47 protein-coding genes and 1 other RNA gene (1 of these 48 running past the window's edge) are annotated in these 57671 nt (G+C 41.9%); 16 read left to right on the forward strand and 32 right to left on the reverse strand.

From position 1 onward, the window contains the following. Window positions 1-1357: 1357 nt before the first annotated feature. The 16 genes from DW173_RS19975 to DW173_RS20050 all read right to left on the reverse strand — a co-directional run bounded on the left by DW173_RS19975 (window position 1358) and on the right by DW173_RS20050 (window position 28125). Window positions 1358-3418, reverse strand: a complete 2061-nt coding sequence (locus DW173_RS19975; protein WP_224262682.1) for a SusF/SusE family outer membrane protein — start codon at window positions 3416-3418, stop codon at window positions 1358-1360. A 57-nt stretch (window positions 3419-3475) separates the two neighbouring features. Beyond that, on the reverse strand, window positions 3476-4657 hold the full coding sequence (locus DW173_RS19980) for a metallophosphoesterase (protein WP_004296678.1): 1182 nt from the start codon (window positions 4655-4657) through the stop codon (window positions 3476-3478). A gap of 16 nt (window positions 4658-4673) precedes the next feature. Then, window positions 4674-7823 (reverse strand): glycoside hydrolase family 3 N-terminal domain-containing protein, encoded by a 3150-nt coding sequence (locus tag DW173_RS19985; protein WP_032849773.1) that lies wholly within the window; start codon window positions 7821-7823, stop codon window positions 4674-4676. A 19-nt stretch (window positions 7824-7842) separates the two neighbouring features. Then, entirely contained in the window at window positions 7843-10506 is a 2664-nt protein-coding gene (locus tag DW173_RS19990; protein ID WP_008025349.1) for a RagB/SusD family nutrient uptake outer membrane protein, read from the reverse strand. Between the two features lie 26 nt (window positions 10507-10532). Then, entirely contained in the window at window positions 10533-13361 is a 2829-nt protein-coding gene (locus DW173_RS19995) for a SusC/RagA family TonB-linked outer membrane protein (RefSeq protein ID WP_008025350.1), read from the reverse strand. A gap of 29 nt (window positions 13362-13390) precedes the next feature. Further along, window positions 13391-15148: a RagB/SusD family nutrient uptake outer membrane protein gene (locus DW173_RS20000; RefSeq protein ID WP_032849776.1), complete on the reverse strand. Its 1758-nt coding sequence runs from the start codon at window positions 15146-15148 to the stop codon at window positions 13391-13393. A gap of 5 nt (window positions 15149-15153) precedes the next feature. Then, window positions 15154-18579 carry a TonB-dependent receptor gene (locus DW173_RS20005; RefSeq protein WP_008025355.1) on the reverse strand — a complete coding sequence of 1142 codons (3426 nt, stop codon included), beginning with the start codon at window positions 18577-18579 and terminating at the stop codon, window positions 15154-15156. Window positions 18580-18727: 148 nt separating this feature from the next. After that, the gene (locus DW173_RS20010) at window positions 18728-19900 is read right to left on the reverse strand and encodes a FecR family protein (protein ID WP_004310276.1); all 1173 of its coding nucleotides are present in this window, start codon (window positions 19898-19900) and stop codon (window positions 18728-18730) included. A 62-nt stretch (window positions 19901-19962) separates the two neighbouring features. Beyond that, complete coding sequence (locus DW173_RS20015) at window positions 19963-20508, reverse strand: RNA polymerase sigma factor (RefSeq protein WP_004296671.1); 546 nt, start codon at window positions 20506-20508, stop codon at window positions 19963-19965. 57 nt (window positions 20509-20565) lie between these two features. Beyond that, a complete protein-coding gene (locus DW173_RS20020; protein WP_008025359.1) occupies window positions 20566-21756 on the reverse strand; it encodes a clostripain-related cysteine peptidase in 1191 nt (396 codons plus the stop codon). A gap of 90 nt (window positions 21757-21846) precedes the next feature. Then, window positions 21847-22248, reverse strand: coding sequence for a hypothetical protein (locus tag DW173_RS20025; protein ID WP_004303864.1), 402 nt, complete (start codon window positions 22246-22248; stop codon window positions 21847-21849). Between the two features lie 77 nt (window positions 22249-22325). Then, complete coding sequence (locus DW173_RS20030; protein WP_015532851.1) at window positions 22326-22949, reverse strand: murein L,D-transpeptidase catalytic domain-containing protein; 624 nt, start codon at window positions 22947-22949, stop codon at window positions 22326-22328. Window positions 22950-23080: 131 nt separating this feature from the next. Further along, window positions 23081-23941: an RNA polymerase sigma factor RpoD/SigA gene (locus tag DW173_RS20035; RefSeq protein ID WP_002561589.1), complete on the reverse strand. Its 861-nt coding sequence runs from the start codon at window positions 23939-23941 to the stop codon at window positions 23081-23083. Between the two features lie 183 nt (window positions 23942-24124). Then, on the reverse strand, window positions 24125-25660 hold the full coding sequence (locus tag DW173_RS20040) for a trypsin-like peptidase domain-containing protein (RefSeq protein ID WP_004317638.1): 1536 nt from the start codon (window positions 25658-25660) through the stop codon (window positions 24125-24127). Between the two features lie 219 nt (window positions 25661-25879). Beyond that, a complete protein-coding gene (locus DW173_RS20045) occupies window positions 25880-27031 on the reverse strand; it encodes a dipeptide epimerase (RefSeq protein ID WP_008025364.1) in 1152 nt (383 codons plus the stop codon). 113 nt (window positions 27032-27144) lie between these two features. Next, a complete protein-coding gene (locus DW173_RS20050; protein WP_004317636.1) occupies window positions 27145-28125 on the reverse strand; it encodes an NlpC/P60 family protein in 981 nt (326 codons plus the stop codon). A 98-nt stretch (window positions 28126-28223) separates the two neighbouring features. On the opposite strand from DW173_RS20050, the gene rnpB reads away from it, so the two are divergent. Both rnpB and DW173_RS20060 read left to right on the forward strand, forming a co-directional pair. After that, an RNA gene (rnpB, locus tag DW173_RS20055) (RNase P RNA component class A) lies at window positions 28224-28587 on the forward strand. Between the two features lie 22 nt (window positions 28588-28609). Then, window positions 28610-29929 carry a YihY/virulence factor BrkB family protein gene (locus tag DW173_RS20060; RefSeq protein WP_008025368.1) on the forward strand — a complete coding sequence of 440 codons (1320 nt, stop codon included), beginning with the start codon at window positions 28610-28612 and terminating at the stop codon, window positions 29927-29929. Window positions 29930-30297: 368 nt separating this feature from the next. Here the strand turns inward: DW173_RS20060 and DW173_RS20065 are convergent, their stop codons facing one another. From DW173_RS20065 to pstC, 6 genes are all read right to left on the reverse strand, one after another. Beyond that, a complete protein-coding gene (locus DW173_RS20065) occupies window positions 30298-30834 on the reverse strand; it encodes a nitroreductase family protein (protein WP_120145095.1) in 537 nt (178 codons plus the stop codon). A 51-nt stretch (window positions 30835-30885) separates the two neighbouring features. Beyond that, window positions 30886-31488 (reverse strand): riboflavin synthase, encoded by a 603-nt coding sequence (locus DW173_RS20070; RefSeq protein WP_004317631.1) that lies wholly within the window; start codon window positions 31486-31488, stop codon window positions 30886-30888. 389 nt (window positions 31489-31877) lie between these two features. Next, window positions 31878-32567: a phosphate signaling complex protein PhoU gene (gene phoU / locus DW173_RS20075; protein ID WP_004317629.1), complete on the reverse strand. Its 690-nt coding sequence runs from the start codon at window positions 32565-32567 to the stop codon at window positions 31878-31880. 75 nt (window positions 32568-32642) lie between these two features. After that, window positions 32643-33401: a phosphate ABC transporter ATP-binding protein PstB gene (pstB, locus tag DW173_RS20080; RefSeq protein WP_008771190.1), complete on the reverse strand. Its 759-nt coding sequence runs from the start codon at window positions 33399-33401 to the stop codon at window positions 32643-32645. Window positions 33402-33409: 8 nt separating this feature from the next. Next, window positions 33410-34285, reverse strand: coding sequence for a phosphate ABC transporter permease PstA (pstA, locus tag DW173_RS20085; protein WP_008025376.1), 876 nt, complete (start codon window positions 34283-34285; stop codon window positions 33410-33412). Window position 34286: 1 nt separating this feature from the next. Continuing rightward, on the reverse strand, window positions 34287-35483 hold the full coding sequence (pstC, locus tag DW173_RS20090; RefSeq protein WP_008025379.1) for a phosphate ABC transporter permease subunit PstC: 1197 nt from the start codon (window positions 35481-35483) through the stop codon (window positions 34287-34289). 179 nt (window positions 35484-35662) lie between these two features. On the opposite strand from pstC, the gene DW173_RS20095 reads away from it, so the two are divergent. From DW173_RS20095 to DW173_RS20110, 4 genes are all read left to right on the forward strand, one after another. Next, window positions 35663-36475: a phosphate ABC transporter substrate-binding protein gene (locus tag DW173_RS20095; RefSeq protein WP_008643354.1), complete on the forward strand. Its 813-nt coding sequence runs from the start codon at window positions 35663-35665 to the stop codon at window positions 36473-36475. Between the two features lie 48 nt (window positions 36476-36523). Continuing rightward, window positions 36524-38263: a glutamine--tRNA ligase/YqeY domain fusion protein gene (locus DW173_RS20100; protein WP_004317618.1), complete on the forward strand. Its 1740-nt coding sequence runs from the start codon at window positions 36524-36526 to the stop codon at window positions 38261-38263. 99 nt (window positions 38264-38362) lie between these two features. Then, window positions 38363-39814, forward strand: a complete 1452-nt coding sequence (locus DW173_RS20105) for a tetratricopeptide repeat protein (RefSeq protein WP_120145096.1) — start codon at window positions 38363-38365, stop codon at window positions 39812-39814. A gap of 31 nt (window positions 39815-39845) precedes the next feature. Then, window positions 39846-40493 (forward strand): DedA family protein, encoded by a 648-nt coding sequence (locus DW173_RS20110; RefSeq protein WP_008025384.1) that lies wholly within the window; start codon window positions 39846-39848, stop codon window positions 40491-40493. A 68-nt stretch (window positions 40494-40561) separates the two neighbouring features. Here the strand turns inward: DW173_RS20110 and DW173_RS20115 are convergent, their stop codons facing one another. Beyond that, window positions 40562-41446, reverse strand: a complete 885-nt coding sequence (locus tag DW173_RS20115; RefSeq protein WP_120145097.1) for a DUF3078 domain-containing protein — start codon at window positions 41444-41446, stop codon at window positions 40562-40564. Between the two features lie 178 nt (window positions 41447-41624). Continuing rightward, window positions 41625-42125, reverse strand: coding sequence for a thiol peroxidase (gene tpx / locus DW173_RS20120; RefSeq protein WP_004296650.1), 501 nt, complete (start codon window positions 42123-42125; stop codon window positions 41625-41627). Window positions 42126-42262: 137 nt separating this feature from the next. Between tpx and DW173_RS20125 the strand changes: the two genes are divergently transcribed. From DW173_RS20125 to DW173_RS20140, 4 genes are all read left to right on the forward strand, one after another. Continuing rightward, entirely contained in the window at window positions 42263-42826 is a 564-nt protein-coding gene (locus tag DW173_RS20125; RefSeq protein WP_004317609.1) for an HdeD family acid-resistance protein, read from the forward strand. Between the two features lie 83 nt (window positions 42827-42909). Then, window positions 42910-43389 carry a DUF4494 domain-containing protein gene (locus DW173_RS20130; RefSeq protein WP_004296648.1) on the forward strand — a complete coding sequence of 160 codons (480 nt, stop codon included), beginning with the start codon at window positions 42910-42912 and terminating at the stop codon, window positions 43387-43389. A gap of 6 nt (window positions 43390-43395) precedes the next feature. Continuing rightward, window positions 43396-44064: a YggS family pyridoxal phosphate-dependent enzyme gene (locus tag DW173_RS20135; protein ID WP_044134709.1), complete on the forward strand. Its 669-nt coding sequence runs from the start codon at window positions 43396-43398 to the stop codon at window positions 44062-44064. Window positions 44065-44088: 24 nt separating this feature from the next. Then, a complete protein-coding gene (locus DW173_RS20140; protein ID WP_008025388.1) occupies window positions 44089-45066 on the forward strand; it encodes a dihydroorotate dehydrogenase-like protein in 978 nt (325 codons plus the stop codon). A gap of 95 nt (window positions 45067-45161) precedes the next feature. Here DW173_RS20140 and DW173_RS20145 read toward each other — a convergent pair whose 3' ends face one another. Continuing rightward, complete coding sequence (locus tag DW173_RS20145; protein ID WP_120145098.1) at window positions 45162-46487, reverse strand: PhoH family protein; 1326 nt, start codon at window positions 46485-46487, stop codon at window positions 45162-45164. Window positions 46488-46619: 132 nt separating this feature from the next. Between DW173_RS20145 and DW173_RS20150 the strand changes: the two genes are divergently transcribed. Then, window positions 46620-48098 (forward strand): bifunctional folylpolyglutamate synthase/dihydrofolate synthase, encoded by a 1479-nt coding sequence (locus tag DW173_RS20150; protein ID WP_087323383.1) that lies wholly within the window; start codon window positions 46620-46622, stop codon window positions 48096-48098. On the opposite strand, the gene DW173_RS20155 is transcribed toward DW173_RS20150, so the two are convergent. Both DW173_RS20155 and DW173_RS20160 read right to left on the reverse strand, forming a co-directional pair. After that, on the reverse strand, window positions 48066-48440 hold the full coding sequence (locus DW173_RS20155; RefSeq protein ID WP_004327226.1) for a RidA family protein: 375 nt from the start codon (window positions 48438-48440) through the stop codon (window positions 48066-48068). The two genes, DW173_RS20150 and DW173_RS20155, sit on opposite strands and share 33 nt — an antisense overlap. 79 nt (window positions 48441-48519) lie before the next feature. Beyond that, a complete protein-coding gene (locus DW173_RS20160; protein ID WP_008025395.1) occupies window positions 48520-48813 on the reverse strand; it encodes a RyR domain-containing protein in 294 nt (97 codons plus the stop codon). Between the two features lie 86 nt (window positions 48814-48899). Here DW173_RS20160 and DW173_RS20165 point away from each other — a divergent pair, with 86 nt between their 5' ends. Then, on the forward strand, window positions 48900-50303 hold the full coding sequence (locus DW173_RS20165; protein ID WP_008643363.1) for an ATP-binding protein: 1404 nt from the start codon (window positions 48900-48902) through the stop codon (window positions 50301-50303). A 114-nt stretch (window positions 50304-50417) separates the two neighbouring features. Here DW173_RS20165 and DW173_RS20170 read toward each other — a convergent pair whose 3' ends face one another. Continuing rightward, the gene (locus DW173_RS20170) at window positions 50418-50924 is read right to left on the reverse strand and encodes a DUF805 domain-containing protein (RefSeq protein WP_008025398.1); all 507 of its coding nucleotides are present in this window, start codon (window positions 50922-50924) and stop codon (window positions 50418-50420) included. A gap of 137 nt (window positions 50925-51061) precedes the next feature. Further along, window positions 51062-51421 carry a hypothetical protein gene (locus DW173_RS20175; protein ID WP_087323381.1) on the reverse strand — a complete coding sequence of 120 codons (360 nt, stop codon included), beginning with the start codon at window positions 51419-51421 and terminating at the stop codon, window positions 51062-51064. 153 nt (window positions 51422-51574) lie between these two features. On the opposite strand from DW173_RS20175, the gene DW173_RS20180 reads away from it, so the two are divergent. The 4 genes from DW173_RS20180 to DW173_RS20195 all read left to right on the forward strand — a co-directional run bounded on the left by DW173_RS20180 (window position 51575) and on the right by DW173_RS20195 (window position 55268). After that, window positions 51575-53899, forward strand: coding sequence for a DUF3987 domain-containing protein (locus DW173_RS20180; RefSeq protein WP_120145099.1), 2325 nt, complete (start codon window positions 51575-51577; stop codon window positions 53897-53899). A 250-nt stretch (window positions 53900-54149) separates the two neighbouring features. Next, on the forward strand, window positions 54150-54635 hold the full coding sequence (locus DW173_RS20190) for an HU family DNA-binding protein (protein ID WP_008025406.1): 486 nt from the start codon (window positions 54150-54152) through the stop codon (window positions 54633-54635). Window positions 54636-54709: 74 nt separating this feature from the next. After that, window positions 54710-54808 carry a smalltalk protein gene (locus DW173_RS23860; RefSeq protein WP_004303901.1) on the forward strand — a complete coding sequence of 33 codons (99 nt, stop codon included), beginning with the start codon at window positions 54710-54712 and terminating at the stop codon, window positions 54806-54808. Between the two features lie 16 nt (window positions 54809-54824). Next, window positions 54825-55268, forward strand: coding sequence for an N-acetylmuramoyl-L-alanine amidase (locus DW173_RS20195; protein WP_008025408.1), 444 nt, complete (start codon window positions 54825-54827; stop codon window positions 55266-55268). Between the two features lie 85 nt (window positions 55269-55353). Here DW173_RS20195 and DW173_RS20200 read toward each other — a convergent pair whose 3' ends face one another. From DW173_RS20200 to DW173_RS20210, 3 genes are all read right to left on the reverse strand, one after another. Beyond that, complete coding sequence (locus tag DW173_RS20200; RefSeq protein WP_008025410.1) at window positions 55354-55587, reverse strand: DUF4248 domain-containing protein; 234 nt, start codon at window positions 55585-55587, stop codon at window positions 55354-55356. Window positions 55588-56002: 415 nt separating this feature from the next. After that, window positions 56003-56734 carry a WecB/TagA/CpsF family glycosyltransferase gene (locus DW173_RS20205; protein WP_009041090.1) on the reverse strand — a complete coding sequence of 244 codons (732 nt, stop codon included), beginning with the start codon at window positions 56732-56734 and terminating at the stop codon, window positions 56003-56005. Window positions 56735-57340: 606 nt separating this feature from the next. Next, on the reverse strand, window positions 57341-57671 hold the final stretch of the coding sequence (locus DW173_RS20210) for a glycosyltransferase family 4 protein (RefSeq protein ID WP_120145100.1). It continues 773 nt past the right edge of the window; 331 of the gene's 1104 nt are visible here — the last part of the coding sequence; its start codon lies off the right edge, out of view — the gene reads right to left on this strand; its stop codon occupies window positions 57341-57343.

The following is a 57671-nucleotide window of genomic DNA, read 5'->3' on the forward strand; positions in this document are numbered from 1 at the left end:
CTGTAGCTAGCGTTCATCCTGAGCCAGGATCAAACTCTTCATTGTAAAAGTATTTTTATCATCCCTTAGGATGACTTTTTTGCTCTGTTCAGGACGCCGTAAATTTATTGACCTTATTCAAATACCTATTAGTCTTAATTGTATCACTACTTCATAAGACAAGTATTGACGGTTCTATTTTTTTACTTGTACTACTTGTATTGTTTATCAATATTTCAAAGAACTTGCTGCTTTCGTTTTAAAAGCGGGTGCAAAGGTAAGGGCTTTATTTTTAACTACCAAACTTTTTCGGAAGTTTTTTTAGTTTTTCTTTTTACTCGATTTCTCTGGCTCTCTATGCGAAAGGGAAAGAAGGTATGAAAGAATAACTCTTGCCAATTTCCTTTGCGAATCGGACTGCAAAGATAAGAACTTTATTTATTATAATCCAAACTTTTTCGGAAGTTTTTTGTTCTTTTCTTTAAGTGGGATTCCACTTTTTCACTAAGTCAATTTGTCAAGGCTTTCTTCTCTTGGAAAGCGGGTGCAAAAGTACGCCCTTTTGGTATACACTCCAAATATATCAAACTATTTTTTCTAATTATTTTTGAGTACATTTGCTAAAGTGCTGACGCATAACGATGTTGTAGAACATATTTTTTATGTATAGGGAAATTGTGCGCGGAAACGACGAGAGGGATACACATTATTATATCACACGCGGGCGCGTAAAGGCGAAAAAGGAAAAAGCAAGAAGATGCCTGTAAGGGAAAAATCTGTAGTACAAAGACTCACCAACTCAACCCATTTATTTAAACTTAGGTCAATACCTCCTTTTTTCAGATTACAGAGTGCAGAACGGAAATGTTCGAGAATAGTATACATTCTCGCTTAGTGATTAGTAAGGGCTCACCAATGTGAACAAATAAGCTATCAAATGTAGACAAACAAGCTCACTACTGTAAACAAGTCTATCTACTATAGTGAGCCCATAAGAAGCATTAAGAGTTTACAGAAAGATCATTAGGTATTAACCTATAATTGATGAAAGAATATAGAATAAGAGACGGTACTTCAAAAGCAGATACTAATGACACACTTTCGGCATTTATATGATAGAAAAAGGATCAAAATAGTGAGATATGAGATTAGTTGTTTACATCCAAACAGAAGTATATTTCACTATAAATCAATAAATTAAAAGTAAAACTAAAATTAAATAGGGTGAGGGTAACTTTTTACCCTCACCCTACTGCCACACGTTCCCTCACACCTTGCAACCACGATGAATAAAGGGATTGAACGAAGGTGTGAGGGTGTGAGGGTAAAAGTGATATAAAAATATAATCAGCTACAATTTTTCTTGGAGCAGACCGGGCTAAGGAACTACTATCGTTCCTTTCGCTGCCCTGAAATCAAGAGTTATTATAGTGTTGGCAGCCCATACATAATCTTTGTTCGGTTCATCCATGCCCTCTTTACGCAAATAGATTTCAAGAGTCTCCGGATTAACAGCATATTCGCGTTTCCAAGCACCAAATGAAGGATTAAGATTATCAAAAGCAGGAATATAAGGATGTATTCTGAAACGTCCTCCATTAGGTAAAGTAACAGAGAATGTTTTCCCGTCGCTACTTTCCGTAAAAGGCAAGATCTTTTCGTTGTTTCCTCCGGCTGCCGTTCCATACCCATAGATTACAGGCTTTTGGATGGAGATGGTCTTCGAACCTAAATCAACGAAAATGATATAAGTACCACTTTGGGGGATAACCACCAGTCCTTCGTCAGAGATTTCGAAGCCCACATTATTAGTCAGTCCGGTAAACTCTCCATCACCAAATATCTTGGATGTAGAGAAACGAAGTTTAGTTCCGGCATTGAAATAATTAATATGTATCCATCGGTCGGCACTGTTCCAAACCTTATCTAATGAGATAACCCCATCCGAGCCCCAATTCATGTTTCCAAATTCATCGCCAACCATATAAATAGCCTTCGCTGTTGAGGGGACATCACTTGGAGAGGCAAAAGTCACAGCTATTTTACCTCTATCTTGAGAGAAATCAAGTTCTATTGGTATATTAGAAGCAACAGGAACCGGTTCCAGTGCAGCACCTACACCACGATAATAGATTTGTCCATTATAGATGTTGAATTCCATAGTGTTCCAGTCTCTATTGTTATAGTCGGAAGTTGCATACATCTGAAGATTGCCTTGTGTTGTAGTGACAGCAGAGAAATTCTGCCCGGAAAGATCGAACGATACTTCCTGTCCGTCAAAACACTCACCTATTCCATAAACGGCAGGTTTCTCAAAAGCTATAAGATTACGGTTCATATCTACATATACCAAATACAGGCCGCTTGTTTCTACCGTCGCTCTTCCGTTACTGCCTACAACATAATTGACATTTGTACCCAAAGAGGCAAAACTTTCCGCATCAGATTTTTCCGATGCCCATTTAATTCCCTGACCAGCATTGAAATACTTGATAGTCCAGAATGCACCATTGCCAAGCTGTCCCACAGGGGCCATCTCTACCACATTTGTCGAATTCCAATTCCAGTTTCCAAATTCATCTCCAATCATATATAGTTTCTCCGGATACCCCTCCGGTTCGGGTTCTATGATCTCATTGCCCGTCATCTTCGCAAAGAATTTTCCTGTCAAGACTTCATATTGAAGCGTTACTTTATACTCACCTTTGTTTTTAAGATTGAGCTGCACTTGCGACTGGTTGGTTAGTTCGGCATATTCTTCAGTTAAAACATTCATTTTTATACTTCCTCCCGTTCCGGTGTACATAGAAGAGAATGTATATTTCTCCGTATCTGTTTCCTTCACATCAAAAGACGTATTATCGGTATAATTAAACGAAAACTCTGCCGGTAATATCACTTCTAACTCGCCACTGGACACCCAGGTAGCCACATGGTTAATATGGTCGTAAGACGGTTTTTGAAGAAAGAGTTCGTTTTCACCGTCTTCTGTCAGTTCGAATTTACTCGTCAAACGGAAATTGAATGGAACAATATTAACCTGTTTCAATAAAGGATTCACAATTAGCTGATACAATCCATCTTCCATTACTCTGAAACCGCCGGTTCCAGGAGCCAAAGAATAAGTTGACACCTCACTGTTGTCGTTTTGCAAAAGCGCTCCCTGCCCATAATAAACGGGTTGCCCATCCGGTCCGACTAAAGAGATATAAAAATCTCCGCTGGATGTCAGCCATGTGTTCAATGCGACCAAAGTGCCCTCTTTTATCACATTCATTTTACCATTGATTGCCTCTACCGAGAATTGGGACGCACTCCCCGTCAGATAGATACCTTCGGGAACATTGATTTCCCGTTCATAGTGTATCCCGTCGTCGGCACAACGACAGAAAATAAATGGCAACGAAAATACAAATAATAATTTTATTATAGTTTTCATCTTCATGATTACATTAAATTATAAATAACTATACTATTGGAATCTAATGGTATTTGACTAAAATTTCACATCAAACTGATGTTGCTTCTTGTCTTTTCCATTCGCTCCTACCACATCAATCACCATTTTTCCATCTTTTATCTTACAAAGCAGATAGCTGTTATTATCATTGACAAGGATGGGAAAGTTGGCTTTATCGGGTTCTGATTCACGGAAATAATATTTATGAGTGTGTCCGGATAACATCAGATCAATTCCAGCCGTATTTAAAACGGGCAACAAGGTTTGCTGCAAATGATAGTTTCCATGCCAATTGCCTATCGTCGGCGGGATGTGCAGGAATGCGATCCGAAGGGATGATTGCTTAAAATCGTTTTCTTCCACCACACTCCGCAACCATAGGGTTTCTTCTTCTCGATAATTGTCATAGTCGGCAATACCGGCATACTCCAAATCCGAATCCGGCTTATCTTCACCGGAATCAAGAACAAGAAAACAAACCTTACCTATGTTGAAACGATAATAAAAAGTTCCGGTAGACGTAGGAAAATACTTTATCAACGCATCGGAATAAACTCCACGTGTTTCATGGTTTCCCCGATTGAAAACAATAGGCACTTCGGACGCAAACAATTCGACACAAGCATCAATATAATCTTTACATATCTGCTCCTGCCCCTCTACCCATGACGACATATCTCCATTAAGCAAAACGAAATCAAGAGATTTGAAATCTACTTCCCGACACAGAGACTTCATATAGTCACTCCGCCCGTGAATATCATTTAATACCAGAAAGGAAATTTCTTTCTTCCGGTCGTCGAAAGTTCTGAATCTGAAAGGTTCTTGCTTGTATACATTTGAAGCAGCAATCAATCCATAAGTTACCCAGTCACTCGAAGGCCAAGAGACAACTTCTCTCGAAAAAATCCGGTATCTGTATTCCCTGCCGGGTTCCAAATGTTTGATGCGTACACGGTGGATTGTATCATTGGCCCGCTTACGTCCGGACTCCGTATCGTAATATCGCGGACGTTCCTTCCCATAGAAATGATCTTCACCGGCAGGCGCCACTTCCACCCACGAAAGAGCAGGTTTGTTTGTAGTCCATACCACTGTCACGCCGTCGGTACTCATATCACACAGGTAAGGACCGTGTGTGATCTTTATACTGTCACCGTCATGTGCAGAAAGCCGAGCGGCAAAGATGACAAAAAATACAATTATCCAATTTCTCATAGAACGGTTCCTCCTTCTAATTTATTAGTTTGACCGATATGGTTTGTAAATCATTACTGTTGCAGCCGGTCATAATTTCAAATTCACCGGGTTCTACCACATAGTTCATGGCAGCATCATAAAAGCCTAAAGCTAAAGGAGAAATGTCAAACTGAACGGTCTTTGACTCCCCCGCTTTCAGGAATATTTTTTTGAATGCCTTCAACTCCTTTACCGGACGCACAACAGAAGCAACTTTATCATTCACATACAGTTGCACAGTCTCTTCGCCATCTCTGTCTCCGGTATTGGTTACTGTCACCGAAACGGAGATGGTCTCCTGTCGCGTATATTCTTTTTGGGTGCTCTGCGGAACTGAATAACTGAATGTGGTATAACTCAAACCGTAACCAAAAGGATAGAGCGGAGCATTCGGAACATCGATATGCCGGGTGGTTGAGGAATGGGGCATATCTCCCGGACGTCCGGATTTCTTATAGTTATAGTAAACCGGTACTTGTCCCTCTACCCGTGGAAAAGAAATGGTCAATCTTCCGGAAGGATTATAATCACCGAACAGTATATCAGCAATAGCGGTTCCTGCAGAAGTACCTAAAAACCAGGTTTCGAGAATGGCCGATACGTTCTTGTCCACCCATTCGATAGACAGCGGACGCCCATTCATCAATACGACGACAACGGGTTTCCCTGTGGCAACCAGTTCTTTTATCAATTCTTCCTGCACACCCGGCAAATCCAGTTGGGCACGGCTTCTCGATTCGCCACTCATCAAAGCTTTTTCACCGACAACGGCAATCACCATATCACTTTTGGAAGCCAATTTCACTGCTTCTTTGAATCCTGACTTATCTTCTCCGTCAAAATCGCAACCACGGGCATATCCAACTTTCGTTTTGTTACCGCCGATTTTGTTCTTTATGCCCTGCAATACAGTCGTCACATGGCGATCTTCCCCTCTTGCTCTCCACGAGCCCAGCAGTTCGGTCTGATTATCGGCCAGCGGACCTACCACGGCAATGGAACGGACATTTTTTGCCAGCGGTAATGTATGATTGTCATTCTTCAGCAGGACAGCCGATTTATGAGCCATGTCCAGTGCTGCATCCAGAAATTCTTTTTTCATGATTGTCTGCGATTCGTATTCTTCATTACAGAATTTATATGGATCAACAAACAGTCCCAAAGCATATTTGATATGCAGAATCCGACTGACGGAATTGTCGACATCTTCCATACTGATTTTACCGGCTTCTATCAGTTCTTTCATGTATTTATTATAGAGCCCATCTGTCATATCCATGTCGATGCCGGAATTGAAAGCCAGACGGGTAGCGTCTTTATCGTCTTCCGCCACTCCCTGCGCCACCAGCTGCTTCACTGCTTCCCAATCGCTTACCACAAAACCATTGAAATTCCATTGCCCTCTCAATAAGTCTTTGAGCAGGAACGGATGTGCGGACGCAGGAATACCATTTATATCATTGAAAGCACTCATAAAAGTAAGTACTCCCGCATCAATGCAAGCCTTAAAAGGAGGTAGATAAGTATCAAACAAAGTCCGTTCCGACATATCCACCGGAGCATAATCTCTTCCCGCCTGGGGAAGTCCGTAAGCTACCCAATGCTTTGCACATGCCAATACTGAATTATTCTCCCAAAGATTCCACTGAAAACCATTCACTCTTGCTTTGGCTATTTCACTTCCCAGGTAGGTGTCTTCTCCTGCTCCTTCCACTACCCTGCCCCAACGGGCGTCTCTTGCGATGTCGACCATAGGAGCGAACGTCCAATGTAGTCCGGCTGCCGAGGATTCAATCGCAGCAATCTTGGCAGCTCGTTCGATCGCTGCTAAATCCCAACTACACGATTCCGCCAAAGGAGTCGGAAAGATTGTCTTATATCCATGAATCACGTCCATCCCAAAAAGAATCGGTATCTTTATCCGGGAATAACGCATATTCTTTTCCTGCAAATCACGCAATGTCTTTGCACCGGATATATTCAAAACAGAACCTACAAGTCCGCGTGCTATCAATGAATCGCTCAAATATTCTGATTCAGGACCGGTTAGAAGGGTACGGCCTACGTATTGGGATAACTGGCCGATCTTCTCTTCCACAGTCATCCGTGAGAGCAAATCTTTAACAAATGAATCCGCTTCCGGAGTATGAGGTAGTTTACTATTTCCGACGATCCGGGTATGCGGATCGCGAACATAAACTCTTATCCAATCAATATCGAAATCAAATTGCTGCAATTCCTCCGCAGGATAGCCGACATCCAACTTGTCAAATGCTCCTACCTGCCCGGTGATAGCAATATCCCAAACTCTGTCCAGCCGATTCTCTTTACGAGCCTTAGTGATAAAATCAGTATATGCATCCCCCAACTGTGTACGGGTATGTATCTGGTAATTGACTTTATTATCTATCAGAAACGTAATGATGGCATGATTGTTATCAACAGGATCGGGATCTATCTGAACCGCATATACATGGAAATTATCTCCCGGCTTATCGTCTCCGATTTCAGTATATCGTATCTGACCTTTGGGTAGATTGATTCCCAACTTTTGCGTTTCCGAATTGAACAAATGCAAGGTTTGATTCGCTTTGGCCGGATAAGGATTTTCCCCGAAAGCTTTGGTAAAAAACTCCAGTATATCTATTTCGGCTACTCCAGCTCCTTTATAATGCCTCAACCAAAGTGCATTCCAAAGCCCATATAGATATGGGACTTTGGCTTTGATCTCTATGCGGCAGAAAAGAGGATAATATTTCTCCGTATCGGAATCTCTGCTGGACAGCGCTCCCGACCACCATCCGGTCTTGCTCTTCACACTGGGATGAACGGGACTGGGCGCATCTTTACTTTTGAATGAGTGAATTCGACAAATCTTCTCTCCTGTAGGAAGGGTTTCGATAAAGACCTGCTCCGGACGGTATGTCTGAAGCATGGCTTTATTTTCCTGATTATAGGTGGGTCGCCCCACTTTTTGGGAACCATATATTCCCCAATACCGGGAGTCAATCACATCTCCGTTAAACTCGTCTCCATCGTAATAAATCCATCCGGGAGGGGTTTCTGATGAAGGAGGAATAACGGTTTGGGCTTTCACCACCCCGATACAGCAAAATATGATTATTAGAATCTTTATTTTCAACATGATATTTCTTTTTAATGATTTACCAACCCGGATTCTGTTTCCAGTTCTTCAACTGCAGAATCTCACTTTCAGGTATGGGATACCAATACATTTTAGAATCAAACACTCTCTTTTCTACCACAGCACGGGAATAATCAAACTTCTCGACGGGATATTCCGGCTTTTCAGGAATCTCTGGTTCTGTTTCATCCCGGGTAAATACACGTACCCAATCTACATCCATCGAAACGTTTCTCAAATTGGCATTCCTGTCTTCGGGATAGCCGATACCATTTTCATTCTTTCCTCCGATTTGTCCGGTTATCGCAATGTCCCAGGTTCGCTTTTCTCTTCCCTCCGCTATTGCTTTGGTTATAAATGTATTATATCTGTCATCATAGTCAATCGTCTTGAATGTATTGGTTACTTTACCATCCAACAGGTAGCTGATGATAGCATGCTTATCCGGAGAAACCGGGTCCGGATCTACCTGAACGCCATACGTATGGAAGTCTGCTCCCGGATCAAAATCAAGCACTGTATGTCGTCCGTACCCATTCACGTTGATTCCCAGATTGCCTGTTTTATTATCATGCAAATGTAAAGCCTGGCTAAGCCGGCGGGGTGAAGCCGTATTCTCAAATTCCTTGACGAAAAACTCTTCGATGTCAAGTTCCGCAACACTGGCTCCTGCATAATGACGACACCACGGTCCCATCCATATACCATATATATAAGGTATTTTTGCACGAATCTCAATGCGGGAATGCAGAGGGTAATATTTCCCCTGATAACCATATTTGTCGGTATCCCGGCTGGACAAAGCTCCCGACCACCATCCTTCTCTCGTACTGGCAGTGCTTAATGTCGGAGCCGGTGGATTGTCGTCCTTGGTGGCTGTTATCCGGGCAAAGCTCAATCCGCCACTCCCTTTCTCAATCGTAATCTGTTTTTTACGATAAGTCTGGATATTTCCGGTGGGTTGTCCATACTGGGAGTTTCCTACCGGAGTGTCGCTTCCATACTGTCCCCAATATGAGTTGTTTATGACCAAATCATTGAATTCGTCTCCATCGTAATAATGCCATCCTTCCGGAACTTCGTTAGCCGGTATTACGGAATTCCGGGTAACAGCTCTTCGAGCCTGATTCTTACGGGTGATTTCAAGACCTAGCAAATCTCCTCCGAGTGTTTCTTGCGCAATCTTCCACCGTCTTACATCCCACGAACGATGCTCCTCAAATGCCAGTTCGACACGACGTTCACGCCGGATACGCTCACGCATTTCGTCCTGCGTCAATCCGGAAGGCAGATTCGGTTGTCCGGCACGGCTGCGCACTCGATTGACGTATTCTGCTATATCCGCATTTTCGGGATCGTATTCGTTCAAGGCTTCCGCATAATTCAGGTAAATCTCCGCTAAACGAAACAACGGCCAGATATGTCCCTGACTTCCTCCGCCGGTTTGGATATTCACATCTTCATTGAGGTATTTTTTCAGATAGAATCCGGTTTTGGTTGCATTGGTAACGCCCAGACCGTCTTTTCCACCGTCCCAATTCTCTACCGCCGTGCTTTTCCAAACGGAATCATTCAGCAGAATGGTAGCATTCAACCTGTCATCCCGGTAGAATTGCGGACGAACGGCATTTTCCTCATTCTCCCAACTAAAATAGCTGCCATCTTTCATTTCATAAGAGTCTACCAGATTCAACGAAGGATTGATGCCGCCTACCCCACCATAACTGACAGGAAAGTTGTATTTTTCAAAGTCGGAATTGTTTCCATAACGACGCATCAGAATAAACTCGGAATTCTGAAAGTTATTCTTGAATAAAGTGGCATAACTGCCATACAACGAATATATGCCCAGATCAATTACGTCTTTCGCAGCCTGTGCCGCAGCTTTCCATTTCTCCATATCGGAAGGAAGATCGCTTTCCGAAAAATTCTGCCAGTCCAGATACAAGGGACTGGCCGCATACAATAAAACTCTGCTTTTCAAAGCCAATGCGGCTCCCTTCGTTGCACGTCCCAAATCCGAATCGATTCCTCGTCCCGGAGTTAAATCGAGCACTTCGGCTACCTTATCACATTCGCTGGAGATGAATGAGATGCAATCGTCCATAGACGGGCGTGGAGTCTCCGAATAATCCGCATTGACGGATAGTGTAGAAGTAATCACAGGTACAGGTCCGAAACGTTTCACCAGCTCGAAATGGAAAAACGCTCTTAAAAAACGGGCCTCATATTTCCATGTTTTCAAGTCATTCAGACGGTTCTGATATTCATTCTGATTATCCGGATCGAGTCTGTATTTATCCAGATTCACTCTGTCTACATTTTCTATAAATTCATTCGCTATGCGAATTCCTGCGTAATACTTATTCCACAAATCATCCGGATTGGACCTTGAATTCCAGGCTCCGGTGTTGAAGTGCTGGATGTTGCAGGAGGCATTAGCATGTTCGGCATCATCGGTAGCGGCATCCAACATAGCTTCGGAACCGATACGGTTGAAACCATCAGGCAGATACCGATAAGCATTGACTAGAAATTTGCTTGTACGTTCATAGGAAGTAAAGGTCATCTCGTTGTCGATAAACGAATCATACTCTCTGTCCAGATAATCACTGCATCCAGACAATATGCTGATAGCAGCAAGAGCATTCAATATGATAGATAAACCTATTGGGTATTTCATAATTATTATATTTTTGTTCTTACCTATTAAAAATCAATTTTTATTCCCAGGTTGTAGGAACGTGTCAACGGATATGTAATCAAAGAACTGCTTTCCGGGTCGGCCAATCCGTCAAGATGACTCACGGTGAAAAGATTGCTCGCATTAGCATACACATACAATCTGGACAATTTTATCGCTCTTGCTATTGACTGGGGGAAGGTATATCCAATCCGGATATTCTTCATTCTGAAGTAGTTTCCGTTTCTTTTCCAATATGTAGATATCCGGTAATTGTTTTCAAATGTCCGGGTAGACAAACGGGGATAAGAAGCATTGGGATTCTCCGGTGTCCAGCTGTCGAGAGCCAGTTTTGAAGCAGAGCCATTGTCGGTAAAGGAATAAGCCAACGGCCCGCTCAAATAGATGTCTCTATTGGCAACGCCATGAAATAAAGCCTCAACGTCTATCCCTTTCCATTCAAAGCCTATTTTCAAAGCATAATTCCACTCCGGAATATTAGAATATCCCACAGGATAGGAGTCATTGGAATCGACTACTCCATCACCATTTTTATCGATATATTTTATATCACCGGGGTTTACTTCTCCAAACTGCGGTACCGGTAAATGTGACTTCAGACTTCCATTCGAATCGAAATCACTCTCCTGATACAGTCCGTCAGCAACAAGTACAAAAGGAGTATTCACGGAACGTCCTTTACGATATTGATAATCGTAGAGTTTCACTTCTTCCGCCATATCGACAATTTCATTCTTTGCATACCACGCCGATGTTTCAACGTAATAGTTGAAGTTGTTTTTAAGACTGCTTTCGTACCTGATCGTACCCTCGAAACCTTGATTCTTTACTTTACCTACATTCATATAAGGCAATATGTCGCCATAAGAGGCTCCAACAAATCCGGGAATAGTGGAATACGGCTGTGACAGGATATCATATCTTTCTTTATGGAAATAATCGAATTCTACCGACAGCCCTTTCAGTAAAACTGCATCCAATCCAATATTGAATACACGTTCCTTCTCCCAACTAATATCGGGATTGGCAATCATATCTGCCCGAAACCCGCCTGTTGATGACGACCCTGTACCTAAAAAATAGGAGCCGTTACTGCTATAAGTCTGGTCGAACAGATAACGTCCGTTCTCATTCTGATTGTTTCCAACCAGTCCGATAGATGCTCTTAGTTTCAAATATTCAACCCAGTTGATATTTTTCATGAAGTTTTCTTTCGACAGTATCCATCCGGCGGAGAAAGCGGGAAAGAATCCATATCTTTTTCCAGGAGCATAATCATCACAACCTGTATATGAAGCTGCAAATTCTCCTATGTATTTTTGATTATAAGAGTAAGTTACCCGCCCTGCATAATTCAAGTATTTAATGTCATCACGACTTCCATATTTCTGATATAAATCAGACAGGAAAAAGATGCTGGCAGTGAGTTGATGTTGCTTGAAAACGCGATCATAATCCAACTGTGCCTTAAAGTTCAGACGGCTCCAGTCAGTACGGAATCCTTCATCGGATTCCAAAGGAGAATCAGCGCCGTAGGGTGTATATAGCACCTCTCCCCCTGCTCCTTTGGAAAGAGAATAACGGGCATAATTCTGATTCTTTATAGATGAATCCGCCATATAGTTGTTGTAGGCAATACCGGCACTGACACTTAATCCCTTTGTCAGTTTCTCCAGGTCGTATTTAGGCATAAAAATCAGTTGGAAAGTCCGGCTGTTTTCTTTATAAAGCCCTCTGCTGACGATATTACCGACCGGGTTGGTAAAAGCGGCATTTCCTCCATACGATCCGTCGGGGTTGTACACCGGAAATGCATTCGGAGCTGTTCTCCATATCGCTCCCAAAAGTCCGTTGGCAGAACTGCTGCCTCCGGGAATAGAGCGATTACCTACACTCCCGCTAAAATTGAGTCCGGTAGACAGGTGTTTGCTTATCTGGATATTCAAATTAGACCTGAAATTAAAGCTCGCATAATAGGCATTCGAGTTTTCCCGGCGTTTTTTATCGGTGTCTTTGTAGAAACCGATGTTCTGCAAAAGATTCATCATTACATAGTATTGCACCACATCTCCTCCTCCTTTAAAACTTAAATCAGCCATACTCAAAGGAGCTGTATTATTCAAAATGGCCTTTTTCCAGTTTACATTGGGGTAAAAGTAAGGATCGGTGTTGTTCTGATAGGCATTCAATTCCTCTGGAGTGTATAAACGAGGCAATCCGTCATTCACACGCGCCTGATTGTATAAGGTGGCATAATCATACGCATTGATAGGATCGGGAACGCCCAACGGTTGTTGTATTCCCGTTTGTAAACGGATACTGACTTGCGGAGCGGAAACGCATCCTTTCTTGGTTGTCACCAATAAAACACCATTTGCACCACGCATACCATATAAAGCCAGAGCCGAAGCGTCTTTCAATAATGTTACAGACTCGATTTCCGCAGTGGACAGACTTTCAATCGGGGCTTCGAAACCGTCGACATATACCAGCATTTTTTGTCCGCTTGCATAGGAAGTACGTCCCCGGAGGTAGAGATTCGCGATAGAGAAATCATAGCCGGGCTCTCCGCTTTGTTGCAACAATGTTAGTCCGGGAAGCTGTCCTTGCAGACTATTTCCCAAGCTTGCGGAAGTAGTTTTCAGCAAATCTTCCCCACGTATGGAAGAAATGGCACTTGTTCGCCTCCATTCCGGTTGTTGCCCATAGGCGACTTCTACAAGTGCAGAATCGGCTATGTGTTGAGCAAACAAAACGGGAGCATAAAAAGTGAGAATAGTAGTCAAAAGTATAGCATAACGCTTCCCTTTGTATATACTGTTTATTATTGTCATACCTTTTATTTTTAGTTGATTGAACATATTTACCATCCCGGATTCTGAAGCATATACCCTTTATCTATTTCGGTCTGCTTGATAGGATGTAAATAAGAACGGTCACTCCATAATCTGTTTTCAAAGACATAAGGTTTGTAATGTACTTTACCCGGTGCTCCTGTAACAGCGGAGAGCTGCAATCCATACATGGCACCTTTCATAACACCTTCATCATCGGCTATCAGCCAACGTCTTATATCCCAGAAACGATGATCTTCATAAGCCAGTTCCACGGCTCGTTCTCTTCGCAGTTTCTCCCTGAACTGCTTTTTATTCAAAGTGGAAGGAAAGCCCGGCATTCCGGAGCGTTCACGAACTTTCAGGACTGCATCGAATGCTTCTTTCGGGGGAGTTTCATAATATTCATTCAAAGCTTCTGCATAATTCAGATAGAGTTCGGCTACCCGGAAGACAATCCAGTCCATATTAGTGGAGTTGCGCGGAGCCGTTGCTCTTAGTACGCGAGGTACCCATTTGCGAACCAGGTGTTTCGTTTTATCATTGGCTACATTGTGAGCTCCACCGGGCAGAAAATTAAGAATTCCAATCTCTGTATTCCAGTTAGCTCCATGTGCTGCAATGGTTTGCGCAAAACGAGGGTCCAGTTCGTCGTACTTTTCAAGCAGATCATCGCCACCATCCATATTCCATGTTTGTTGGTTCCCGTCTTTTTTCTCATAGAAACGCACGAAATTGAAGGTTGTAAAAAGACCGCCGTCGCTCCAACTACTTCCCGCCCATGCCGGTATATTGCTTGTTATGGGATGACTGCTTGTTGTGAAATTCCGATATTTTTTGTTGGCCAGAATTATTTCTTTGTTATCGGGAGCAGTCCACACATGTTCGTAATTTGTTTCAGGTGTTCCCTCATCGTACAAGTCATAATAGCCAGAAGATTCAACAGCGGTAATGGCTGCCTTGGCTGCTTTAGCAGCTTCATTCCAGCGTTCTTTACTATAGTTTCCATATCCTATCAGGTCATTATTTCCACTTAAAGGAAGGTACGGATCGTCGGTATTGAACAAAGGACTCGCCGCATACAGGAGTACTCTGGATTTGAGGGCTAAGGCGGCTATCCTGTTTGCCCGTCCCACCAATATCGAATTCGTATAATAATCCGGTAATATGGAGGCAGCCCGGTCACAATCGACAAGAATGGAGTCTACACAATCGGAAAATGTATTACGGGGTAGTTTACCATCTTCCGACGGATTTATTCTACGGTGTATTATAGGCAGTCCACCATATCTATATACTCCTTCCCAGAAGACCAAAGCCCGCATAAAATAGGCTTCGCCTCTGGAACGTGTCTTAAAATCAACGTCTCCCGGATCATCGGGCACTTCGTCAATACGTTCAAGCACGATATTGCATTTTCGTAATGTCTGCCAACGGGTGTTGTGACGGGGGTCTTCATCCCAGTCTATGCTGCTGTTGTTATGATTGTCCACGTTCCACGAGGCATTGCCCTTCCCCCAGTTTGCACCTTGTTCGGCTTCATCACACGCTCCTGCCAGGGTTGAGGTTGCACACAATTTACGGTCGATCCCGCTACTTCCCATCGAGAACCCCAGCGGCATACCTTCTGCATAGATGCCTGTTATGTATTGTTCTGTCAAAGTCCTGTCGGCAAAGACACCGTCTTCATCCAAATCGACAGAGGGCGGAGCTTCCAGATAGTCACTACACGAAAACATCAATACAGACGACAGAAGTATTGCACATATATATGTTATTCTTTTCATGATTATCAAAAATTTATATTAAGACCAATATTATATACTTTCTGCAACGGATATGTATTGATTTCAACATTTCCACTTCTCGAAGGTGCTTCCGGGTCCAGATCTACCACATCTGTCCACGTGAATAAATTGGAACCGTTGAAATATAATCTTACACTATTCAGGTTAAGCCGTTTGACAAAACCTCCGGTAAATGTATATCCTACTTCGAGGTTTTTCAATCGCAAATAACTGGCATCCCGTATCCAAAGAGTAGAAGGACGATAGTTGTGATCGGTTTCTCCGTTGGGATTCAGAGACAAACGGGGAAAGGTGATCTTTTCTCCTGCCTCATACCGTTCCTGTGTCCAACGTTCTTTTATCAGAGATTTCGCACTCTCTTCTCCTTTCGCGAAAGGCCACATCGACCGTCCGAAATATTTAATGGATACATTGTCGGCTCCCTGAAATAAGATGGAGAAATCAAATCCTTTATATTGCGCTCCGAATGAGAAACCGTAAATAATCTCCGGTACGGGGGTGTATCCTATCGGAACCATGTCGTAATCATCAATCACTCCATCCTGGTTGACGTCTACATACTTGACGTCTCCCGGTTGCAACTGATTCCCGCTCCATGAACTTTTAGGACGGTCTAATGCATTGATTTCTTCCCACGAGTTATAGTATCCGTCAAAGATCAGTCCGAAAAACTGATTCTTTCTTCTTCCGGTAGTCATCTGATAATCATATCTCTTCTGCACTTCATCCATGTAGATGATTTCATTCCTCGCAAATGAATAATTGAAGCGTGCCCAATAATGGAAATCTTGTATATGATGTCTAAAATTAAGGTCCATTTCCCAACCGCGATTTTCCATTTCTCCAAAATTATATGCAGGAAGATTAGCACCTATAATCATGGGGGATGTTGATCTGTTGGCTAATATGTTATTTCGTTTTTCTTTGAATATATCAAATGAAGCAGTCAGACAATTATTGAACAGATTAATATCTACACCGACATTCATCTTTTTCGCCTTTTCCCAAGTCAAATCAGGATTACCGATTTTATTTTCAACAATCATCAGTGAAGTATACGGATTGGAAGCCAAACCGAAATTATACTTGTTCACACCCGAATCGCTCGCTGCTCCATAAGAAGACGGCAGATACAAAAATCGATCACCACCTATCTGATCGTTTCCTACCTCTCCGTAGGACCCTCTCACCTTTAGATATTTAACGATATTGTTTTTCGGAAAAAACTTTTCTTCACTGATGACCCAACCTAATGAAACAGCAGGAAAAAATCCGAACCGTTTGCCTTTGGCAAAATTCTCGGTTCCGTTGTATCCCATATTGAATTCTGCCAAATAACGGGAGGCATATTCATAGGTCAATCGTCCTACCAATCCCTGATAAGCATTAGGTACATAATATTGAAGGGAGGGGGAATAGTATTTACTCTGATTATACAGAATAAGTGCTGTCGTTTTATGAAGCCCGAAAGTTCTATTATAATCAATTCCAAACTCCATATATACTTTCCGGTTCTTATCCCATCCGGTACTTACAGACCAGATACTCTCTTCTGATTGGGGGATCAGATAGATGTAATCCGGATCTTCCGCATCACGGCGCGCAAGATAATAAGGAAAGGTTTTCGAATATTTCTTACGGCTGTAATAATAGCTATCATACGCGATACTCCCGTGTACGGACAAACCTTTGGTCAGCAAAGATGATAAATCATAATTCAGACGTAATGTTGTATTGATGTTATTTCTATTATCTTTCTGATAACCGTTGCTTAATAAGGTTTGCCAGGGATTGACGCTTCCCAATCCATCCTGTATGCGGACAATTTTATTGTCCACCAATCCCGGAGAGCTCAAGGGATTGGCAAAAGAAATAGCTTGCCAGATTCCACTGTTACCGGAGCCCGGAGTAATCACTCTGCCTATCTGGGCGGCCATTTGAACAGTTGCCGAAAAGTCCCGCGTTATCTGAAAATCGAAATTAGTTCTGAAGTTATAACGGGTGTTACGGGGATTTACATCATGATCCGAATCTATCTTGGTATGTTTATAGATACCGGTCTGATCGAAATAACTTCCCGATATAAAGTATTTCACACGTTCTGTACCACCCGAAAGGTTGATGTTATGTTGAGTGCGGGTAGAAAACTTTCTAAGAAAATCGTCTATCCAGTTAGTGTTCGGATGCAAAATCGGATCAAAGCCATTTCTGTACAATTCAATATCTTTATCCGTGAATTTCGGTTGGTAGGTAGAACCCGAAACCCGGGAGTCATTTTCTAAAGCTTCATTGTATAAAGTTGCATAATCCGCACTATTCAGATAACTGGGGAGCTGGGTAGATTGCTGCAAAGCAAAATTACCCGAATAGCTCAACCGGGGACGCCCTCTTTCCCCTTTACGGGTAGTAATTAATACTACGCCGTTAGCTCCCTTTACTCCATAGATCGCTGTTGCCGAAGCATCTTTAAGTATATTCAATGATTCAACTTCATTCGGATCTATGCCGTCAAAATTAGTTCGTTCGATGCCATCGATCATTATTAAAGGAGCCGTGTTGTCTGTAAATGTACTGACACCTCTGATTAACAGACTGGAAGCGTCTTCGCCGGGAGCACCACTTCTTTGAAAAGCAATCAATCCCGGCATTCGTCCTACCAGCATGTTACTAATATTGGATTGTTGTGTCTGTACCAGTTCTTTCCTCGAAATAGAAGCGATAGATGCTGTCACACTTTCTTTCTTCTGCTTTCCGTAGCCGACAACAACGACTTCCTCCAGACTTTGCTCGGCTTCTTTTATTTCAATAGAAAGCACTTTATTGTCTTTTACAGGTACTGTCGTCGTGACATAACCGATATAACTGATTTCCAAAACTGCATTCGGATTTACAGATAAGGCAAAGCGCCCGTTTATATCGGAAATTATGCCGTTAAATGTACCGACTTCCTTGATATTGGCACCGATAATCGGTTCTCCTTTTGTATCGGTAATAGTACCGGTTATTCTCCGAGGTTCCTGTGGCTGTGAAGAAAGATTCTTTTTCACTGCCGTTTTTCTCTTTACAACAATCTGTTTTCCATTTATTTCATATACCAGATTTGTCTTTTCAAACAAGGCTGACAATTTTTCTGTGATTGTCTTCTTCCTAGATAGATCTACACTGACAACTTGATTTAAACTAGGTCGGATATCTTTCGAATAGATGAAAACGTAGCCTGTTTCTTTCTCTATATCTTTAAAATATTCCAGTAGAGTCCCTTTCTTTATATCATAGAGTTCGCTCGTTCCATTTCCATTAGCGAGAGTTACATTCGCTATAAATAGAAAAATAACAAAAAATTTCACAAACAGATATGATTTACAAAGAAAATATGCCCTATTTGCATGATTGTAATAGGAATTTTCCATATTTTTGCGTATCAATTTTTAGGTTTTTCATAAGTAATTGAAAAATTTAAATCTCACGGGTTCGGAAGAGTTGCCTCTCTTCCGAACTTCTTTTTTACAAAGGCTTCATTTCTGTGGTTTATTCATAGGCATTAAATTTTTAGGGTTATTACTCGATTTTTATACTTCCCGCTTCAATTGTACACTGGACATCGTACAGCAACGAGAAGGTTTTCATGACTTGTTCTATATCATCAAATAAGATAAGTTTTCCCATTGTACACTTTTGCGCAACTTCCGGTGTACATGTGATAGATACATTATAGTAGCGACTTAGCCGTTGGATAATATCTTTCATTGTCTCACCCCGGAACTGAAGTACGCCATCTTTCCATGAAATATAATCGTAAGCATTAACTTCGTCGATGCCGGATATCCCATCACTCAACTTAAAACGCTGATTAGGCAAAAGGACAAAATCTTCATTGGAGTTTGCTTTTACATTTACTTTTCCTTCTACCAACACCACGGATTGCAATGCATCATCAGCATAGGCAGACACATTAAACTTTGTTCCCAATACATTAACTGTCAGTTGGGGTGTCTCTACATAAAAAGGCCGGGAAGTATCTTTGGCAACTTCTATATAAATCTCTCCTTCTACTTTTATCCTGCGTTCGCCCGGACCAAAAGAGGAAGGGAAACGTAATTTACTTCCGGAATTAATCCATACTTTCGATCCGTCTGCCAATACAATGGATGAATGGCTACCATAAGGAACTATCAGTGTATTTTGTTTTCCGGGTTGAACCGCTCCCTCTTTGATTATCTCTGTTTCCTTACCATCGGATTGAATAGTAATATTGCTATCATAAGTAATGACGGCATTATTCTCTATCTGAATCGCTTCCGCATCATCTCTTATCAGCATTACTTTCTGATACAGAGTATCTGCTTTCACATTGACAAGCAGATCATCAGCAGTTCCGGACGTCTGAAAAGAATGAATCAACCAGAAAGAAACAATACCTAATATTAGTACACAGGCGGCAGCATAACGGGTAAATAAGATAAAACGATGTCTCTTATCACGACGCTCCATGCTTGTCTCTATACGTGCCCACAATCTTTCTGATTCTTCGGGTAAGCGCTGAACCGGATTCAGCCGGGCAGATAATATGATTTTGCGGGCCTCCTGTAGGGATGCTTGATCTTCGGGATGCTCTTTTTGATAATTAACCCACCATTCTTCCGATTCCTGGGTAGGAGCCAGACACCACAATATGAAGTCTTCATTTTGTAGCCATTGTTTTGTCGATTCGGGTATTCGATCTGAATGCATACTCGTTCTTTTTACGGTTTCACTTTAAAAACACGCAAAGAACAAAAATACCCCCACGAAAATTAAAGAAAATAACCGAAAAGGAAAAAATAAATAATTTGAGGCTGAATTTTACGCATTTGTTCGATAGCCCGATACACTAATTTCTGTGCTGCTTTAGGTTGTATTCCCATCAATTTCCCGATTTCCTCATAGCTAAGTCCTTGGGTATAACGAAGATATACAGCCTCCCGTTGCCGGTCTGTAAGGCTATCCAGCATCTTTTTCAGCTGTTTTTGCATAGCGGCTCTTTCTTTTTCTTCATCTATGAGTTCAAAGCCGTTCACTTCAATAAGGAAACTATAGTTATCAGAACCTTCTTCCAGAAATTCGGTATTCATTTCTTTTTTCTTAATGGTCCGAATCCGGTTCTTCAAACAGTTCAACAGATAGAACTTCATATTCTGACTTTCCCAAAGTTTGTGCTCACGCTCATATAAATGCAAAAAAACATCGTGAATGGCATCTTCTAAAAGTTCTTTACTAATGCCAAAAGCAATGCCGTATGAAAACAAATCGTTCTCATACGTCTCATATAACCACTTATATAAGGATTGCTTATTCTTCACACTATCTTCACAAAAAGTTAGAATCCTATCTTCTAAAGAATATTGAAATGGTAATTATCACCAGCCTGTCTCATCCCATCCGGCAGCGGAGTACCATTGTATCGACTGACGATAAAAAGGATTTATCTCCTCTTCATACGACTGACGAAATATATAAGTAGAAAGTCCTGCAGAGCCATTCATCGAGAAACTACCGCCATAACTGGAGTAATTATTAGGAGTAGTCTTCCAATAAACCACAGCAGCATCATAAGCAGCTTTCCAAGCCTCATATTCGCTAGTCTCACTACCTAAAGAACGTATTAATCCATCAAAATCATAATAATACTTACTGGACCGACAATCATAACAGAGTATGCCCGATGTGGCTATCGCTTGTCTGCCCTTAATATATTTCGGAATAATCTCACTACTGCTTTTAGCCAGTTGTTCCAACATGGAAGTGTTCACTACAGAAACAGAGACTCCTGCCGTCCAGGGATCACCTAAGCCCCAATTATATGGCAATTTGCCAGTATAAAGATTTTCATCTGCATAAAATTCAAAATATGCCTTTGCTATGTCCGTAGCCGATGCATTATTGGCAAACATAGCCGGAACTACTTTCTGATATGGAGCACCCGGTGCGGGTATCTCTGTCGGAGAGCCTATTATGTAATCCGCATGTTCCTTCAATTCATAGACCACCTCAACAGATTGCATAAAGCATGCATCGAAAAGAAGAAAACTCAAATGAGGCGCATTACGCAGAACATCTTTTAACTCGGAAATATCCATGTAATTTGAACCACCATCCTGTCCCCACCAACGGGTTTTATTCTGCGATTTTGCCAACCATCCTTCTCCATGAGACCACAAAACCAACCCATAACTCTGTGCCGGATATTCAGAAAATGCCGTGTTGATAACCTCCTTCATCTTAGAGACATCTACAGAGTTTCGTCCTTCATACGTAGCGATTACCTCCTGTACGACATTCTTCTTTTTATCCTTCTTCAATCGAATTAGTTTAGGACTTGATCCGGTATCAATGTATACGAGTAGGTTATAAGAGTTATCATCTACAGACTGCATTCCCTCTGTCATTTCCGCCAAATCCTCTGTGGCAAAGCTGCGAAGAGAATTGTCACCTGCTATATAAACAAGAACTGTACGCATCTGGACTCCTCTTTCATCATCGTCATTATGACAAGCGATTACCAGCATAGCCAAACACACAAACAAGGAGAATATTTTTATCTTTTTCATTAGATTTCAAGTTTATTACGAGGCAAAGATAAAAAAATAAGAGATGCAAAGCTGCATCTCTTATTATATTAACAATTTAACTATTGCTTATTATTCTTCCGGTTTCGTAAAGTGGAATTTATCAGAATCAATCCGCGACACCGTCATTCTATTATTTTTCTTGTATTTATTCAGAATCTTCGTTGCTTCTTTTTCCAACTTCTTTCTGTTTTCCGAGAAGTAAATCATACATGTACTATTCTGCTGCAGTTGGTTATCCTCCAGATAATTTTTCAACTGATAACTATATAATTCACGATGAGCCAAGAACCCTTCTTTGCTAACCTTCGCACTATCTAATATCTGAATATCCGTGAAATAGACTACCGTATCCGTAAATGAAGCAGAAATTCCAAAAGCATAAACCGGTTTAGAATGGTCTTTTTTCAGAGAAAAAGCGGAGCACATGGTAAACACAAGTGCAATTGCAAATAGTATTTTTACGTATTTCATATCATATAATTTTTAACTTCGCAAAGGTAACAAAAAAGAGGAGACTACCTCGATTTATCTCAAATAAATAGCATTTCTTAATCATAAATCCATAACAATACAGGTTTCTTTTCTACCTTGAGCAGCCTGTCAACCTTCCTCATCACCTCATCAGATATCACAGGACACCCTTGACTGATTCCTAATGGAAGATGCAAAGGATACACCTCCGTTTCCGGCATCGGAGTATAAGAATGTAACACGATATACCGTTTGAAAGCATTGTTATTCGTTGCTTCCAATCCATGCAATTTATAATGAACATTAATCCCCCACTTACTATACGACCGTATCCCTACTTTATATTTTCCTAAAGAAGAGCAATAACTACCTTCCACATTACTGAATACAGGCTTGGACAGCGTACTGTTTTTCCCGTATCCATGCGCACAAAGACTTGCATACTTCACAGAATCTCCCTTGAAATCCCATACAAAGAAACGCCTTTTACCGGAATGAATACTGAAATCTACCAGAAAGCAATAATTTGTATTATACCCGTTCTTATCACAATAAGCCCTTCCCGCCTGCGCTTTTTCACGCAAACGTTGCTCTATTTTAACAGGCACCGTGTCAGAAGACAATGTCGCATATCTTGCGTATGCCATCACCCCTGCTCCCAAAGCAACCAGAACAAATGATATTAGAACAAATTTCTTCATAAAACTCACATAGCACAAGATTAAATTATAGAATAGGACTTATATAAAAAGTCGCATAAGTACATTCTTCTACATGAAAAGTGCGACTTATGCGACTCAAATTCTTTTTTTCAGAAACTGATATTCCTTACTTATCCCAAGTAAGATTTGAGCAATTTACTACGATTACTTTGTCTAAGTCTTCTAATTGCTTTTTCTTTAATCTGACGAACGCGCTCACGTGTGAGGCCAAATTTATCGCCGATTTCTTCTAATGTCATTTCTTGTTGTCCGATACCGAAAAACATCTGAATGATTTCTTTTTCTCTATCGGTTAACGTAGAAAGAGCTCTATCAATTTCCCTCGCAAGAGACTCATTAACCAGAGAGCGGTCCGCCATAGGCGAATCATCGTTAACCAACACATCCAACAGGCTGTTATCCTCTCCTTCCACAAAAGGCGCATCCACCGAAATATGACGGCCGGACACCTTCAGCGTATCAGAGATTTTATCAACCGGAATTTCCAGTTCGTCTGCCAACTCCTCGGGAGACGGACGCCGCTCGTTTTCCTGTTCAAACTTCGAGAAGGCTTTGCTGATCTTATTCAGCGAACCTACCTGATTCAACGGGAGACGAACAATACGCGACTGCTCTGCCAATGCTTGCAGAATAGACTGGCGAATCCACCATACAGCGTAGCTAATGAACTTAAATCCACGTGTCTCATCAAATTTCTCGGCAGCCTTAATCAGTCCTAAATTGCCTTCATTAATCAAGTCAGGCAAACTCAAACCCTGGTTCTGGTACTGTTTAGCCACAGATACGACGAAACGAAGATTGGCACGTGTCAATTTTTCCAATGCTACACGGTCACCCTTACGAATGCGTTGAGCGAGTTCCACTTCTTCCTCGACAGTAATCAGGTCTTCACGGCCGATTTCCTGCAAATACTTATCAAGAGAAGCGCTCTCTCTGTTAGTGATACTTTTGGTAATCTTTAGTTGTCTCATTCTTTAAAAACAGATTTGGAGTGCAAAGTTACGACAAATAATTTGTTAACATACAAAATTAAGTAACTTTTACACTATATTTTTCAACTAATAAAACAAAAAGAGATGCCGACAAGTTGATTGGCGGCATCCTTTTTCTATTTCATTAGCTTATCCTATAATCTTCTTACCTTATTTTATATATTACTCTTGAGTAAGATCGACAGCGAAGTATCCGCGTTTACCGGATGGGAACACACCGGTCAGGAACAATACCTGATTCGGAGACTTAACAGCAGCTTTCATCACCTCTTCCAGATCGCTGACTTTGCGCATCGGCTGGTCATTAGCTTTTAGGATAATGAAACCTTTACGAACTCCTGCATCTGACATCTTACCGGAAGAAACCCCTGTCACTTGCAAACCGTAACCCAGATTCAATTGTTTCTTCAAATCATCCGGCAATTCTTTGAAAGCAGCTCCCAAGATTTCCATGCCTGCATCTTTCACGATTTTGGTAGTACCTTGTTCGTTCTTCAACGTTACTTCAACGGTCTTTTCCTTCTTATCGCGCATCAGTTTCACTTTCACTTTATCACCCGGACGATGTTTCGCAAGAGCTTCCTGCAAGTCGGCCATATTAGATACTTTCTTATTATCCACACCGATAATTACGTCGTCCACTTTAATGTCAGCTCCTGCAGCAGAACCATTCTCTACGATTTCAGAAACCCACACTCCTTCTACAACACCCAGTTCTTTAGCTTTATCTGCCAGTGTCTTACCGGATTTATCAATCGGTTGACGGTCGTCCATCAAACTGCTACCGATAGAACCACCACGAATACCGAGCAATGCACGTTGTACTGTTCCGTATTGTTTCAGGTCGGCAATTACCTTCGTCATAATGCTGGTCGGGATAGCGAAACCATATCCTGCATAAGCACCTGTCGGAGAAGAAAGCACCGAATTGATACCTACCAGTTCACCTTTGGCATTTACCAGCGCACCACCACTATTCCCCTGATTGATAGCAGCATCCGTTTGAATGAATGATTCTATACCACCATTATATACACCCAGAGAACGGGCTTTCGCACTTACGATACCGGCAGTTACAGTAGAGTTCAGATTGAACGGGTTACCTACCGCCAATACCCACTCTCCTACTTTCAACGCTTCGGAGTCTCCTACCGGAATAGTCGGAAAATCATCACCTTCTATTTTTACCAATGCAAGGTCGGTGCTGGGGTCAGTACCAATCACGCGTCCTTTAAACTCACGGTTATCATTCAGTTTCACACTGATTTCATCCGCACCTTCAATCACGTGATTATTCGTTACGATATATCCATCTTTCGAGATGATTACTCCCGAACCAAAACCTACACGAGGTTGAGACTGTACCTGACGCTGCTGTCCGCGTCCATCACCAAAAAAGAAATCGAAGATGTCCGGCGCTTGCTGAACAGTTCTTGTTTTAGCTTCTTGAGTAGACCTTATATGTACGACAGCATGAAGCGAATTCTCCGCAGCCTGAGTCAGGTCAACAGGTTGAGCGTTCACAGCGTCAAAAGCAGCCAATTTGACATTGGGATTCTGCTTGAACATCTCATTAAAAGATGTCTCTTTAGCAGCTTCGTTAGATTGCAACAATTTGTAAGTTGTCAATCCTGCAACTCCTGAGCTAAGAAGAATGATTGCTCCTACTCCCAGAATGTTCTTTGTTGTCTGTTTCATGATTTATAATTCTTTAAATTGTTAATATTCGACATTGTTTTAACTTTTACGACGTTAAAATAATAACAAATATCGTTCACTTATTCTACTTGTCACTCTTTTTTGTCCACTTTTAACAGAGAATATTTAGAGCTTAACAGCGGTTAACGACAACACCTGACAAATTTACATTCGTTGTATGTCAGATGGCTTTAACACTCTGACATTCATTCAGTAAAGTCAGATTTTCATGACACCGATTCCGGGCAAATCATTCAGGGTGATCTTTCCATTCACCACTTCTACCCCTTTAAATCGATCATTAGAAATAAGCAAGTTACCATCCAGGTCGGCAAAATCGACTAATGGTGAGAACTGTGAAGCTGCTGAAATAGCACACGAGGTCTCTGTCATACAACCCACCATCACACGCATACCGAGCGCATGAGCCAGTGTTACCATCTTCCATGCTTCACGCATACCGGTACATTTCATCAGTTTAATATTAATTCCCGTGAAAGCGTCTTTCAAGGCAGCTACATCTCCCAAACGCTGCAACGATTCATCTGCAAATATCGGCAATGGACTTTGTTGTGTTATCCAGGCAATGTCGTCTAGCTTCTCCTTCGGCATAGGCTGTTCTATCATCACAATACCTTTTTCTTTCAGCCAATGAATCATATCAAGCGCGTATTGACGGTCTTTCCAGCCTTGGTTGGCATCTATCGCTATCGGTAGATTCGTTACCGATCGGATGGTTTCAATCATCTCCTTATCATTGTCCCGTCCCAGCTTTACCTTTAATATATTAAACTGATCGGCGCACTCTTTTGTTTTCTCCCGTACTACATCCGGTGTATCAATACCTATCGTGAAGGTGGTAGAAGGCGTCTTTTCTTTGTTCAATCCCCATATTTTATACCAGGGAGCATCCAACAGTTTTCCCACCAAATCATGAAGGGCGATATCTACCGCAGCTTTCGCCGCCGTGTCTTTTGGCGAGAGGCTGTCAACGTATGACAAAATGTCATCTAGCTGAAAAGGATCACTAAACTGTTCCAGATTCACTTTCCCCAGAAAACTCATTACCGATTCTACCGTCTCTCCCAAATAAGGAGGCATAGAGGCCTCTCCGTACCCCGTTATCCCTTCATATTCTATTTCCACCTGTACATCAGGAGTCGTTGTGCGTGAATATGTGGCAACCGTAAACACATGCTTCAACTTCAATTCATAAGGGAAAAAGCTCATTTTCATCTTTCCTCCCAAACCGAGCTTATTTATATAGACGTTAGAAAGCGATGATTCTCCGGCTAATGTCTGACGGACAACCAACCCTGAACCCAAAGCAGCCAAAGTCGCTGTTTTCAAAAAATCTCTTCTGTTCTGCATGCTTTAATAGATGATAAATTACAAATGATAAGTGATAAATGACAGGTGGCAGATAATAGATGATAGATATTTATGCAAAATACTCACAGTAACTATCAACCATCATTTATCGACTATTTATAATAAGGATTATTATCCGTAGTATTCATTCCCTTCTCCTTATTAATATAAGGTAGGAAGCGAACGGCAAAAAGCAGACGTTTCGTGTTGAACTCGTCATAGTTCTTATCCACAGGGTTCATACTACTGATGTGTACATCGCCCAAAGCGTGGATAAACTGTTTATTACCAAGGTAAATACCAACGTGAGAGATTCCTTCTTTACGCTCCGCAGTCGCTTTACGACCAAAAAACACTAAATCCCCCCGTTGTACATTGGCAAAATCAGGAGCAATCTCAATATGTTCGCCCACATAAGCCTGTTGAGACGCATCTCTCGGAATAATAATATCATGCATAAAAAGCACGGTACGTACCAAGCCGCTACAATCTACTCCTTTGGAAGAGGTTCCTGCCCACAGATAAGGGACTCCCATCATCGAATAAGCAGTCGCAATGATACTTTCAACATCTTGTTTCAATGAAGCCCTCCATTTTGTTTCCGGTTGAGAAATAGATTTAGAGATGTATGCTTTCCGACCGTCGGGATAAGATACTTTGTAGAAATGCCCCTTGCTTCCCTCCCACTTCAGACGATTGCCTGCAACCACGTCGGACACAGGTTGAGAACTTTCATCCGGTTTTTCATACGCAAATCCATAATGCGAAGTAACCACTATCTTTTCCGCCCGGTTCCACTCATCATAACGTTCCTTCGACATGGGGGTAATCACCATCCGGTGTACCCATCCGGTATAATCATCCGGCGTTTGTATCTCGTACCAACCGGTATATTGAAGTACTTTGACCGGCATCCCCAACAATGCCTGCGTACTCATGCCGGAAGTAAATTTGCCTTCTTCGCGCAAATTGCAAACAGAGATATGCACTACCCCATAAGCTGAATCGGCAGGCATGGGACGTATTTCCTGTGCTTTCAGGCTGACTGCCGCAATCACCAGAAAACAAGAGAAAAGGAGGATATTCTTCTTCATTAAAATTCATTTTAATAATAGCAAAGGTAGAAATTATTTCTATTTGTGGTACTTTCTTTGGCTAAAACAAAATAAATGACGTATTTTTGCAGTCTAAAGCAGTTGGCCGGTCTGTCGCGTGCACGTTTCGTGCAGGAGGAAAGTCCGGGCAACATAGAGCATCCTACTTCCTAACAGAAAGCTGTCCGTGAGGGTAGAGTAACGTAGAAGAAAATAACCGCCGCTCCTTTCGGGGAGAGGTAAGGGTGAGAAGGTGGGGTAAGAGCCCACCGGCCGCATGGTGACATGTCGGGCTGTACGTCTTAGGAGTTGTAAGGTCATGTAAACCGGCGTTATGAGAGTTGCTCGCTCCATGTCGGAGGGTAGACCGCTAAAGTGTCGTGGTGACACGCCACTCAGATAAATGACAGGCACCTTGTTTTATATAAGGTACAGAACTCGGCTTATAGGCTGACTGCTTTTTCTTTTAATTATCCGTTGAACTATGAAGAAGAAAATCACCGATATATGGAAGTTTCTTACGTATGACATCTGGCGCATTACGGAAGATGAAGTGACCCGAACCAAGTTCTCACTCTACAATATTATAAAGACCATCTATCTTTGTATCAACCGGTTTACCAAAGACCGGATGGCTAATAAAGCTTCCGCACTGACATATAGCACATTACTCGCCATTGTACCGATACTTGCCATCCTGTTTGCCGTGGCACGCGGTTTTGGATTCGACAACCTGATGGAACATCAGTTCCGCAATGGTTTCGGAGGAAATATAGAAACAACAGAGGCCATTCTCTCATTTGTCAACTCCTATCTTTCACAAACCAAAGGAGGTATTTTCATTGGAGTTGGTTTGGTCATGTTGTTATGGACGGTTATCAATCTGGTCAGCAATATTGAAATCACCTTCAACCGTATTTGGGAAGTAAAAAAAGCACGGTCCATGTATCGCAAGATTACGGATTACTTCTCTATGTTCCTATTGATGCCGATTCTAATCGTAGTGTCCGGAGGACTTTCTCTGTTTATGAGTACCATTCTCAAACAGATGGATGATTTCGTCCTGCTTGCTCCTATTATGAAATTCATGATACGGCTTATCCCTTTCGTCCTGACATGGCTGATGTTCACAGGGCTGTATATCTTCATGCCGAATACGAAAGTAAAATTCAAACACGCGCTCATTGCAGGCATTCTGGCGGGGTCTGCTTATCAGGCTTTTCAATTCCTGTATATCAACAGCCAGTTGTGGGTATCAAAGTACAACGCCATTTACGGTAGTTTTGCCGCACTTCCTTTATTTTTGCTTTGGTTGCAAATATCTTGGACAATCTGTTTATTCGGAGCCGAATTGACGTATGCCGGACAGAATATCCGCAGTTTTAGTTTTGACCAGGACACCCGGAATATCAGCAGACGATACCGGGACTTTATATCCATCCTGATTATGTCGCTCATAGCCAAACGGTTTGAGAAGAACGAGCCTCCCTATACGGCTGCAGAAATCTCGGAAGAACATCAGATCCCCATTCGGCTAACCAATCAGGTGCTTTATCAGTTGCAGGAAATAGAATTGATTCACGAGGTAGTCACCGACGAAAAAAGCGAAGAGATCGGCTATCAACCGTCAATGGATATCAATCAATTGAATGTAGCCATCTTATTGGATCGTTTGGATACATACGGTTCCGAGAATTTCAAAATTGATAAAGACGAAGAATTCAACGACGAATGGAAAGTGCTGACCGAATCCAGAGAAGAATACTATAAAAAAGCAAGTAAAGTATTACTGAAAGATTTATAAGGAAAAGGAAGCAAGCAGTGCAACGATCTCGAAAATCAGACTTTACAACCTGATATTCTTATCTATAATAAGTCCGAAGCCAGCCTGAAAGGAGAAGACGCCCAACTGAAAGCGGCAGTAGACTATTTGCTGAAGGATTTGTCAAAAAAGAAATAAATACTACATTATTAATACCGCTTATTCAGCGGCATTAATAATAAGTTATATATCAACACTTTAGAAGAAACACTTTTGGTTTTAAACAAACAGTCCGTTCCTTTAAAAGGAAAGCATCGTTGGTTTAAAAGGAACGGACTCTTCCTTTAAAACCAACGATGCTTTCGGTTATATGCTTATCCTAAAGAACTAAGAATATAATTATTTTTCAATCAATAACGGTTGTATGAAACCACCTTTTCTTTCGGCTTCCTCATCTTTTTGCGTTTTTCCTTTGCCGGATAGCCAATGACAATATCCAGCAATAAACGTTTGGAAGCAGGGATACCGGCAAGCTGTTTCATTTCTTTTTCATCAAACCAACCCAGAATACAAGAGCCCAGTCCTTCGGCTTCAGCCGCCAAAGCAATATGAGCAGCAACTATTCCAATGTCGATCAATGGAAAATGCTTGCCTTTCACCTTTCCACCAAGCAGAGAGGTAATATTAGCAGATTCCTCTACCACCAGAATATGCACGGGAGCATCTTTAGCAAACTTATTCATCCCCAAACCAGCAGCAGCTTTCCCCGCTTTTTGAGCCAGTTCCTTATCCGTGATGACTACAAACTTCCAAGGCTGCGCATTACAGGCCGAAGGCGCTAAACGAGCAGCTTCAAGTATCCGTTCCAACTTTTCCGGCTCCACCGGACGCTCCTTATCATACGAACGGTCGCTTTGACGAGCCTGTACCAATTGAAGAAAATCCATAAGATTGCGATTTTATGATTTACGATTGAAATTCGCTTTCGCGACAGCCAACTATTTATATTGAATCATCCGGCTGATATACTTACCGATAATATCGAATTCAATATTTACCACACTGCCAATCTCAAACGTATGGAAGTTTGTATGCTCATACGTATAAGGAATGATAGCTACCTGGAAAGTATCATCGGTCGGATTACATACTGTCAGGCTAACACCGTTCACAGTCACCGAACCTTTATCCACCGTAATATATCCACGTTTCGCCATTTCCTTATCAAACGCATATTGGAAGGTAAAATACCAACTACCTTCCGCATCCTTAACATCAATACAAGTAGCAGTCTGGTCTACATGTCCCTGAACAATATGTCCGTCCAACCGGCCATTCATCATCATGCTACGTTCAACATTCACCTTATCCCCCACTTTCAGCAGACCGAGATTAGAGCGTTCCAATGTTTCTTTCATGGCAGTCACCGTATACGTATCATCTGTCAGAGTCACCACTGTCAGACACACACCATTGTGAGAAATACTCTGGTCGATTTTCAACTCATTCACAAACGAACACTTAAATGTAAAGTGTATATTCTCCTGGTCTTTCACCAGTGCTACCAAAGTAGCATATTCTTCTACGATTCCAGAAAACATAATTTCATTTACTATTTTACGATTTACTACTTACTATTTTAAGATTGAGAATACTCTCTTAATGCAAGGGTCAAAGATACGAATTAGAAAGGAGCTTAAAAAATAAGAGCAAAAAAAAATGGGGCTTTTCACAAAGCTCCATTTTTCAGTTTTCAATAGGTATTAGTTTTTTTTAAGGTAAAAAGATTGTTTTCAGGATAACGGTGCAAATATAGGCGGTTTTACCGATACTATCCAAATTATAAAACATGTCATATAACATCTTTTTGAAAATTCTTTGGATTTATTATCATTTGAAGCAAAATCTCCTGTAACTTATCCGTTATAGGTGACAAATATAGGATAATTTTTTAAGGAGCCCTAATTTCTGTTTAAAAATCTGCCAAAAATTACTTTTCCGGGTAGTTTTCGTCCGTTTTGCCACGATGTTTTAACACTTTGGCGTCAATGAAGAAAACAATCTCCTCGGCAATATTGGTAATATGGTCTCCCGAACGTTCCAGTTTACGAAACACACTGACCAAATCTACGCAGGTATGTACAGCTTCCGGATGTTCGATGATATAGTCAGAAAGAATACCTGTCGCATCCGCATTGATTTCATCCAGCAAATTATCCTTGGCAAAAACTCCCGCTGCCAAATCATTGCTTTCTTCATTTAAGGCACGCTTCGCCAGTTCCAGCATCGACAACACTTCTGCCTGCATCTCTGCCAGACGAAGACGGTTCAATAATTCCGCATCCAACACCGGCTCTTTGCAACGAAGTACAAAGCGGGCAATACCTTCCGCAAAGTCGCCCAAGCGTTCCAGATTCGTATTGATCTTCAGCATAGCCAATACAAAACGGAGGTCAATCGCCACCGGATTATATAATGCGATAATATCTTCCACATCGCTATCTATCTTCAATTCAAAAGCATTCACCCGACGCTCGCGAACCATCACTTGTTGAGCCAACTCCTTGTCGAGGGTCAACACAGCCTCTCCGGCACGGTCAAGTTGGTTGTACACCAAGGTCCACATTTCATCAATTTCCTTCTTCAATAGGATAAGTTCCGATTCTATAAACTTTACCATAGTCTATTATATATAAATGATTAATATTTTGCTAATGACATTTCAGAGATAAATTTCAGGCACGGATTTCACGAATTACCCGAAGCGTCCCGTTATGTAATTCTGGGTAGCCTCTTTCTCCGGATTGGTGAATATCCTTTTCGTCTGATCGAATTCCACCATTTCGCCCATATAGAAAAACGCCGTCTTATCACTGACACGGGCTGCCTGCTGCATATTATGCGTAACGATTACAATCGTATAATCCTTCTTCAATTCATGGATCAGCTCCTCCACCTTAGCCGTAGAAATAGGGTCGAGTGCAGACGCAGGCTCATCCATCAGCAATACCGAAGGAGAGACAGCCATCGCACGGGCGATACAAAGCCGCTGTTGCTGTCCGCCGGACAATGCATAAGCCGACTCCTTCAACTTATCTTTCACCTCATCCCAAAGAGCCGCTCCTTTCAACGTTTCCTCCACACGATGGCGAATGAAAGCATTGTCTTTTATTCCATTAACACGAAGTCCGTAAGCTACATTCTCGAATATACTTTTCGGAAAAGGATTCGGACGCTGGAACACCATTCCTACATTCTTGCGGAGTTCGTCCACTTCCACCCCTTTCGCATATATATTATGTCCGTCGATACGGATTTCTCCCTCCAGACGGGTAGCAGGAATCAAATCATTCATCCGGTTGAAAAGCCGGAGGAAAGTAGACTTACCACAACCGGACGGTCCGATAAAAGCGACAACCGACTTTTCCTCAATCTGCATACTGATACCCTTCAATGCATGAAAATCTCCATACCAAAAGTTCACATCACGCGCATCTATTTTCACTGTATCCATATACTAATCTAGTTTGTTTTTACTCTTTTCTCAAAATACTTTCTCAATGCATTGGCCAGCAGATTCACGAACAGGATAATCATAATCAACACCAATGCCGTACCATAAGCCAGCGGCAATTGTGCCTCCATATCCGTTCCACTCGTGGAAATCACATACAAATGGTAAGGCAATGCCATACACTGATCGAAAATACCCGTTGGCAGTTGTGGCAGGAAATATGCGGCACAAGTAAACAGAATCGGCGCCGTCTCTCCCGAAACACGTCCCAAGGCAAGAATCAACCCTGTGATAATGTTCGGCATCCCCATCGGCAGAATGACGTGCCAGATCGTCTGCAACTTCGTTGCCCCCAAGGCCCGGCTACCTTCACGCATACTGTCAGGAATGGCTTTCAAAGCTTCCTCCGTTGTCCGAATGACCAAAGGTACGCAAAGCAAACCTAATGTCAAAGAACCGGCCAAAATACTATCACCAAATCCCATATAATTGACAAACAGCGCCATACCGAACAATCCGAATACGATGGAAGGAATACCGCTCAAGTTATTGGTCATCACCCGGATAAAGCGTACCAACTTACCTTTCGGCGCATACTCATTCATATAAATTCCGCTCATCACCCCTATCGGAAAGGCGAACAGCGCACTCCCCACCATCAGATAGAAAGTACCGACAATAGCCGGCCATATACCGCCACCTGTCATCCCGTCCGTAGGAGCCGAAGTGATAAAATCCCAACTGATAGCGCCGATTCCTTTATAGACGATAAATCCCAGAATTGCAAACAATATCAGTACAATGCAAAGGCTCAACAGCCGGAAAATCCCGAAAGCAACTTTCTGCGAACGGTGTTTAGCTTTATTATTACTCCGTATTTCCATCTTATTTGCTACGTTTTAATCCTTTAGAGGAAATATATTCCACACTAAAGTTGATAATCAATGTGATGAAGAACAGTACGACACCCAACAGGAACAACGCCTGATAGTGAGGTCCTCCCGCAGGAGCTTCTCCCAGTTCGGCCGCAATCGTAGCCGGAATGGTACGCAAAGGCTCAAGGATTGTTGTCGGAATCACAGCCGCATTACCCGTCACCATCAATACTGCCATCGTCTCCCCGATAGCACGTCCGATACCGAGTACCACACCGGATGTAATCCCCGAAATAGAATAAGGAATCACTACCTTATATATCGTCTGCCATTGCGAAGCGCCCAATGCCAGACTCGCTTCCCGCATTGCACGCGGACAGTTGCGCATCGCGTCTTCCGTCACCGTTATAATAGTAGGCAATGCCATAATAGCCAGTACGATACTTCCCGCCAAGCCACTCTCTCCCACCGGAAGATCAAACAATTTCTGAATCAACGGAACAATGACAATCAATCCGAAAAAGCCATAAACAACGGAAGGAATACCACTCAACAGTTCGATAATCGGTTTCAGCCAGTTCCGCACTTTCGGATTTGCCACTTCAGACATATAAATAGAAACCGACAGCCCGAACGGCAAAGCAAAAAGGATGGCAAACAGGCTCACCCACAACGTCCCGGTAATCAACGGCAGAAAGCCGAATTGAGCAGCCGGAGTAGCCGTAGGAAACCATTCGGCACCCGCAAATACATCCTTTACGGAAATAGTGTTATCCTCTATGAAATGTACCGCGTCCGGATGAACAATAAACTTCTGCGGAACAAAAGCTACGATGCCGGGTGTTTTCTCCACCAGCTCCGTAATCTTATCGCCTGCATATTCATAAGCAGGTCCCAATTCCTCTTCCGTATAATACTGCGTTATGTCCTCCAAACGAAAAACCCGGATAGGGAGATCTTCCCCACCGAGTTCCTTCCAGTTTGTAATCTCTTCGTCAAAAACATTTTTTATCTGTGCGGGGCTCAACACACTGACCTTGTTGCTCTTATTCAGCGCCAACACATATCCCTCTTCAATCACTTTACTCTTGAACAGCCCGAAAGCTTCAGTGAAAAGGAAGAGTACAATCAGCAGAATAGTAATACTTGTCACAAAGCCGCTACAAGTCAACATTCCTTCTATAATCTTTTCAAATACCTTTTTCATATACCTGCTATGATTTCTGATGCAAAGAAAGCATCTCTTTATTAAGGAGGTGTGACTAACGTTTGAAGGAAATGTTTCAATCATGTTACGTTTGTGTTACAAGTATCATTTCCACTCCGGATGAAATGAAAATGTAATATCCGATTGCTTAATTTGCAACGTTAATAAAACGAAGAAATATGAAAGTGAGAAGAAACTTATTAATCGCCCTTTCCTTACTCTCGCTCGGTGCCAACGCACAACGTATTAAAGGTAGCGATACGGTACTGCCTGTCGCACAACAGACAGCAGAGCGGTTTATGAACCAGCATCCGGAGGCCCGTGTCACAGTGACCGGTGGTGGAACCGGTGTAGGTATCTCCGCTTTAATGGATCATACAACGGACATCGCAATGGCTTCCCGCCCGATCAAGTTCAGCGAAAAGATGAAAATAAAAGGAGCCGGAGAAGAAGTAGACGAAGTGATTGTAGCCTACGATGCCCTTGCCGTGGTGGTGCATCCCTCCAATCCGGTAAAGCAGCTGACCCGCCAACAACTGGAAGACATTTTCCGGGGGAAGATAAACAACTGGAAACAGGTAGGCGGAGACGATCGCAAAATAGTGGTTTACTCGCGCGAAACATCGTCCGGTACTTACGAATTTTTCAAAGAGAGCGTACTGAAAAATAAAAACTACATGGCAAGCAGCCTTTCTATGCCGGCAACGGGTGCCATCATCCAGTCTGTCAGTCAGACCAAAGGAGCCATCGGATATGTCGGACTGGCATACGTATCTCCCCGTGTCAAAACGCTTTCCGTATCATACGACGGCACCCACTATGCCACGCCTACGGTAGAGAACGCCACCAATAAGACCTACCCCATCGTGCGCCCGCTTTATTACTACTATAATGTAAAAAATAAGGAACAAGTCTCACCCCTGATTCAGTTTATTCTCTCGTCCGACGGACAGGACATTATAAAAAAGAGCGGTTATATTCCGGTTAAATAAAAAAAATGTCCTACTTTTGTAGCCTAAATACAGATAACATTAACCGTTATGACAGATATTAAAAACGAAGAAGCAGGCGAAAAGAAAAGCTTGAACTTTATTGAACAGGCAGTAGAGAAAGACTTGAAAGAAGGTAAAAATGGTGGAAAAGTGCAGACACGCTTCCCGCCCGAACCTAACGGTTACCTTCACATCGGCCATGCCAAAGCTATTTGCCTTGATTTCGGCATCGCAGAAAAACACGGCGGTGTATGTAACCTTCGTTTCGACGACACAAACCCGACCAAGGAAGATGTGGAATATGTAGAAGCTATCAAAGAAGATATTCAATGGTTGGGCTACCAGTGGGGAAACGAATACTACGCTTCCGACTACTTCCAACAATTATGGGACTTCGCTATCCGCCTGATCCAGGAGGGAAAAGCATATATTGACGAACAAAGCTCCGAACTGATCGCACAGCAAAAAGGTACTCCTACCCAACCGGGTGTGGAAAGCCCTTACCGCAATCGTCCTATCGAAGAAAGCCTCGAACTTTTTAAGAAAATGAATAGCGGCGAGATCGAAGAAGGTGCCATGGTGCTCCGTGCCAAGATTGACATGGCTAACCCGAATATGCACTTCCGCGATCCGATTATTTATCGTGTAGTGAAACACCCGCACCACCGTACAGGTACTACCTGGAAGGCTTATCCGATGTATGACTTCGCTCACGGACAGAGTGACTTCTTCGAAGGAGTAACTCACTCGCTGTGTACACTCGAATTTGTGGTACACCGTCCTCTTTACGACCTCTTCATCGACTGGCTGAAAGAAGGAAAAGACCTGAACGACAACCGTCCCCGTCAGACTGAATTCAACAAACTGAACCTAAGCTACACCCTGATGAGCAAACGTAACCTGCTCACACTGGTAAAAGAAGGATTGGTGAACGGATGGGACGACCCCCGTATGCCGACTATCTGCGGTTTCCGCCGTCGCGGTTATTCACCGGAGTCTATTCATAAATTTATTGATAAAATCGGATATACCACATACGATGCCCTGAACGACATCGCCCTGTTAGAAAGCTCCGTTCGGGACGACCTGAACAGCCGTGCCACCCGTGTATCGGCAGTGATCAACCCGGTTAAACTAATCATCACCAACTATCCGGAAGGACAGGTTGAAGAACTGGAAGCAATCAACAACCCGGAAGACCCGGAAGCAGGAAGCCACCTGATCGAATTCAGCCGTGAACTGTGGATGGAACGTGAAGACTTCATGGAAGACGCTCCCAAGAAATATTTCCGCATGACACCGGGACAGGAAGTACGCCTCAAAAATGCCTATATCGTAAAATGCACCGGTTGCAAGAAAGACGAAAACGGCGTAATAACAGAGGTATATTGTGAATATGACGCTAATACCCGTAGCGGTATGCCGGACGCAAACCGCAAGGTGAAAGGCACGCTCCATTGGGTAAGCTGCAATCACTGCCTACAAGCAGAAGTACGTTTGTACGACCGCCTGTGGAAAGTGGAAAACCCACGCGACGAACTGGCTGCCATCCGCGAAGCAAAAAATTGCGAAGCACTGGAAGCCATGAAAGAAATCATCAATCCGGACTCATTGAAAGTTCTGCCCAACTGCTACATAGAGAAGTTCGCAGCTACCCTGCCTACACTCTCCTACCTGCAGTTCCAACGGATCGGTTACTTTAATATCGACAAAGAATCAACCCCGGAAAAACTGATTTTCAACCGCACAGTAGGGTTGAAAGATACGTGGGGGAAGATTAATAAATAACCTTTCACCACAGATTACACGGATTAACACAGATTAGAGAAATAAAGAATAAAAATCTGTGTTAATCCGTGTAATCTGTGGTGAACAAAATTAATAAAAATGGGTAGAAAGAACTCACCATCAGCCAAAAAGCAACTAGCCACACTTATCACAAACTACGAAAAAGCAAAAGCAGAAAACCGACAACTTTATCTGGATGCTGACCAACTGGCCGACATCGCCGACTGGTATGCCTCCGAACGGAAATTTGAAGAAGCACAAGAAGTAATCACCTACGGACTTAAGATACATCCGGGAAATACAGCTTTACTCATCGAACAAGCCTATCTCTACCTGGACACCCAAAAACTGCAAAAAGCAAAGAAAGTAGCAGATTCCATCACCGAAGATTTTGACTCGGAAGTGAAACTGCTGAAAGCCGAACTATTGCTGAATGGAGGAAAACTGGAAGAAGCCCAATGGTTATTAAGTACGATAGCGGATGCCGACGAACTGGAAACAATCATTGATGTCGTATTTCTCTATCTGGACATGGGATACCCGGACGCAGCCAAAGAATGGCTCGACCGAGGTAAATCGCGTTATGCCGAAGATGAAGAATATATGGCCCTCACAGCCGATTATCTGGCATCGACCCACCAAGTAGAATCGGCCATCATCTATTACAACAAACTCATCGACAAATCTCCTTTCAACGCTTCCTACTGGATGGGGCTGGTGAAATGTTACTTTGTTCAGGAACAAATAGACAAGGCCATCGAAGCCTGTGATTTTGCGTTGGCAGCCGACGATCAGTGTGGAGAAGCCTACGCTTATAAAGCGCATTGTTTTTTCTATCTGAACAATTCGGATGATGCCATCGAGAATTACCAAAAAGCGATCGAGCTTAAATCCATCCCCCCTGAACTGGGTTATATGTTCATGGGAATATCCTACGGCAATAAAGAAGAATGGCAGAAAGCCGATGACTATTACGACAAAGTAATCGCACGTTTTGAAGAAGACGGAGACAGACAGTCTGTCCTATTAATAGACACATATACCAGCAAAGCCTTCGCCCTGTCTCATCTGGAAAGATATGAAGAAGCACATCAGCTCTGCGAAAAAGCCAAAGAGATAAACCCGAATGAAGGATTGATTTATCTGACAGAGGGAAAACTATATCTGGCAGAGGAGCTGGAAGACGAAGCAGCCTTGTCTTTCGAAAAAGCGATAGAGATTAACTCTAACATAGAAATGTGGTATATGATCGCCTCTGCTTATTCGGAAAGTGACTATCTGATAGAAGCCAAAGAATACTTTGAAAAAGCGTACCAGATGAATCCGAAATACGAAGATGTGACGGAGAAATTGAGTGTGCTTTGCCTCATGCACGGTGAAATCGACAACTTCTTTAAATACAACAAAGAATGTGAACATCCACTGGAAGAAGATATGATTCTGGATCTGTTAAATAGTCCCGAACATAGAGAGGAAGATGAAAGAACTCTCAAGGAAGTGTGGGAACGCATGAAAAAGGAGAATAAGAAAAAGAAGAAAGGAAAAAAATAAATCAGATTAATAAATTCTATCCTCAAAAAACATGGAATCAGTAGCAGAACTTCTTAAATGGGTATTAGAAAATTTGAACTATTGGGTAGTCACCATTTTTATGGCTATCGAAAGTTCTTTTATTCCCTTCCCCTCGGAAGCCGTAGTGCCACCTGCCGCATGGAAAGCTATGGCAGACGACAGTATGAATATCTTTCTCGTGGTCCTATTTGCCACCATAGGAGCAGATATCGGTGCATTAGTAAATTATTACCTGGCGCGTTGGCTGGGTCGTCCTATTGTCTATAAATTCGCTAACAGCCGTTTAGGGCACATGTGCCTTATTGACGAAGAAAAGGTACACCATGCAGAAGAATATTTCAGAAAGCACGGTGCAGCCTCCACTTTCTTTGGCCGTCTCATTCCGGCTGTACGCCAACTTATCAGTATTCCCGCAGGATTAGCCGGCATGAAATTAGGACCTTTCCTACTTTACACCACTCTCGGCGCTGCGATATGGAACAGTATATTGGCTCTACTCGGATACCTGATCTACCGGTTTACAGACCTCAAAACCACTAATGACGTCTATGTAATGGCAACCACATACAGCCACGAAATCGGCTATGTCATTATAGCAGTGGTGGTATTGGTCATCGGATTCCTGGCTTATAAGGGACTGAAGAAGAAGAAAAAATAAGTATTAAGTATTAGGTATTAAGTATTAGTCATGGTAATACTTAATACCTAATACTTAAAAACCAATCCTTAGAAATTGAATTGGACTCCCACTCCCAAGATCTCTTTAAATTGTACACGAGATCCTTTGGTACCATCCTTTTGTACAATCTTCACATCATCGTCATACATCAGGTTAGTAGTGAGCGTGGTTGAAAACCATTTATTGATAATCATATTTATTTGCACCTCCCAGTTCACATCTATGTTCAATGGCTTGTGCAGATAATCGGAATATAAATCCAAACGCGAATATACTGTCATATTCTTCAAAAATTCATATTTGGCTTCCCCTTTCAAGTTAGCACCGAAGCTGGATAACAGGTGTTTGCCCGGGTCTACTCCATAAGCTCCTTCGTCCGAGAGACGGTCATTGAGAACAAATGTTCCGCGCCATGCAGCAGGAGACAATACAACGGTAAATATCTTACCGGGATCATAAGTAAAGCCCAAACCGGTAGTCAAATAAGCGGGAGCCATAAATTCGGAGATAGCAACATCTTTATTGACAGAATAGTCATATCCGGGAGAGAACTGCGTCTGGAAAGTAGCGAATGCGCTGGCATACCAACTTTTGGCAATAGCATAGCCATAATTCGTATTCAAATAAATCTTATCATTAGCCTTCCTGGTTCCGTCGTCACCGGTCTTATTCAATCCATAAGCCAGTTCGATACGATTATTCCACAAATGTTTTCCTTTCTTATAATCAATCTGATAAGTGCCCTGCAAGTCAAAGGCAACAGAGTTATCACCTCCGGCAGCCCAGTTAGTCAGGCTCACCTGTGTCAGTTTCAGTCCGGCAAATCCTTCTTTTGTCCAGGGAGAAGTTTGTGTACTATCGGCAGTTTGAGCCGACAGAGTTCCAGCACCCATACATAACAGGGTGATGAATAGAGTTTTCATCTTGTTCATGATAGTTGAGGTTTAGTGTAGAAAAAACACAACCTAACAAGAACGGAGCCTTGGCAGTTTACCAAGCCTTTTTACCAGTTCCCATTAGGTCAAAATCTTTAAGATAAGAGCAGTATTAAGTATTAGCCGTATTCGTTTATTAGCTGCATACCTAATACTTAATACTCCATATTCTATATTACTTTACAGCAGCTAAGGCTTTATCATAATCAGGCTCCTGGGTAATTTCAGGAACAAGTTCCGTATAAGCAATCTTGCCATCCTTGCCAATCACAACTACTGCACGGGCCAAAAGTCCTGCTAACGGACCATCTGCCATACGCACTCCGTAACTTTCGTCGAAATCAGAGAAGCGGAAATCAGACAATGGAATTACATTTTCAATACCTTCCGTTGTACAGAAACGACCGTGCGCAAAAGGAAGGTCCTTAGAGATAGCCAATACTACCGTATCTTTCAGTCCGGCAGCCATCTTATTAAACTTACGTACAGAGGTTGCACATACGCTGGTATCCAGACTCGGGAAAATATTTAAAATCACATTTTTACCATTCAAATCTTTCAGAGAGAAAGAAGATAAATCTGTTTTTACCAGCTCGAAGTCAGGAGCTACCTTACCTACTTGTATAAATTCACCGATTAGTTTCACCGGTTGTCCTTTGAAATTTGTTGTTGCCATAATGCATCTATATTTAAAATTTACTTTATATAGGAAACAACGATTCCCCCAAATATGTTCACGGAAAACCTTTTCTAAATTGAATTTGTTATTCCACAACGAAATCACCCTAGTATTCAATTTAAAATATAAAATGTATGGAAACTGTATTCAATGAGATTCAACATTCAGTAAAAAATTGGTGGACTTCTCTTCTTTTGGGAATCGTGTATATCATTGTAGCCCTTTGGCTCATGTTCTCACCCGTGAGCACCTATGTAGCTTTAAGTATCATTTTCAGTGTATCGATGTTGATAAGCGGTATTTTAGAAATTATCTTCGCTTTTAGCAACCGGAAAGGTGTCCCGAGCTGGGGATGGTATATCGTAGGCGGACTGATCGACCTTGTTCTGGGCATCTACCTGATTGCCTACCCAATGGTCAGCATGGAAGTCATTCCTTTTATCATAGCCTTCTGGCTTATGTTCCGCGGCTTCTCCTCCACCGGCTATTCCATCGACTTGAAACGTTACGGAACCCGCGACTGGGGCTGGTACATGGCTTTCGGTATCCTTGCCATTCTGTGTTCCCTTTTAATATTATGGCAACCCGCTATAGGAGCACTCTACGCAGTCTACATGATTTCTTTTACTTTCCTCATCATCGGACTTTTCCGTGTCATGCTTTCATTTGAACTAAAAAATCTGCATAAAAGAAAATAAAAATCTTTCGGCACTTACTTTGGTATTTTGTTTATCTTTGTAGGCAATTTACATGAATCAATTAATTAAAAAGGAAGAAAATTATGGCAATGCATACATGGTTTGAGTGCAAGATCCGTTATGAGAAAGTAATGGAAAACGGAATGCAGAAGAAAGTAACTGAACCTTATCTTGTTGATGCACTCAGCTTTACAGAAGCAGAAGCACGGATTATCGAAGAAATGACTCCGTTTATCTCCGGAGAATTTACCGTTTCGGACATCAAACGTGCCAACTATAGCGAATTATTCCCCAGTGACGAAGAAAGTGCCGACCGCTGGTTCAAATGCAAACTTATTTTTATCACGCTCGATGAAAAAAGCGGTGCGGAAAAAAAGACTTCCACTCAAGTATTGGTACAAGCTGCCGACTTGCGTGATGCAGTGAAAAAGCTGGATGAGGGCATGAAAGGAACCATGGCAGATTATCAGATCGGTATGGTATCCGAAACTCCGCTCATGGATGTATATCCTTACAGCGCCGAACCGAATGACAAACCGGAATTTGATCCGTCAAAAGCATAAGTAACAATGAGTATTGCTGACAATTTAAAGCAAGTGCTGGCCGAACTCCCTCAAGGAGTCCGGCTGGTTGCTGTCTCAAAATTCCATCCCAACGAAGCGATAGAAGAAGCATATCAGGCGGGACAGCGTATTTTTGGAGAAAGCAAAGTGCAGGAAATGACAGCTAAATACGAAAGTTTGCCGAAAGATATCGAATGGCATTTTATCGGGCACCTGCAAACGAATAAAATCAAATACATGATACCATACGTAGCGATGATTCATGGAATTGATAGTTATAAACTGCTGGCCGAAGTCAACAAACAAGCTGTCAAGGCCGGACGTACTGTGAACTGCCTGTTGCAGATTCACGTTGCGCAGGAAGAAACCAAATTTGGTTTCAGTCCCGAAGAATGTAAAGAGATGCTGAATGCCGGAGAATGGAAAGAGCTGACTCATGTGCGCATCTGCGGATTAATGGGTATGGCCAGCAACACCGATTGTATTGAACAAATCAACCGGGAATTTTGTTCACTAAATAGACTCTTTAACGAGATAAAAACAACTTGGTTCACCCACTCTGATACTTTCTGCGAACTATCAATGGGAATGTCACATGACTATCACGAAGCCATTGCCGCAGGAAGTACGCTGGTACGAGTAGGAAGCAAGATTTTCGGAGAAAGAAATTATTGATTAAGTATTAAAAAACATATTGCTATGACCGATTTAAAAACTACTTTCGCAGGGCTTTCTCTTAGAAACCCTATCATCATCAGTAGCTCAGGGCTGACCAACAGTGTCGGCAAAAACAAAAAATTGGCCGAAGATGGTGCCGGTGCTGTCGTTCTGAAATCACTGTTTGAGGAACAGATCATGCTGGAAGCAGATCAACTGAAAGACCCGGCATTCTATCCCGAAGCCAGTGACTATCTGGAAGAATATATCCGTGAGCACAAGTTATCTGAATACCTGACTTTAATAAAAGAAAGCAAAAAGGTATGCCCCATTCCTATCATTGCCAGCATCAACTGCTACACTGATTCCGAATGGATCGACTTTGCAAAGAAGATTGAAGAGGCTGGTGCCGACGCATTGGAAATCAATATCCTCGCCTTGCAATCAGAACTGCAATATACATACGGTTCATTCGAACAACGCCACATCGACATTCTCCGCCGCATCAAGCAGACGGTTAACATTCCCGTTATCATGAAGCTGGGTGATAACCTGACCAACCCTGTGGTATTAATCGATCAGTTGTATGCCAACGGTGCAGCCGCAGTTGTTCTCTTCAACCGCTTCTATCAGCCAGACATCAACATCGAAAAGATGGAGCATATGTCAGGAGAAATATTCAGTAATGCTTCCGATCTCGCCAATCCGCTCCGCTGGATTGGAATTGCATCTGCAGTAGTAGATAAGATCGACTATGCGGCTTCCGGTGGTGTTGCCAATGCAGAATCAGTAGTGAAAGCTATCCTTGCCGGTGCTTCAGCCGTAGAAGTATGTAGCGCAGTCTATCTGAATACAAACGCATTTATTGGAGAAGCCAACCGCTTCCTCTCTGCATGGATGGAACGCAAAGGATTCGAAAATATAGCTCAATTCAAAGGCAAACTGAATATCAAAGATATTAAAGGCGTCAATACATTTGAACGTACACAGTTCCTTAAATATTTCGGAAAGAAAGAATAAAACAAATGAAGAATGAAAAATGAAGAATGAAGAATAAGCTGCGCTATTATGCTGCATAGTAAATTCTTCATTCTTCATTTTTCATTCTTCATTTCCTACAGCAGGTTGCTTGCCAGTTCACTCAATTCACTTCGTTCACCTTTCAGCAAATTGACGTGTGCAAAGATATTCTGGTCTTTCATACGATCAATCATATATACCAGACCATTGGACTGACTATCCAGATAAGGTTGGTCAATCTGCTGGATATCTCCCGTAAATACCATCTTCGTACCTTCGCCTGCACGGGTGATGATTGTCTTTATTTCATTTGGGGTCAGATTCTGCGCTTCGTCAATGATGCAATACATTTCGCTCAAACTACGACCACGGATAAATGCCAAAGCTTCAATCACCAGCTGTTCGCTTTTCTGCATATCTTCTATCCGCTTCACTTCGGTAGAGTTTGCTGCAAACTGACGTTTTATCACGTTCAGATTGTCAAATAATGGTTGCATATAAGGAGCTACTTTCTCTTGTGCATCTCCCGGAAGGAAACCTATGTCTTTATTAGAAAGCGCTACAACAGGACGTGCCAGCAAAATCTGTTTGTAATCGGTCAGTTTACCCAACGCAGCAGCCAAAGCCAGCAAAGTCTTACCTGTTCCTGCTTTTCCTGTCAGAGCCACCAGTTTGATATTCGGATCATTCAGGATCTCAAAAGCAAAACTCTGTTCCGCATTCCGGGGTTCAATTCCATAATTTTTCCCTTTCAGCACGCGGATAATAGAATGTGTGAAAGGATTGTAGCGTGCCAGTACACTGTTCCGGTCACTCTTCAACACAAAACATTCATTGGGATGAACCAAATCTTTAAAGTCGAATTCACTCAAGTCAATACCTTCTTTGGAAGAATAAATGCGGTCGATCAATGCAGGATCTACATTTTCAAAAATCTCATTAGATTTCTCGAACACATCTACATTTACCACCTTATCCGTAATATAATCCTCGCAAAGCAATCCGATAGAACGGGCTTTCATGCGCAGATTCACATCTTTGGTCACTAAGATAGATTTCATTTTCGGATACTTGTCGGTCAGGTATTCGGTTGCCGCCAAAATCAGATGGTCGGGTTTCTTTATTGGAAACGATTCCCACACTTTGGTAGCCGGCACATTGCTTGTCACGACAAACAAACGTCCCAATCCTTCGCCGAGTTTCACCCCTTCGGAGAAAAGCTCATCGCTAGTCAATACATCCAATTCGCGTACGAACTCACGAGCATTGAAATTAATCTGCTCGTTTCCTTTTTTGAACTTATCCAGTTCTTCGAGTACAACAAGAGGGAGGTAAATATCATTTTCCTGAAAATTCTTCAAGCAATTGTAATCGTGAAGAATAACATTTGTGTCTAACACAAAATTTTTCTTAGTTCCCATGATTTCTTAGATTTAAATGTTGATATTTGCAATCTCATTCGCCAATCCCCGCATTTACGGTTAGATTGACGGTTCTAAAGATAAACAAATTAGCGGGCAATAAAGATTGCCCGAAGTTAAATATTATAAAACATGGACTATCAGAACACTTTAAAGTACTTATATGAGAGTGCGCCAATGTTTCAACAAATAGGAAGCAAAGCATATAAGCCGGGTTTAGAGACCACACACAAATTGGACGAACATTTTGGGCATCCTCATCAACAATTCAAGACGATACATATCGCCGGAACCAATGGAAAGGGTTCCTGCTCACATACTATCGCAGCCGTATTACAGTCCGCAGGGTACCGGGTAGGCTTATTCACTTCCCCCCATTTGGTCGACTTCCGCGAACGCATCCGCATCAACGGAGAAATGATGCCGGAAGAATATGTAGTCAACTTCGTAGAAGAGCACCGCTCATTCTTCGAACCGCTCCATCCTTCGTTTTTTGAACTGACTACCGCCATGGCGTTCCGCTACTTTGCGGACCAGAAAGTAGACGTAGCCGTTATCGAAGTAGGAATGGGCGGACGTTTGGATTGCACCAACATCATTCACCCCGATTTATGTGTCATCACTAATATCAGTTTTGACCACATGCAATATCTAGGGAATACCCTGACAAAAATAGCCAAAGAAAAAGCAGGCATTATCAAAGAAGGGGTTCCGGTAGTCATTGGCAGAGCTAAAGGCAGCGTTAAACGTGTGTTCACCATGAAAGCAAAAGAAATGAATGCACCTATCAACTATGCAGATTCTATCTTCCCATATAATCCCACAGACTGGCTTCCTTATCCGGAAATGCAGGCACTAAGAAAACGTCTGGATAATGTCCTGCAAGACTTGATAAAAGAGACTCACCAACCATCTGAAAGCGCACAAGAATCCAAAGAGATATTGCTTTTCCTGCATCCGGCAGACAGCATTAAAGCATTAGACAAAATACTCGACAAGAGAAAAGATGCTATCCGAATTGTCAATGAAATGTTTCCTGCAGGTCTTTTTATGGAATTAAGCGGTCTCTGCCAGCATGAAAATATCCTCACCATCCTGTCTGCTCTTGAAGAGCTGACAAAAATAGGTTATCGCATCTGTCCCAAAGACTATCTCAATGGTTTTGCTGATGTGTGCAAACTCACCGGGCTGATGGGACGCTGGCAGAAAGTACACAGCTATCCGGATATCATCTGCGACACGGGACATAATGTAGATGGAATCAAATATGTCTGTGGACATCTTGATTTCCTTCATCAGAAATTCAACCAGGAGCTGCACATCGTATTTGGCATGGTGAACGATAAAGATATCAGCAGTGTCTTGCAAGAGTTACCGAAATATGCCACCTATTATTTTACCAAAGCAAGCGTGAAACGTGCACTTCCGGAAAATGAACTATTGGCATTGGCAGAAGAAGCCGGATTGAAAGGTACCACCTACCCCACTGTTGTAGAAGCTGTACAGGCGGCAAAAAAGAACTGCCCCCCCAAAGATCTGATCTTTGTAGGAGGCAGCAGTTTCATTGTCGCAGATTTGTTAGCGAACCGCGATACACTCAATCTCTACTAACGCATCCTTGGGCAGAGCTTTTACGGCAACCGCCGAACGTGCCGGAAAAGCTCCGTCAAAATACGTGGCATACACGCCATTCATCCCTGCAAACAGGGACATATCCTGAAGAAATACAGTAGTTTTGACAATGTTTCCCATTGTCAATCCTGCTTCTTCAAGAATGTGTTTGATATTCTCCAACGACTGGCGAGCCTGTCCTTCTATCCCTTCAGCCATCTGTCCCGTAGCGGCATCAATAGGCAACTGACCGGACACAAATACCATACCATTAGCTTCTATCGCCTGACTATAAGGGCCGATAGCCCCCGGAGCTTTCTCACTGCAAATTACTTTTTTCATATCTATTTCTTTTTCTGTTTATAATGGATTTCAAAGATAAAAATAAATTCTGAATAAGATTGTTGCCATCATTCATCATCTATTTTTCATCCTTCGAAATCTTAAACCCCAGTTTCATTATCAGTTTCAAGGTTTCCACTGAAGAATTTCTGTCATATACCTTTTCTTCTTCAGGCAATTCTTCATACGGAACCAGGCACGGATGCTGTTTCAATACATCATCCCGCTTTTCGCCATACGTCCAACCTTGTTCTATTCTGGTTTTCGACCAGACCTCATGAACATTCTTAGCCATCTCTTCTACCAGATATTCCAACTCCTTCGGGAGTTGGATTTGTTCTGTGTCCACCGGATTAGGAATATACTTTTTCATCTTACAAATTTACTACAAAAAAGTGATACACGGAAAAAAGTAGTAAAGGAATTGAATTATAGAAATAAAGCGTACCTTTGCGTATTATGAGCGAAAGTCAAAATATAGAATATAAAGAATCTTGGAGAGATGAATATCTGAAATGGATTTGTGGTTTTGCAAATGCACAAGGTGGTCGTATATATATAGGCATAAACGACAAACAAGAGATTGTCGGTGTAGCTGACTCGAAACGGTTGATGGAAGACATCCCCAACAAGATTGTCAATTACTTGGGTATTGTAGCTGATGTCAATTTGTTACATTCGAATGAAGATAAAGAATTTATTGAAATCGTTGTGGAACCAAGCAATGTTCCCATTGCCTATCACGGTCAGTATCATTATCGTAGTGGTTCTACAAAACAGGAGATGAAAGGTACGGCACTACAACAGTTCATCTTAAAGAAGATGGGACGCTCGTGGGATGACACCACCAACGATTCTGCAAAGTTGGATGATATAGACCGTAATGCCATTGACTATTTTCTCCGAAGAGCCATCAACGCCCAACGTATCGCCCCATCCTTGAACGGTGAAGATACACACAACGTACTCCACAACCTACGGTTACTATCCGAAGACGGGCACTTGAAAAATGCCGCCATCTTGTTGTTCGGAAAAGAACCACTTCGATTCTTTCCCGGTGTGGAATTTCACATCGGTCGTTTCGGTATGAATGAAGCCGACCTTATCTTTCAGGATGTAGTAGAAGGAAATATCCTGCAAATGGCTGACAAGGTGGTAGCATTACTACGCTCCAAATATCTCATTTCCCCCATCCATTATGAAGGGATGCAACGTATTGAGCCTTTGGAGATACCAGAAGATGCTTTACGCGAAATGATTTACAACAGTCTAGTACATAAACTCTATGTTGGCGTCCCCATCCAAATGTGGGTATTCAATGATCATATTGAGCTTTGGAATGAAGGTAAATTACCCGATGCCATCACTATTGACACATTGGTTGAAAAACATTCTTCCCACCCTCGGAATCAACTTGTCGCTTCCGTATTCTACAAAGCCGGATTTATAGAATCATGGGGACGCGGTATTCGTAAGATCAACGAAGCCTTTGATAAAGCCGGTTTGGAAAGACCAGTATTCAAAGAATCAGAAGGTGGATTATTGGTAACATTCGGTAGGAATTATCCGACTATGAAAGATGCAGTTTCAAATATTCAAAGTGATGACGGTATAAATGACGGTATAAATGACGGTATAAATGACGGTATAAATTTCACTCAGACAGAGAAATTGATTCTAAAAGCAATTAGTGCAAATAAGAATATCACATATGTGGATTTGATGAATGATTTATCCATTTCTGAAGCCACTGTAACAAGAGCATTCCGCAATTTTAAGACGAACGGGTTAATTATTCGTCAAGGTGCAAATAAAAAAGGCTATTGGCAGATTACAGAAAAAGGGAAAAACGTTATTTCATAAAATTTCACTTACAAATTTAGACAAAATATTGAATAACAAACAGGTTAATAACAAAAAAACCTCCTGCAAAACGAATTTCGCAGGAGGCTCTATTATTTCTTCTTTAATAAGATTTTATTCAGCCTTTTCTTTATCTTCTTCTACAGGGGCTTCCGCAGGTGCAGGAGCAGCTTCTACCGGCTTGTCAACTTTTACATCTTCTCTTGAAACGTTTACAGTCACGTTTACAGAAGCAGGTTGTGCCTGATACGGCATACGGTTTTTCGGATCTGCACCATAAGGATTAGGACCTACCGTGCCATCTGCAAACAGCATGTACAATGCAAAAATCCAACCAACAATAGGTACACAGCACAACAAAATCAGCCAACCGGATTTATTTAAGTCGTGCAGACGTTTCACACCCTGTGCCAGAGAGAACCAAATAGATGCAATCATAGCAGCAAGACCGATCAATAAACCAAATACTGATCCCCCGGCCGATCCGCTGGCAGCACCCAAAACAAATGTACCTACGCCTAGTGCCCATGCAATACTAGAAACTATACCACCAATAATGCCTGACAAGAAGTATTCGATTCTACGAATACGACCGTCAAATGAGAAAGGAGCTTTGAACATAATTTATTAAGTTTATATGAATAAATAAGTGAGTTTTTATCCGTGTTTCTCAATATGAAAGCAAAGATATAAAAAAAATTAAATAAAGAAAGGATTCAGGCAAAAAGATTGAAAAAATGCCCTATTTTCTGTAGAAATCACAATTTAACCCCATCCCATTGCATCACTACCACCCACTCTTTCGGTTGGCAAATCCCATGAAAACGGTGCGGAACCGTAGCAACCACCAAATCACAATTGGAAGCTAATACGGTTCTTAACTCCTTCAGCAACATATCCATCCGGATGATTAAATGAAGATACTCCGTCATACACCGGATCACGCGCACATACTGATAAATACACATATCCTCTCCCCGTCTTATCTCACTCAGTGTTTTGGGAGAGATATCAAGTTCGCTCGTAAAAAAACTGTTACTGAAAATACGATCCATATCCATTAAAGCCAATACCAAATTGCTCAAAAACTCGTATGGTTCCTGTTTTTCTTTTGCCATGCCATTCTATGATTAATAATTTATAATATTTCAGTTTTTATTTGCTTTATCAAGTACTATTCACATAGGGAAGCAACCCTATTTTTAATATCCCGACCTTTGTTCCCGTTATCTGATAGTCAGGTAACTCAATCTTACAAAAAACAATTTTATATGAAAGCCTTAGAAGAAATCAAAGTCTCGGTTTACGAGAACGTGTATTCAAAAAAGCCCAAAGTCATGTCTTTCCTTGAAGTCATCATTATGTGTATTCATCCGGTCTATGCCTCTATTATAAACGCTATCCGCCGATACTATGCAGAAGGAGACCATGCCGCGGCACAGAAGTTGAAGAGCCAGCTCCCCTGTTTCACTCCGGCAGGTACTTTTGACGGAGCACATGCCATCAAAAACTTCCTCCTCCCCAGCCATATTGTCGGGCTCGATTACGATCATGTAAAAGATCGTCTTCAAGTCATCCAACGTTGTGCAGCAGATCCTCACACGGTAGCGGTCATAGAAAGTCCTACCGACGGAGTGAAAGTTTTCGCCTATGTGGAAGGTATCGAAAACCGCCATCGTGAAGGGCAGCAATTAGTGAGCCGTTACTACAATCAATTGCTGGGATTGGAGAGTGATCCGGCCTGCAAGGACGAAAGTCGCCTATGTTATTTCAGTTATTCGCCCAATGGATATGTTGCCGGTCTTTATCAGGCATTTGTGTTGGAACCACATCTAAAAGAGGAAACAAACGCTTCCTCTGAAAATAAAGTACTTCCTCCCTTTCCTCTCCAGGATAATACCCCGGAAAACGTGTCTGAAGCAGAAATCGCCCAATTTATTTCGTCCTATATTTTCCTTCATCCCCTGACCGCCGGACAACGTCATTCCAACGTCTTTAAACTTGCCTGCGAAGCCTGCCGCCGACACTATCCGCAAGAAAGCATATTACGTGAGCTTACTGCATTTTTCGAGCATACAGATTTTCGTCCCGAAGAATTGACAAGTGTTTTATCATCTGGATACAAGCAAGTTAACGAGCACGCACCTGCTTCTTCTACAGCCACCTCTTCTTCCTTTCAAAAGGACATAAGGACAAAAATCCCCTATGGTACTTTAGAAAACTCCGATAGCACCGAAGAAGCCTATTGGCTGGGAGAAGAATTCAGGAAAGGAACACCTTTATTCCCTCGCGATTTGTACAATAATCTTCCCGATCTACTGAATGACTGTATCATTGAAGACGCAAGCGACCGCGAACAAGACATCTCCCTCCTTTCCGATCTTACCGCACTAAGTGCGGCACTTCCACAAACTTTCGGAATTTATAACCACAAAAAATATTCCCCCCATTTGTTCAGTGTCATATTTTCTTCTGCCGGCAGCGGTAAAAGCATTGCCCAAACCGGACGCTATCTATTGGAAGAAATACAGACTGAAATACTGTCTACCAGTGAATCCATGTTAAAAAACTACCATACAGCGCACAATACCTGGCAAGCAGAATGTCAGCGGAAAAGGAAAAAAGGAGAAACGTGTTCCGAAGAGCCTCAAAGACCTCCTTTTAAAATGTTATTCATTCCCGCCACTACCAGCTACACCCGTATGCAAATTCAGATGCAGGACAACGGTTCGCAAGGAAGTATCATTTTCGATACGGAAGCCCAAACGCTCTCCACGGCCAATCACCTGGATTGTGGTAACTTCGATGATATGCTCCGCAAAGCTTTTGAGCACGAAAACATTGATTCTTCCTATAAAGCCAACGGTATCATCCCAATCTATATCCGTTATCCCAAATTAGCTTTGCTTCTAACGGGTACTCCCGGACAGATTGACTGTTTATTAAACAGTTACGGGAACGGACTTCCCAGCCGTATTCTGGCTTACACTTTCCGTGAAGCTCCCCACTGGAAAGAAATGGGTGATGATTGTATTTCATTGGAAGACTCTTTCAAGCCGATTGCCCATCGTGTCTACGAACTATATAATTTCTGCCTGGCGCATCCTGTTTTATTTCATTTCACCCGTCCGCAATGGAACCGTCTGAATGAGATTTTCTCACGTATGCTGTCCGAGGTAGCGATGGAGGGCAATGATGACCTCCAAGCCGTAGTGAAGCGCTATGCTTTTCTGGTGATGCGTATCAGCATGATTCAGACCCGCATCCGGCAATTTGAGGCAACCGATCTCTCCTCCGAAATTTATTGTATAGATGCCGATTTCGAACGATCTCTTCAAATCGTTCTATGTTGTTACGAGCACAGCCGTCTGTTACACTCATCCATGCCGGCTCCTGCGGTCCGTCCTCTGAAGAATCCGGACATTATTCGTAATTTCGTCAATGAGTTGCCTGACAGCTTCACTACAGATGAAGCTATTCAGATTGGCGCAAAATACGATTTCAACCTTCGTAAGGTTACACGTCTTCTAAAATCACTTAACGGAATAAAAATCAGCAAGGTATCTCATGGTTCTTATACTAAGATGAATAAATAACAGTCATAGGTGTCTTTTTGTCCTTTTGTCCTTTTGGAGAATCGGAAAAACATCGGGAGATTTGAAAAAAACATCTCAATAATTGAAATCAAACATTGGGAAGTTTCGATACAAATCTCCCAATGTTTTTTCTTTTTATCTATGCGCCCGTGTACGTCACTATGCGTCATGTCACTTTTTCAATGTATTACTTTTGTCATGTAATCGATTACAAGACAATTAAAAATTAGAAATTAAAAATTAAAAGTTTATGGCACAGAATTACACTCTCATGGCTCGCAAGAACCTGTTGAAACCTGATGAAACTCCGAAGTACTATGCAGTGGCGCGTAGCGGTCGCAAAGTAACGGTCAAGGAAGTCTGCAAACGAATTACCGAACGTTCTTCTTACTCCAAAGGAGAATTGGAAGGTTGTATCGGTGAGTTCCTGCTCGAAATCGTTAATGTACTGGAGGAAGGAAACATCGTGCAGATGGGTGACCTAGGAAATTTCCGTATGAGTATCAAGACGGGTACTCCTACTGATACGGTAAAAGAATTCAAGGCATCATGTATCGATAAGGGCAAAGTGCTTTTTTATCCGGGAAGTGATCTTCGCAAACTGTGTAAGACGCTGGATTATACATTGTATAAAAGTGATTCTTCCGCAGATTCGGATAAAGATCCACTGCCTGATGATGGTGACGACAATCAAGGAGGCTCCGGCAGCGGAGAAGCTCCGGACCCGGCGGCATAATCAACCGGTTGTTGATTGGTTCTTGAGTTTATAGTTTATAATGCATGAGTATCTATTCTTTAATTTAAATTCGTATGAAAAAGCAACTTTGGAAAAACATTCTCCAGTTTATCGTGACTATCGCGACTTCTATCATCTCGGCTATCGGTGTAACGTCCTGTGTAGGGCATTAATCTCCTGCTGACCGATATGGAAAATTCAGAAGAAAGCTATCTCCCACGTGAGATTAAGTTGTTGGTGATTCATTGCAGCGCAACGCGCTGCAATGTTCCCTTCACCGTAGAGCAGCTTCGACAATGTCATCTGCAACGAGGTTTCAAGGATATAGGTTATCATTTTTACATCACCCGCAATGGGGAACTTCACCATTGCCGGCCGGTATCGGAACCGGGAGCGCATGTGAGAGGATTCAACCGGCACAGTATTGGAATCTGCTATGAAGGTGGACTGGATGAAGAAGGCCGTCCGGCGGATACGAGAACACAGGCACAGCGTTTTGCGTTGCTTGACTTGTTGACGATTCTCAAACATCAGTATCCGGAAGCGCAAATCATGGGGCATTATCAACTTAGTGCTTCGATTCATAAAGCTTGTCCCTGTTTTGACAGTCGCAAGGAGTATATGGATATATAAAAGAACTACGGGAGCTGGCGAAAGTGCAGTCTCCCGTAGTTCTTTTTTATGTTTATATCATTTAGAGATTCAATTATTACAGCATTTATAGCTCTCCCGGCTTTCCTAAATAATAGGTAATAAGCCGTACCTCTCTCACAGAAAATGCCTTTGTCTTCGGATGAAAGTCGGTAGACAGTATCTCATTCATCAATGGCTTGCATCTCCTCATCCACCTTCGGAGTTTATTGACCGAAGCACGAATCGTCAAATCAGGAAAATACATCTGCGCCAACTCTTGTTTATTATAACATTTCACTACAAATTCTGAATGTTCCATCGTTTCTTTATTACTGTTTTATATGCTATAAAGTTACAAAAATTAGAACATATAAACAAAGAAAGAAGAGGCTATTATCCGGTATAATGGAAATAAAAAGAAATATCAACGATCTTCACAGACAGTTGATATAGTGGGAAATTCACATCGGCTTTAACCTCCGATGTCAGGGCGTAGATTAGAAATGCGCCGTCGCGCTATTTCTAATCCACAATGTAGGAGAATCATGCTGTAAAAAGCATGAAGCTAGGGACCTACATTTTTTTCATCTCACATACGAAACACTCACGTGTTTATTACATCTCAACATTTTATTTTATATACAAACATCTAATTATTAACACAACTAGCTCAGTAAAAACTTCTAAGGAATTCCATTAACATACTGATACCATAATCATTAGATTTATCAATATTACAATGAATGTCTACACTCTTTACACATATTCCATATAAACAACAAGTTGCCAATAATATATCTTTTCCACATTCTACGTGGTTCTTTCAATAGCCGATAACACCACTCTAGCGAGTTCTGCTGCCACCACATAGGAGCACGTTTTACCGTTCCTGCATAAAAATCAAAAACTGCACCAATCGTACCACAATGGCAATGAATCTGTAATTCATTCCAATGAGTATATATCCATTTTTCTTGTTTTGGAGCAGTCATACCTATCCATAACAAATCAGGGTTAGCTTTATTGATAGCAGTTATAATCGCATTATTTTCTTCTTCATTGAATTCTGATTTATAAGGAGGAGAATAAGTCTCTACTTCAATATTAGGAAAATCCTCTTTACTCCGTTGCTTTATCATTGACAATACCTTCTCACTGCTGCCCATAAAAAAACACTTTCCACCACTTTGATTTAGTTTTTCCATCTCAAACATGAATAAATCCCAACCAGCAATGCGTTCTTTTGGCTTAGATTTCGCATTTAGCCAACGACAAGCTTTGACAATACTTGCACCATCTGGAATTAATACATCACCTTGCCGCAAGGCTTCGGCAAAGAGCAAGTCTTGCTGTGCGGTGTTATAAGAATGAGCATTAATAGTATTAATCAGCAGTTTACCAGATGGCAAGAAAGTTAACCCTTGGCGGTTTTCCACCAAAGGTAAGTTTTTCAAATTCAATAACATTGTATGTTGTAGTTTTATCTCTATAATATTGATTATATCAGAGAAAGATTCTGAGACAAAATTTCGGTTATTCGATGCTCAAAGCGCTGTCGAGTAAACTCTCACAATATAATTTATCATGACCGATATTCCCCAATATAGTCCTTAATTCCTCACTACCCGATAATATGGCAATGTAATAGACCAATGAAGCCTAGTGTTGCTTTTCATATAATATCTAGTATCTCTTCTTCATCTCTTAAATAATAGATAACGATATTCCATTGCTTCCCCAACAACTAAACTCATAACAATATGTGAGAAAAATGAAGATATCTGTTTGACGAAAAGAAGTACCTTTCTCTTCACCAACTTTTCAACCAGTATAAATAACTATATAAATTCTCTTTTTTACTTATTCTCGAAAACGATACGATATTTATTTCTGCTTTTTATCCACCTAATAAAATGGGAAATGAAAACATATCCATTTGCTTGTAAAATACCATAAACACAAAACACCATCTACATATTTTACCAACCACTAAATAACCCCAAAGAAGTTACCATGAGTTTACTTCCTCAAATCTATTTTCCTATAATGTATAAGCAGAGAATGAAAAAATACTATTTCTCATTACTTATCATTTGATTTATAATCTTCAAATATTCTTTAGTTATAATAGACCATCTAAACTTATCTCGAATTTGAAAGTTTCTTTCGCCATTTTGCCGAATCTGTATCAGATTCTTTGATAAATCAAGCAATATTGATGTTAATTCCTGTTGCGTTTTAAAATAGAAACCACCCTCTTTATCTCGAATAATGTCTGATGCAACGCCTACTCTCGTCGTTATAATATTGAGTCCTAAGACAAATGGTTCTGCAATACATAGCCCAAATGTTTCACTATCACTTGCTACTACAGCAGTATTGCTCTTATTATAATATGCAAGT

Origin of the sequence: Bacteroides sp. AM16-13, assembly GCF_003602705.1 — a bacterium.
Lineage (GTDB): Bacteria > Bacteroidota > Bacteroidia > Bacteroidales > Bacteroidaceae > Bacteroides > Bacteroides xylanisolvens.

What these genes read in the sequence shown, in the direction of transcription:
- DW173_RS19975 (WP_224262682.1), bottom strand. Translation starts at nt 3,418, where the DNA reads ATGAAAACTATAATAAAATTATTATTTGTATTTTCGTTGCCATTTATT.
- DW173_RS19980 (WP_004296678.1), bottom strand. Translation starts at nt 4,657, where the DNA reads ATGAGAAATTGGATAATTGTATTTTTTGTCATCTTTGCCGCTCGGCTT.
- DW173_RS19985 (WP_032849773.1), bottom strand. Translation starts at nt 7,823, where the DNA reads ATGTTGAAAATAAAGATTCTAATAATCATATTTTGCTGTATCGGGGTG.
- DW173_RS19990 (WP_008025349.1), bottom strand. Translation starts at nt 10,506, where the DNA reads ATGAAATACCCAATAGGTTTATCTATCATATTGAATGCTCTTGCTGCT.
- DW173_RS19995 (WP_008025350.1), bottom strand. Translation starts at nt 13,361, where the DNA reads ATGACAATAATAAACAGTATATACAAAGGGAAGCGTTATGCTATACTT.
- DW173_RS20000 (WP_032849776.1), bottom strand. Translation starts at nt 15,148, where the DNA reads ATGAAAAGAATAACATATATATGTGCAATACTTCTGTCGTCTGTATTG.
- DW173_RS20005 (WP_008025355.1), bottom strand. Translation starts at nt 18,579, where the DNA reads ATGGAAAATTCCTATTACAATCATGCAAATAGGGCATATTTTCTTTGT.
- DW173_RS20010 (WP_004310276.1), bottom strand. Translation starts at nt 19,900, where the DNA reads ATGCATTCAGATCGAATACCCGAATCGACAAAACAATGGCTACAAAAT.
- DW173_RS20020 (WP_008025359.1), bottom strand. Translation starts at nt 21,756, where the DNA reads ATGAAAAAGATAAAAATATTCTCCTTGTTTGTGTGTTTGGCTATGCTG.
- DW173_RS20025 (WP_004303864.1), bottom strand. Translation starts at nt 22,248, where the DNA reads ATGAAATACGTAAAAATACTATTTGCAATTGCACTTGTGTTTACCATG.
- DW173_RS20030 (WP_015532851.1), bottom strand. Translation starts at nt 22,949, where the DNA reads ATGAAGAAATTTGTTCTAATATCATTTGTTCTGGTTGCTTTGGGAGCA.
- DW173_RS20035 (WP_002561589.1), bottom strand. Translation starts at nt 23,941, where the DNA reads ATGAGACAACTAAAGATTACCAAAAGTATCACTAACAGAGAGAGCGCT.
- DW173_RS20040 (WP_004317638.1), bottom strand. Translation starts at nt 25,660, where the DNA reads ATGAAACAGACAACAAAGAACATTCTGGGAGTAGGAGCAATCATTCTT.
- DW173_RS20045 (WP_008025364.1), bottom strand. Translation starts at nt 27,031, where the DNA reads ATGCAGAACAGAAGAGATTTTTTGAAAACAGCGACTTTGGCTGCTTTG.
- DW173_RS20050 (WP_004317636.1), bottom strand. Translation starts at nt 28,125, where the DNA reads ATGAAGAAGAATATCCTCCTTTTCTCTTGTTTTCTGGTGATTGCGGCA.
- DW173_RS20060 (WP_008025368.1), top strand. Translation starts at nt 28,610, where the DNA reads ATGAAGAAGAAAATCACCGATATATGGAAGTTTCTTACGTATGACATC.
- DW173_RS20065 (WP_120145095.1), bottom strand. Translation starts at nt 30,834, where the DNA reads ATGGATTTTCTTCAATTGGTACAGGCTCGTCAAAGCGACCGTTCGTAT.
- DW173_RS20070 (WP_004317631.1), bottom strand. Translation starts at nt 31,488, where the DNA reads ATGTTTTCTGGAATCGTAGAAGAATATGCTACTTTGGTAGCACTGGTG.
- phoU (WP_004317629.1), bottom strand. Translation starts at nt 32,567, where the DNA reads ATGGTAAAGTTTATAGAATCGGAACTTATCCTATTGAAGAAGGAAATT.
- pstB (WP_008771190.1), bottom strand. Translation starts at nt 33,401, where the DNA reads ATGGATACAGTGAAAATAGATGCGCGTGATGTGAACTTTTGGTATGGA.
- pstA (WP_008025376.1), bottom strand. Translation starts at nt 34,285, where the DNA reads ATGGAAATACGGAGTAATAATAAAGCTAAACACCGTTCGCAGAAAGTT.
- pstC (WP_008025379.1), bottom strand. Translation starts at nt 35,483, where the DNA reads ATGAAAAAGGTATTTGAAAAGATTATAGAAGGAATGTTGACTTGTAGC.
- DW173_RS20095 (WP_008643354.1), top strand. Translation starts at nt 35,663, where the DNA reads ATGAAAGTGAGAAGAAACTTATTAATCGCCCTTTCCTTACTCTCGCTC.
- DW173_RS20100 (WP_004317618.1), top strand. Translation starts at nt 36,524, where the DNA reads ATGACAGATATTAAAAACGAAGAAGCAGGCGAAAAGAAAAGCTTGAAC.
- DW173_RS20105 (WP_120145096.1), top strand. Translation starts at nt 38,363, where the DNA reads ATGGGTAGAAAGAACTCACCATCAGCCAAAAAGCAACTAGCCACACTT.
- DW173_RS20110 (WP_008025384.1), top strand. Translation starts at nt 39,846, where the DNA reads ATGGAATCAGTAGCAGAACTTCTTAAATGGGTATTAGAAAATTTGAAC.
- DW173_RS20115 (WP_120145097.1), bottom strand. Translation starts at nt 41,446, where the DNA reads ATGAACAAGATGAAAACTCTATTCATCACCCTGTTATGTATGGGTGCT.
- tpx (WP_004296650.1), bottom strand. Translation starts at nt 42,125, where the DNA reads ATGGCAACAACAAATTTCAAAGGACAACCGGTGAAACTAATCGGTGAA.
- DW173_RS20125 (WP_004317609.1), top strand. Translation starts at nt 42,263, where the DNA reads ATGGAAACTGTATTCAATGAGATTCAACATTCAGTAAAAAATTGGTGG.
- DW173_RS20130 (WP_004296648.1), top strand. Translation starts at nt 42,910, where the DNA reads ATGGCAATGCATACATGGTTTGAGTGCAAGATCCGTTATGAGAAAGTA.
- DW173_RS20135 (WP_044134709.1), top strand. Translation starts at nt 43,396, where the DNA reads ATGAGTATTGCTGACAATTTAAAGCAAGTGCTGGCCGAACTCCCTCAA.
- DW173_RS20140 (WP_008025388.1), top strand. Translation starts at nt 44,089, where the DNA reads ATGACCGATTTAAAAACTACTTTCGCAGGGCTTTCTCTTAGAAACCCT.
- DW173_RS20145 (WP_120145098.1), bottom strand. Translation starts at nt 46,487, where the DNA reads ATGGGAACTAAGAAAAATTTTGTGTTAGACACAAATGTTATTCTTCAC.
- DW173_RS20150 (WP_087323383.1), top strand. Translation starts at nt 46,620, where the DNA reads ATGGACTATCAGAACACTTTAAAGTACTTATATGAGAGTGCGCCAATG.
- DW173_RS20155 (WP_004327226.1), bottom strand. Translation starts at nt 48,440, where the DNA reads ATGAAAAAAGTAATTTGCAGTGAGAAAGCTCCGGGGGCTATCGGCCCT.
- DW173_RS20160 (WP_008025395.1), bottom strand. Translation starts at nt 48,813, where the DNA reads ATGAAAAAGTATATTCCTAATCCGGTGGACACAGAACAAATCCAACTC.
- DW173_RS20165 (WP_008643363.1), top strand. Translation starts at nt 48,900, where the DNA reads ATGAGCGAAAGTCAAAATATAGAATATAAAGAATCTTGGAGAGATGAA.
- DW173_RS20170 (WP_008025398.1), bottom strand. Translation starts at nt 50,924, where the DNA reads ATGTTCAAAGCTCCTTTCTCATTTGACGGTCGTATTCGTAGAATCGAA.
- DW173_RS20175 (WP_087323381.1), bottom strand. Translation starts at nt 51,421, where the DNA reads ATGGCAAAAGAAAAACAGGAACCATACGAGTTTTTGAGCAATTTGGTA.
- DW173_RS20180 (WP_120145099.1), top strand. Translation starts at nt 51,575, where the DNA reads ATGAAAGCCTTAGAAGAAATCAAAGTCTCGGTTTACGAGAACGTGTAT.
- DW173_RS20190 (WP_008025406.1), top strand. Translation starts at nt 54,150, where the DNA reads ATGGCACAGAATTACACTCTCATGGCTCGCAAGAACCTGTTGAAACCT.
- DW173_RS23860 (WP_004303901.1), top strand. Translation starts at nt 54,710, where the DNA reads ATGAAAAAGCAACTTTGGAAAAACATTCTCCAGTTTATCGTGACTATC.
- DW173_RS20195 (WP_008025408.1), top strand. Translation starts at nt 54,825, where the DNA reads ATGGAAAATTCAGAAGAAAGCTATCTCCCACGTGAGATTAAGTTGTTG.
- DW173_RS20200 (WP_008025410.1), bottom strand. Translation starts at nt 55,587, where the DNA reads ATGGAACATTCAGAATTTGTAGTGAAATGTTATAATAAACAAGAGTTG.
- DW173_RS20205 (WP_009041090.1), bottom strand. Translation starts at nt 56,734, where the DNA reads ATGTTATTGAATTTGAAAAACTTACCTTTGGTGGAAAACCGCCAAGGG.